Origin of the sequence: Psychroserpens luteolus (genome assembly GCF_021032705.1) — a bacterium.
Classification (GTDB): domain Bacteria; phylum Bacteroidota; class Bacteroidia; order Flavobacteriales; family Flavobacteriaceae; genus Psychroserpens; species Psychroserpens luteolus.
Genome location: NZ_JAHVXI010000005.1, coordinates 114,693 through 172,363, shown reverse-complemented (window position 1 = coordinate 172,363; position 57,671 = coordinate 114,693). Strand labels below are relative to the sequence as shown.

The window sequence follows — 57,671 nt, the reverse complement described above, 5'->3', positions numbered from 1 at the left end:
TCATTAGACCATCGCTTTGTTCATTGGTATCAGTATCGATATCTGTTGTGGTCACACTTGAACTTATAGGATGGTCAAATTCATCATATACATAGGTATAGTTTGTTGTTCTTTCTAATGCTATGTTTTGGTACGTTCGAGTTCTATTCGTTATGTTGTGAGTAGCGTAATTATTTGCGTTACGAAATACTGAGAACGAATATGGTTCTAAAACTTCCAGGTTCATAACAATTAGTGGATTGGCATCAAAAAAGAGTCTAAATGGATTTACTTTGTCGTCGTAACTTATGGTTTCTATGTAGGCAATCTCTAACTGACTTGTGTCATCGTCAAATAGGTATTTAGTAATTTGAGAGATATTTCCATTTTGGTCATAATTGTATTCAAAACGGTAATCAGGATTTGAGTTTTCATCTACATAAGGTTGAACGCGCTCATAGCTCATTAGTTGTTGATAACTGGTGTTAGAGAAATTGTAAGTAAGTTTCGCTTGAAAAATTGGTCCAACATCAGAAATAAGCACTTCAATACTGTTTCCGTTATAACTAAATTGGAAAGTTCTAGCGCCAGGTCCTGAGGCGATCTCATTTATAGATTCGAGGCTGTTATTAGCATAATTGAAATTGTATTCTTGAGGTTCAAATCCATTATTATTTTTGATAAACTGGTCGATAGTGTTATCAGCATTATAGTTGATAGATTCTTCATCTGTTTGCGTGTTGTTGAGTAAAATTACCGTAACATCTGTTGAGGTTGGTCTTCCAGTTGTGTCAAAAAAATTATTGTACTCCCTTTGTTGTTGATTGAGTTCTGTTGTTTCCAGTTCGCTCAAAATCAACTGTATCGGATCATTTTGGGATTGAGCATCATCTGCATTATCACATGACATTACAACTAATAGACTGAACAAGATTAATATTGAATGTTTCATGATTAATAAATTAATTTGACAACTCAATTGCTTCACCAATAAGTGTTGCACTTGTGCAATCGGTTACCTTCACTTTGACAAGATCTCCAACATTATAGTGCTCCTTTGGAAAAACGGCAACTATATTTTGAGAGGTACGTCCAGACCATTGCGCATCTGATTTTTTCGATTGACGTTCAATTAAAACCTCTACAACAGTATTTAAATATTCTTTCGTTCTAATTTCACTGTGCTCTCTTTGACGTTGTACAATTTCAGCAAGTCGACGTTTTTTTGTTTCCTCCGGAACATCATCTTCCATTTTACGTTCGGCAAGTGTTCCTGGTCGTTCAGAATAGGTAAACATATAACCAAAATTATATTTCACATAGTCCATAAGGCTTAACGTATCTTGATGGTCTTGTTCAGTTTCCGTAGGAAAACCAGCAATGAGGTCTTGACTAATGGCACAATTAGGGATAATACGTCTAATATTGTCAATGAGTTGAAAATATTCTTCGCGTGTATGTAAACGATTCATTTCTTTTAAAATGCGATTGCTTCCGCTTTGAACAGGTAAATGAATATGCTTACAAATATTATCAAACTTCGCCATGGTTTCAATCACGTCAAGTGTCAAATCTTGTGGATTAGACGTGGAAAAGCGAATACGCATTTTTGGTTGAGCTTTGGCACACAATTCCAATAATTGTGCGAAGTTTACAGCTGTTGCCTTTTGCATATCACTCGCTTTGATGAAGTCTTTTTTGAGTCCGCCACCATACCATAAATAGCTGTCTACATTTTGACCGAGAAGTGTAATTTCTTTGTAGCCTTTGTTCCATAAATCGTTCACTTCTTCAATGATACTTTGTGGGTCACGACTTCGTTCACGACCACGTGTAAAAGGAACAACACAAAAGGTACACATATTATCACAACCACGTGTGATAGAAACAAAAGCAGTAACGCCATTGGTGTTGAGTCTTACAGGAGCAATGTCTCCATAGGTTTCTTCCTTAGATAAAATAACATTAATAGCATCTCTACCTTCGTCAACTTCGGCTAAAAGGTTTGGTAAGTCTTTATAGGCATCTGGACCAACAACAAGGTCTACAATTTTTTCTTCCTCTAAGAACTTTGTTTTGAGACGTTCTGCCATACATCCTAGAACGCCAACTTTCATTTTTGGGTTAATGCGTTTTACTGCATTGTATTTTTCAAGACGCTTTCTTACCGTTTGCTCGGCCTTATCTCTAATAGAACAGGTATTGACCAATACTAAATCGGCATCTTCTAGGCTTTGCGTAGTGTTAAACCCTTGTTCGGAAAGTATAGAAGCTACAATTTCACTATCACTAAAGTTCATAGCACAGCCATAACTTTCAATAAAAAGTTTACGTGTATTATTTACTTTAGGCTCTAAAATTAAGCGCTCTCCTTGTTTGCTTTCGTCTATTGTTTTCTCCATAAATCTTTGAAAGTATTGTACAGTCAATAAGCATGCAAAGATAGTATAAAATTAAGTAATATGACAAAGTGTCATAATCGAATTTCTTTTGTAGATGTGTTTTATTTCACGTAATTTGAAGCATAATTTAAATCAACCAATAATGCGTTTATCTGAAATTCAACAACGAATATTAAATGCTAAAGATCTCGACTTTGGCCAAATTTTTAACGACAGTATAGAACTATTTAAAAAAGTATGGGTTCAAGGACTTTTAATGCTTCTGATCATATTTGCGTTTATGATCCCTTTTATTTTTATTGTATATATCCCGTTAATAGTTTTAGGAATATCAGATTTTTCAAGCCCTGGAGACTATAACACTTTAGCTCCAATTGCTATGTTGGTAGCGATTATCGCTTATTTATTATTCGTATTTGCGATGATGGTTATTACATTTGGACTAAAAGCTGGACTATATAGAATTATGCGTCAAAAAGATCAAGGTATTGTTGATAAAGATGATTATTTTTTCTTTTTAAGAAAGCCTCATTTGAGTAAAACGATAAGCCTTTCTTTAGCGACCTTTGGAATTAGTTTATTAGCAACTCTATTGTGCTTTTTTCCGGTGATATATGTTATGGTGCCTTTAAATTTATTAGTGGTGATCTATGCATTTAACCCTGAAATGTCAAGTTCTGACTTGATAAGGTTGAGTTTTGATTTGGGGAACAAAAAGTGGTTTATCACTTTTGGTTTAACTATAGTTGCTGGATTATTGGCACAAATGGTTGGAGCTCTTATGTGCGGTATAGGTGTGCTGTTTACAGCGTCTTTCGCAGCCATACCACTGTATTTTATTTATAAAGAAGTTATAGGTTTTGATGGTTATGAAGAAGGTGGTCTTAAAAGAATTGGAGATAATCCAGAATTTTAACGCAACCTTTTACTGTTTTTTGCATCTAAAAAGAAATGTCTTTTTATGAAAATAGCAAAATACCTAACTCTATGTATATGCTTTGCATTGCTTTTAATGAATACACAATGTGATGAAGATGATTTCGTTCCCGAGCCTTGTGATCAAGTTGCTGTAATTGATAACGGATTTTATCAATCTGCAGAATCAAATGTTTATACTTTGACAGGTGTTGAAGTAAATGGAGATTGTTTGACTATTTCTTTATCCGCCAGCGGGTGTGATGGGAGTACTTGGAGCATGGTCTTAGTCGATTCTGGAGATGTTTCAGAGTCATTGCCAGAACAGCGATCATTAAAATTTGTGTTTTCTAATACTGAAACTTGCCTAGCTGTATTTGGTCAAGAACGTTCTTTTGATCTCAGACCATTACAAGTTGAAGGGAGTAATGAAGTCATTCTAAATATTGAAGACTTTCCCGAACCGATAACCTATGCATATTAATTAATCAAAATATATATCTAATGAAAAAACTAGCTTTTATTTTAGTTATTATCTTGTGTTGGTCATGTAATAATGATGATACGCAATACGAAACCGTAACAATTGCAGTGCCACAAACGATGAGTAAAACGGCGTTTAGAGCATCAGTTGTAGTAGAAGCACCTAAACCTATTTTAGATGTTGGGAAAATTTATGCCTATCAGGATTATATTTTCATCAATGAAAAGTTTAAAGGTGTTCATGTTATTGATAACAGTAATCCATCATCTCCTCAAATGGTAGCTTTTATTAATATTCCAGGTAATGAAGATATTTCAATAAAAAATGATTACTTATATGCAGATAGTGCCGTAGATCTAGCTGTATTTGATATTTCCAATTTAAATGCTATTGCTGAAATTGAACGTCTGGAAGATGTTTTTGATGCTTATGATTACCAAATTCCGAATGATGTTTTATATGCCGATTATAGTAATTTTAACTCGGAAACTCAAGTCATTGTTGGTTGGGATTTAATTGAAGAACGCAGAGAACTTATAGATGATGATATTATTACATTTGATGGTGCCGAAACATTTAATGATATAGGTGTTGGTGGTTCATTGGCTAGATTTCAAATCGTTGACAATTACCTTTATACTGTAGAACAGTTCGAAATGAATGTATTTAATATTACTAATCTCGCTCAGCCTAATTTAGTTCATTCTTATTATGCTGGCTGGAATATAGAAACAATGTTTCATGCCGATGGCTATTTATATTTAGGAGGAACAAATGGCATGTTTATACATAGTATTGAAAACCCAGCACTTCCTGAGTATATCTCTCAATTCACACATTGGATAGGTTGCGACCCCGTTGTTGTAGATGGCGATTATGCATATCTCACTTTAAGAGGTGGTAATGCTTGTGGTCAAGAAGAGAGTGTTCTGGAGGTTATTGATGTGAGTGACAAGTATAACCCAACTTTAGTAGCGCAACATATTTTAGACAACCCTTATGGTTTAGGTTTTAAGAATCAAAATTTATTTGTGTGTGATGGTACATCTGGCTTAAAGGTTTTTGATAAGACCAATCCTTTAGATCTGCAAATCGTAAATACGTTTACCAATGTGCAAGCGACAGATGTTATCCCATTGCAGGATAAATTATTAATGATTTCTGATAATGCGCTCTATCAATATGAGTATGATACAGAAAACGCTATTGAATTAATTAGTACATTTATTTTAAATTAAAAAAGTCAATCGATATAATAAAGAAGCCTGAAAAATTCAGGCTTTTTTTATAGAAGAACAATAGATGAAAACCTCTTTTTTTAGATAAAATACAATCGAAGTTCACTAAAATTAGGAAGATAACTTTTTTTTCACATACATTTGTAGCCTCAAAAATTGATATATGCCGAAGAATTTAGTCATTGTAGAGTCACCTGCAAAAGCCAAAACCATAGAGAAATTTCTTGGAAAAGATTTCAAAGTAGAATCTAGTTTTGGTCACATTGCCGATTTACCGTCAAAAGAATTAGGAGTTGACGTTGAAGGGGATTTTAAACCTAAATATCAAGTTTCTAAAGATAAAAAAGACGTTGTCAAAAAGCTTAAGGATCTAGCGAAAAAAGCAGAAATGGTTTGGCTAGCAAGTGATGAAGATCGTGAAGGAGAAGCTATTGCTTGGCACTTGGCCGAAACTTTAGGTCTGGATAAAGCAAAGACAAAACGAATCGTTTTTCATGAAATCACAAAATCTGCCATAAAGAAGGCAATCGAAAACCCTAGAGGAATCGATTATGATTTGGTAGATGCACAACAAGCACGTCGTGTTTTAGATAGAATTGTTGGTTACGAATTATCTCCAGTATTATGGAGAAAGGTAAAAGGAGGATTGTCTGCAGGTCGTGTGCAATCGGTTTCAGTAAGATTAATTGTTGAGCGGGAACGTGAGATTATAAATTTTGTAGCAAAAGCTTCCTATCGAATCGATGCCGAGTTTTCAAATGAAGATGGGCAAACATTTAAAGCAAAGCTTCCTAAGAATTTTTCTTCTAAAGAAGAGGCATATACATTTCTAGAATCTAACGCAAACGCAAGTTTTAAGGTTTCAGATCTAGAGAAGAAACCTGCTAAAAAATCACCAGCGGCACCATTTACAACCTCTACATTGCAACAAGAGGCATCAAGAAAATTAGGATTTTCTGTAAGCCGAACCATGAGTAATGCTCAGCGTTTGTATGAAGCAGGTTTGATTACTTACATGAGAACAGATAGTGTTAACTTATCTGATGAAGCTCGTAAAGGTGCGCAAGCAGAAATTGAAGATGCGTATGGTTCCAAATTTAGTGAACCTAGAAATTATAAAGGAAAATCTAAAGGTGCTCAAGAAGCTCACGAAGCAATTAGACCAACAGATTTTAAAAGACATTCGGCAGATGTAGAAAGAGATCAAGCCCGTTTATATGATTTAATATGGAAACGTGCCATAGCATCTCAAATGAGCGATGCGCAATTGGAACGTACAAATGTGAAAATTGAAGCCTCTACTCACAATGAAACATTCTCGGCGAATGGAGAAGTTATCATGTTTGAAGGGTTTTTAAAAGTATATCTTGAAGGAACAGATGATGAAGATATCGAGCAAGAAGGAATGTTGCCAGCTATGAAAGTGAATGAGACATTATTAAATAGCTATATTACTGCAACCGAACGTTTCTCTCGTGCTCCATATCGATATACCGAAGCCTCTTTAGTAAAGCAACTTGAAGAGTTAGGTATTGGAAGACCATCTACATATGCGCCAACAATTTCTACAATTCAAAATAGAAATTATGTTGAAAAAGGGTCTAATGAAGGTGTTGAGCGTGAGTACTCTCAATTACTGCTCCAGCAAGGTGCTGTAAAAGATAAAACACTTACAGAAAAAGTGAACAGTGATAAAGGCAAATTAGTACCTACAGATATTGGTATGATTGTTACTGATTTTCTAGTCAATCACTTCGGAAGTATTTTAGATTATAACTTTACTGCCAAAGTTGAAGCTGATTTTGATGAAATTGCTGAAGGAAAGGAAGACTGGACTAAAATGATGAAAGAGTTCTATAAGAGTTTTCATCCTAGAGTAGAAGATGTTCAAGAAAATGCTGAACGTGAATCTGGTGAACGTGTTTTAGGAACAGATCCAAAATCAGGAAAACAGGTTAGTGTTCGTCTAGGTAAGTTTGGACCAATGGTTCAAATAGGAACTGTAGATGATGAAGAGAAACCACAATTTGCTAGTTTAGCGCCAGATCAACAATTAACAACTATTACCTATGATGAGGCTATGGAGTTGTTTAAGTTACCAAAAGAACTAGGAACTTACGAAGGCGAAGTTGTTGAAGTTAATAATGGTCGATTTGGACCCTATGTTAAGTTTGGTAAAAAGTTTGTCTCGCTTCCAAAAGGAATGAATCCTTTAGATGTTGAAATGGATCTTGCTATTGAACTTATAAAAGAAAAACAAAAGGCAGACGCTCCTATATATATGTATCAGGATTTACCAGTTCAAAAAGGTAAAGGTCGTTTTGGTCCATTCATTAAATGGAACAATATGTTTATTAATGTCAATAAAAAGTACGATTGGGATAATTTATCAGATAGTGATATCGTAGAATTGATTGAAGATAAAATTCAAAAAGAAAAAGATAAGTTAATCCACCATTGGGAAGCAGAAGGCATTCGTGTAGAAAAAGCAAGATGGGGAAGACACAATATTATTAAAGGTAAAATAAAAGTAGAATTACCTAAGACAGTTGATGTTTCAGAAATGACCTTAGAAGAAGCTCAAGCACATATTGAGAAAAAGGCGCCAAAGAAAAAAGCAACTGCTAAAAAGAAAACCACCAAGAAAAAAACAACTACAAAAAAATAGCACAAATGAACTTTAATTTTTTGTCTCCTGTTTCAGATGCAGTATTAGCTCATAACGAACTATTGTCTGAACAAGCGCTGGGCAAAAAAATAAAAATTCATTCTTCACAACAAGGTATTCCAGATTTAGATGGCGTCAAATTAGCGATTATTGGCGTTAAAGAAAATCGAAATGATGTAAACTATATGGGCGAAGACTTAAATTTCGAGACCATTAGAACATCTTTATATGCATTGTTTCCAGGTAATTGGCATACTGCGATTGCCGATTTAGGTGATATACCAGCAGGCGCTACAGTTGAAGACACCTATTATGCGGTTCGTACAATTATTTCCGTTTTAATTGAAAACAAAGTGATACCTATTATTATAGGAGGTAGTCAAGATTTGACCTATGCAAACTATCGCGCATACGATACCATGTCTCCAATGGTCAACATTGTGAATGTTGATAGTAATTTTGATTTAGGTGATGCTTCCGTTGAAATGAAGAATAATAGTTTTCTTGGTAAAGTTATCTTAGAACAACCATACAATTTATTTAATTACTCCGTTGTAGGGTATCAAACCTATTTTAATTCACAGGAGGAAATCGATTTAATGGAGAAGCTCTATTTTGAGGCCTATCGATTAGGTGATGTGACGCATAATATAAATATGGTAGAACCTGTAATGCGAGATGCACATATTGTGACTATGGATTTAAAGTCGGTAAGAGCTGCTGAAGTAGGTGCAAAGCAAAAATTTTCTCCTAATGGTTTTAACGGAAAAGAGATTTGTGCTATAGCAAGATATGCAGGTATAAGTAATAAGGTGTCGTCGTTTGGGATTTATGAATATAAACCATCGAATGAATTGGAAGCAACTCCAATGCTTATGTCGCAAATGATTTGGTATTTCATCGAAGGTGTTAATTGTAGAATAAATGATGACGATTTTGATAACGAGGCTAATCATCAGAAGTACAATGTATTGATTGAAGATGAAGAATTAATTTTCTATAAAAGTATCAAAACGGGTCGTTGGTGGATAGAAATACCTTTTTTACCAAATGTTAATAATAAATTAAAAAAGCATACGTTATTACCTTGCACACATGAGGATTATATAGAGGCAAGTCACGGTAAAATACCAGAAAGATGGTATAAAGCGTATAAAAAGAACAGTTTTTAGTATATTTACCTTTTGTTAATTAACAAATTTTTAATCGATGAAATGTTAACTTTTCGGGATTAAGTGCAAAAAATATTGAAAAAAAATTGGTTTTTACAAAATATATAAATATGTTTACTGCCTTAAAATAATTAAGAACACTATTTAACACATAATTACAACTAAAATAATTTAACCTCGAGTTTCTATGAATATTAAGAAGTTTGCTTTATTAACCGCCGTTTTAGCCCTAATGGTTAGTAGTTGTAACTCTGGTGACAGAGGACAACTTGTAGGCGTTAAAGGAAAGAAATGGCACCCAGAAAAACCTTATGGTATGGTACTTGTTCCAGGAGGAGCATTTATAATGGGTAAGTCAGATGACGATTTAGCTGGAGTACAAGACGCTCCTACAAGAACAGTCACAGTGAGAGCCTTTTACATGGACGAAACAGAAATCACAAATAGTGAGTATCGTCAATTTGTAGAATGGGTAAGAGATTCTACTCTTAGAACAAAACTGGCAATACTAGCCGATGAAATTGGTGAGACTCCAGGTAATGGAGGTATTGGTGAATTTGCATTTAAAGATTCAGATCCAGAAAACATGTCAGTTTATGAAAAGTATATGTACAATAACTATAGTGGTTTAGGACCTACTGGTTATGAAGGTAGAAAGTTAAACAGCGATGTTGATTTAATTTTTGATACAGCCGATTATCCAGATGAATACTATGCTGAGGTTATGGATACAATGTACTTACCAATCGAAGAATCATATAATGGTCAGCGTACTTGGGATGTGAAGAAATTCAAGTTCCAGTATAAATATATGGATATTGAAAAAGCTGCGAAAAACAGAGATCTTGAACGTAAGGATGTTATTATTACTGAAGAAGTAGAAGTGTATCCAGATACAACGGCTTGGATTAGAGATTTCTCTTATTCATATAATGAACCAATGCACAATGATTATTTCTGGCATGATGCTTATGGAGATTATCCTGTAGTAGGTGTATCTTGGAAACAAGCTAATGCATTTTGTCAATGGAGAACATTGTACCACAACAGTTATAGAAAATCTAAAGGAAGACATTTCGTAAATAAATATAGATTACCTTCTGAAGCAGAATGGGAATATGCTGCAAGAGGTGGTTTACAAGGCGCTACTTTCCCTTGGGGAGGCCCTTATGCTAAAAACGACAGAGGTTGTTTTATGGCTAACTTCAAACCATTACGAGGTGACTACGCTGCAGATCAAGCATTGTATACTGTAGAAGCAGATGCATATGAGCCAAATGATTTTAACTTATACAACATGGCTGGTAATGTTTCAGAATGGGTACAAGGATCTTATGAAGCATCTTCATATGAATACATGGCATCGTTTAATCCAACTGTAAATGACGCTAGTAACGAACGTAAAGTGGTTCGTGGAGGTTCATGGAAAGATGTGGCTTACTTCTTACAAGTAAGTTCAAGAGATTACGAATATGCAGATTCTGCAAGAAGCTACATTGGATTTAGAACTGTTCAAGATTATATGGGAACAGAAGTCACTAAAAATGCAGCTACCAACTAAAATTTAAAATAATTAACTCAACTAAATATTTATTAATCTACTTAAGTTAACTATCGACTTAAACTAAAAAAAAAACAAAATTATGGCACAGAAAGGAAACATCACACTCACTAACATGGTCTATGGACTAGGAGCAGCAATCGTAATTGTTGGAGCTTTATTTAAAATTCAGCACTGGCCTTTTGGATCTGAAATTTTAACTGTTGGTATGATTGTAGAAGCCTTGGTATTTACATATTCAGCATTCGAAAGACAACAATCAGAATTAGATTGGTCTCTAGTATATCCAGAATTAGCTGGAGGAATGGGATCAGCTAAAAAAGCAAAGAAAGAAGAGCCTAAAGATGCTGAAGGATTATTATCTAAAAAATTAGACAACTTATTAAAAGAAGCTAAAATTGATGGTGAATTAATGGCAAGCTTAGGATCTAGCATTAAGAACTTTGAAGGTGCTGCCAAAGGAATCAGTCCTACGGTTGATGCAATGAATGCGCAAAAGAAGTACAGCGAAGAAATGTCTTTAGCTGCTGCTCAAATGGAATCATTAAATAGCCTTTACAAAGTACAAATGGAAAGCGCTAATCGCCAAGCTGCAATTAATGAAGAAGCTGTTGAAAACGCGACTAAATTAAAAGAGCAAATGCAATCTTTAGCATCTAACTTATCATCATTAAATGGTGTTTACGGAGGAATGTTATCTGCAATGAATAAAAACTAATTAGTTTTTTGAACTATAATTAATTTAATTAACAACTAAAAACTAATTAAACATGGCAGGAGGAAAATTATCTGCAAGGCAGAAAATGATTAACTTAATGTACTTAGTCTTCATTGCGATGATGGCTATGAACATGTCGAAAGAAGTATTATCTGCTTTCGGTTTGATGGAAGCAAAATTTGCTTCGTCTAACTTGGCAACAACAGACAGAAATGAGACGTTATTAGCCGATTTAGAAAGAAAGTCAGAAGAAAAACCAGAAGAATTCTTAGTTCCAGCTGCAAAAGCTAAGGAAGTTAGTAATGCATCTGAAAAATTCTATAATTATCTAGAAACTTTAAAGAACGATTTATTAAAGAAAGGAAAGTATACAATCGATCCTGAAACTGGTAAATTACCATTTGAAGCGATGGATAAAACAGATATCTTAGACGAAGCTTGGTTTACTGGAGATCGTTTCACGAAGAAAGGTGATGAAGTAATGGCTAAGATCGGAGAATATAAATCTGAAATAAGAAGAATTTTAGGTGATGATATTAAATATAAGAAGGCGTTAGAAAGCTTTGAAGACTTATTTAATACTGATAAAGTTCCTAATAAGGATGATAAAAAAATCGAATGGTTAAATTATCATTTCCAAGGATTCCCAGCTATTGCATCTTTTACAAAGCTAACCGCTATGCAAAATGATGTAAAAGTTACCGAGGCTGGAATGATGAACCTTTTCTTAGGTAATGTATTAACAGATGCCGTTTCACTTAACAAATACCAAGCTATTATTTTGGCTGATAAATCAGCATTCTTTGCTGGTGAAAAATTCCAAGGTAGAGTAGTAATTGGTAAATATGCTAAAGTACCTCCAACAGGTATGAGTATAGGAGGTCAAGCGATAGATTTAGAAAAAGCGATTGATTCTACTGGTGCTGCACGTCTTGACTTTAGTGTTGGTGGCGTTGGGGAACATGAAATCGATGGTAAATTCACATTCTTAGAAGATGGTAAACCATTAGAAATTCCAATTAAAGGAAACTATGTGGTTGTACCACGTCCAAATTCTGCAACAATTTCAGCAGATAAAATGAATGTTGTTTATCGTGGTGTAACTAACCCAATGACTATTTCTTTTGCTGGTGTACCAGATAATAAAGTTCAAGCAAATGGAGCTGGTTTATCTAGAGGTTCTGGAATGGGTAAATATAACATGGTACCAACATCTGGTAGAGAAGTAACTATAAATGTTACTGCGACATTAGACGATGGTTCTAAAGTAAGTGATAAAGCGGTATTTAGAATTAAAGATATTCCAAAACCAACAGGTAAGATCGTTGGAACAAGTCAAGGTAAATTGCCTAGAAACAATGTTGAAATTGGTAAAGTTTCTGCAGAGTTAGAAGACTTTGATTTCGATTTACCTTTAACAGTAACTAGCTTTAAATTTAAAGTACCTGGTCAACCTTCTGTAACATGTTCTGGTAACAGACTTAATGGTGCAGCTAAGTCGGCCTTACGTAAAGCGAAGCGTGGTGCAACAGTTCAAATTTTTGATATCAAATCAAGAAGTAATGGACCAGTAATTAAACCTGCAACACCAGCTGTTATTGAATTAGCAAACTAATCAACCTTTTGTATTGATTAACCCAAATTAAAATTTAAAAAGATGAATTATAAATTTATATTATCAATAGTTGCCGCAGTGGGATTCACATCTAGTGTGTGTGCTCAGGCAAATCTGTTAAATGCTAAAACACCTCAGGAAATTGGTGTTAAAACTGAAGCTCAGTTAGCATTAGATAATGACAAGCCTTTAGAATATGGTTATGTTGATGATAGAGACATTCTGTTTTCTAAAATGACTTGGGAAAAAGTTGTTTTAGACGAACGTGTCAACTTTCCAATGTACTTCCCTGTAGATACCAATAATATTGGTAAAGAGCGTAGATCTTTATATCATACGTTAATTGCAGCGGTTCAAGAAGGAAAAATTAAGAACGTTTATAATGATTCTTATTTTACTGAAAAGAGATCAATGAAGGAGCTAGGTGATATCACAACTAAAGTAGATACTTTAGATATTGGTTATGACCAATTAAATGCTGATGGATATGTAGATCCTGAATATATCAGAACCAGAAATATTGAAGCATTTGATATTAGTGCTTACTTAATCAAAGGACTTTGGTATTTTGATAAGCGTCACGGAGAGTTAAAGTATAGAGTTCTTGGGATTGCTCCAGCAGCACCAGACATTAACTTTATCGACTCTGAAGACGAAGCAAATAAAGTGCCTAATGCATTGTTTTGGGTATTCTTCCCAGAAGCTAGAGAAGTATTACACGAAGGAAAAGCGTTTAATAATAGAAATAGCGCAATGCCTATCACTTTTGACCATTTGCTAAACTCGAGACGTTTTAATGGCTACATGTACAAAGAAGAAAATGTATATGGCGATAGAGAAGTTAAAGATTATATTGCAGATAATGCATTGATGCAATTGTTAGAATCTGATCGTATCAAAGATAAGATTCGTAACTTCGAACAAGATATGTGGTCTTACTAAGTAAAGACATAAATTATATGAAAACGCTCACTAATTTTTAGTGAGCGTTTTTTATTTGACTTACTTTTGTAGAAATGAAGACAATCGATTATATCATTGTAGGTTGCGGATTGGCAGGAATTGCATTTTGCGAACAATTAAGAGCTGCAAATAAAACGTTTTTGGTATTTGATAATAACTCACAACACTCGTCCAGAGTTGCAGCTGGGTTATATAATCCAGTCGTATTAAAACGATTTACGAAAGTATGGAAAGCCAAAACTCAATTAGAGCTGGCCTTACCTAAATACAAAAGCTTAGAACAATTTTTAGATGTTAAATTAGACCATAAAATCCCAGTCTATAGAAAGTTTGCCTCTATTGAAGAACAAAACGAATGGTTTATCGCTTCAGATAAGCCTGTATTAAGTGATTTCTTATCCATCAACTTGGTCAATAATACCAACGCCGCTATTAGTGCTAAGTATGGCTTTGGCGAGGTGTTGTATTCTGGAAGAATCAATACAACACGATTAGTACAGTCTTATAGTGCCTATCTTAAAAGTAATCAGCAACTTTTCGAAGATGAATTTCATTATGACTTACTAGATATCCAATCAGACTTTATTCAATATAAAACTATAAAAGCAAAGCATATCATTTTTGCTGAAGGCTACGGTTTATCTAAAAACCCATTCTTTAATTTTTTACCCTTAAATGGAACTAAAGGAGAAATGTTAACGATAAAAGCACCTGACTTAAATATGGATTTTATCTTAAAGTCTTCGGTGTTTATAGTGCCATTAGAAAATGATTTATACTGGATTGGTGCTACATATGAATGGGAAGATAAAACGTATCGAATTACTAATAACGCTAAAGAAGAACTTCTAGAGAAGGTGAAACAAATTATTAATTGTGATTTTGAAGTCGTAGATCAAGTTGCAGGAATACGGCCTACAACAAAAGATCGTCGACCTTTAATTGGTTCACATCCAAATCATAAAAACATGTTTGTTTTAAATGGATTAGGCACAAGAGGTGTCATGATGTCTCCATATGTTGCAGAGCAACTATTTAATCATATTGAAAAAGGAAGTGATCTAGACCGAGAAATTGATATCAAAAGATTTAATGCCTAGCTGTTTTTTGTTGCTTTTTTGTCATAACTCACAAATAAATTAATCCAAATATTTCGAGATAACCTCATAATGATTGGTCCCAAGATTATAAGTGTGCCAACAATAGCTAAAAATGCAGTAAACAAAGTGGTTTCTAAAAACAGATAACTAATTAAGAAAGCTGCTACGGCAAAAGCAATTCCAACGCCATAGCTTACATACATGGAGCCATAAAAAAACGAAGGCTCTAATCGGTATTTCATACCGCAATGCGAGCAATTATCATTAATTTTCAATACATCATTAAGTATGTAAGGATTTTTTCTTTGATACATAGACTCGTTATGACATTTAGGGCAAGATCCCGTGAAAATACTATATATTTTTGTGCCTTTTAACATGACTTAAATTTGTTTATTTTTGTTGTCTTTACTGGTTGCAAAATTAATTTATTTACTGGTATTAAGTCTAACAATTATAATGTTTATTGTAATTGTATTATTTGAAAAAACTATGCTCAATATTCATAATCTATCAATCTCTTTTCAAGGCGAATATTTATTCGAAGATATTACCTTTAAACTTAGTCCTGGTGACCGAATTGGTCTTATCGGAAAGAATGGTGCGGGTAAATCGACCATGCTAAAAATCTTGTCTAAAGAATTGGAACCAGATTCTGGGCAAATTGCGGCCGATAAAAATTTGAGTTTTGGATTTCTGAAACAGGACATCGATTTTGTCTTCGGAAGAACTGTCTTAGAGGAGTCCTATGAGGCTTTTGAAGAGATCAAGTCACTTGAAGCCAAAATGGAGGATGTCAATACACAATTGGCAGAACGTACAGATTATGAAAGTGAAAGTTACAATCAGTTAATGATTGACCTCAATGATATACAGCATCAATATGAAATCATAGGTGGTTACAACTACCAAGGCGAAACAGAGAAGATTTTACAAGGTTTAGGTTTTAAACGAAATGATTTTAATAAGCTTACAGATATGTTTTCTGGTGGCTGGCGAATGCGAATCGAATTGGCGAAACTTCTATTGCAGAACAATGATGTATTGCTTCTCGATGAGCCAACAAATCACCTAGATATCGAATCGATCATATGGCTTGAAAGTTTCTTGAAGAATTACTCTGGAGCTGTAGTTATTGTATCTCATGATAAAATGTTTTTGGATAATGTAACGAACAGAACTATAGAAATTTCCCTCGGAAGAATATATGACTACCCAAAACCATATTCTAAATTTTTAATCTTACGAAATGAGATTAAAACCCAGCAATTAGCATCACAAAAGAATCAGCAAAAACAGATAGAGCAAACCGAAAAACTCATTGAGAAATTTAGAGCTAAGGCAAGCAAAGCAACAATGGCTCAGTCGCTGATCAAGAAGTTGGATCGAATGGAGCGTATTGAAGTTGATGAAGATGATAATAGCGTAATGACGCTTAATTTTCCTATTTCAGTAACACCTGGAAAAGTAGTTATTGAAGCAGAAAATATCTCTAAGAGCTATGATGATAACCATGTGTTATCCAATATCACTTTAATGATTGAACGTGATAGCAAAACAGCTTTTGTTGGACAAAACGGACAAGGGAAGTCGACGTTGGCCAAAATTATCGTTGGCGAACTCAAACATAAGGGCGATTTAAAATTGGGTCATAATGTGCAAATTGGTTACTTCGCCCAAAATCAAGCCGAATATCTAGATGGGAGTAAAACGGTTCTAGATACCATGATTGATGCAGCCAATGAAACCAATAGAAGCAAGGTTCGTGATATTTTAGGGTCATTTTTATTTAGAGGTGATGAAGTCGAAAAATATGTTCGAGTACTTTCAGGAGGTGAACGAAATCGATTGGCCTTAGCCAAATTAATGCTTCAGCCACTCAATGTTTTGGTGATGGATGAGCCTACAAATCACTTGGATATAAAATCTAAAAATGTACTTAAAGAAGCACTTAAAAAGTTTGAAGGTACTTTAATTTTAGTGTCTCATGATAGAGATTTTCTTCAAGGTCTGGCTAATGTCGTATACGAATTTAAAGATCAGAAAATAAAAGAATATTTAGGTGATATTGACTTTTATTTAGAACAACGAAATGTTGAGAATCTTCGTGAAGTTGAAAAGCGAACCGTTGTTAAATCATCACCAAAAGAAACGAATAAGCAATCTTACGAAGATCAAAAAAAGCTCAAATCTCTCAATAATAGATTAAGTAATATTGAGTCTAAAATTAGTCAGTTAGAAAAGGACATTAAAGACGATGATGTTGAATTGGCTACCAACTATGATGCTACTGTTGCCGATACGACGTTTTTTGATCGTTATCAAGCTAAAAAAGAAAAGTTGACTAAACTAATGACAGACTGGGAGAGCATTCAATATGACTTAGAAAAATTGTCATAAATTTAAGCATGCAAGAACATTTTTTTCAATGTCCGTATTGTTGGGAAACCATCTCAATGCTTATCGATATATCACAATCTCGACAAAAATATATTGAAGATTGTGAAGTGTGCTGCAATCCAATTCAATTACAAATAACTACTGAAAATCAGGAAATAACAAGTTTTGAGGCCCAAAACATAGAACAATAGCTATTATTTAAATAGTTGTTTATCAGTAGTTTAGCAATATTACCGTTAAAGAAACGTGTATTTCGTCGAAAATAATTGTATTTCATCAGGTATTCGGCTATTTTCGTAGTAGAAATTGTTGTCCCTTAACAAATCTACTATTATGAAAACCGCTAAAATTACATTACTCATGTGTCTTGTTACCTTGTTGTCCTTTGGTAACGTTTCAACAAAAGAAAAAGAAGCTCTCGAAGCTTTGTACACGTCTACCAATGGTCCACTTTGGAGAACCACTTGGAACTTAAAAGCTCCCGTTAAAGATTGGCATGGTGTCGTCGTAAAAGATGATAAGGTCATTGCGCTTAACTTAGAGTTTAATGGTCTTAGAGGAGAAATTCCAGAAGCTATTGGTGATTTAGTTCACTTAAAACATATTAATTTCTTTAGAAATAAATTAACAGGAGCAATTCCTTCATCGATTAAAAACTTAAAATCTTTGGAGACATTAAATATTGCTTTTAATATGCTTAATGCGCCATTACCAAATGAAATTGGTGAGTTAAAGTCATTAAGAAACTTAAAGTTGTTCATGAATGCTATTGATGGAGAAATCCCAACAACAATAGGCCAACTAGCTAACTTGAACACTTTAGAATTATATAGTAATCAGTTAACAGGAGAGTTGCCTTCAACTGTTGGAGGCCTTACTAATTTGAAAACGATGCTATTGAGCAGTAATAAGCTGTCTGGAAAGCTGCCAGCTAGTATTGCCAATGCAAAAGGTTTAAAAATATTAAGCGTTTTTGATAATAATTTCTTCGGGACATTGCCTAATTCAATTTGTGATTTAAAGAATTTAGAAGAATTGGTATTATCTGATAATGCATTTTATGGAAACTTGCCTACAGATTTAGCAAGTTTAACGAACTTAAAAGTATTGCTGATAGGAAATAATGATTTCAAGGGTGAGTTAGTTCAATTAAAAGAACAATTGCCTAATCTTCAGCAGTATGATTTTGTAAATATGACCTCTGAAGGTGTTATAGTAACCTTAGATGATGAGGAAGACGAAGACGATAATTAATTAACATAGAGTTTTATATTAGATGGTAGCTCTCAGCATTTAAGTGTTGGGAGTTATTTTTTTGATATTATTATTGTAGAAATGAAAAAGGGTTGTATATTTGCTGTCCAATATCGCGGGATAGAGCAGTAGGTAGCTCGTCGGGCTCATAACCCGAAGGTCACTGGTTCGAGTCCAGTTCCCGCTACAAAGAAGCTCTTTGAGAAATCAAAGGGCTTTTTATTTTGGAAACATTTGAAATTTAATTCAAAATTGTGGACGAAATAATAAGACTGAATTATATAATAATTGAAGCTTCTTTGTACAAGCTTCCCTTTATGGTCCAACGAGCAAAGCGAGTTAATCCAGTTCCCGCTACTAGGAAAACCAATTGTGAAAGCAATTGGTTTTTTTATGCATAAAATTTTAGAAATCTTGGTTAGTTGCGTTGGCAAGGACTAAGTTAGCAAAAGAAAACGAACCAGAGGAAAATCCGTAGGATTTTGCTTGCGCCAGTTCGCTACGCTCGTGCCCGAGTATACACAGAATGAGCAATTGGCTATACACGTTGTTGTACAACGTTATTTGAATTCGACTTTAGATTCTTGTAAATTGTTAAACATTACATGTTTTATTTCTGTTCTTTTTTCTCTGACTTCTTCATAATGTTTATCAAACGAAAAACTGTATTCAATGTCGAATTGACAATTGCAAGAACATTGATTTCCAAATGAATGATATATTATATTTAATGTGGATTCATCTATAATCTCTGCTTCGCACAAGAATTCTGAACAACAATTTTCAATTATAGAGAAATCAATCTTGAACGATTCTTCATTAATTGTAACTTCGTTGATTTTCTGATCATTTTCAATATTTGGCTCATCTAGTAAAGATTCGTCACATGATTTTATGTTTATTGATTTTAAGTTATAGCCATCTACTATTTTTAAATGCCTAAGTTTTACACTTTTATTGAATAATTGATTCCCTTTTGGCCTAATTACTTTAATTTCTGATTCATCTTGTCCTAAAGCATCAACTTTTTCAATATTAGATTCTATTATTGTCGTGTCGATAATTTCCGTTTGCTTGTCTTTTTCATTACAACTTAAAAAAGAAAAAACTATCAGGATTAAAATGATGATTTTGTATTTCATTTAGTGCTTGGGTAATGTTGTACAACGTGTGGTTTGTTGCGGTTAAGTAAGCGAATTACATTCCGCAATGTAATATAGTGAATTGTAAGAAAAGATCTTGCTCTTAGCCAGCAATCCGCACTGAATTATACACGTTGTTGGCAATAGTTGTTGTTCTAGTTTTTAATTAATTCTATTAACTTTTTCTGTGAGTCTATATTTCCAAACTCAATTGCTTTTTGATAGCTTTTTATAGCATCTTCTTTTAGGTTATTTGCCTTATATCCATCGCCTAAAGAATCCCAAAGATTACCGTCTTCTGGGTATAATTGAACATTCATTTTAAAAAGTTCTAATGCCCAGTTCAAATTTTCATTAGACTTTAATAAGAGATTTCCAATTGTGTTAAAAAGTCCTGAGTTAAAATCATCTGCGTAATTTTCTTTAAGTAAAGCAGCAAGGGCATTCGATTTATCTGTTGAATGTTGATTGATATAACTCATTGTAAATGAGTAAATGTTATCTTTTATAGGTTTAGGAACATAACTTTTATCTAAAATTATTTTTGCAACAACATAAGCAATGTTCTCTACTTTTGTGCTATTTGCATTTGTAGAGTATACTATATATGTGTTTTTTTTCGGGTACCATAATATAGTATGTGAAAACGTTCCATTAGAGCCATTATGAGAAAATCTCAATGTATTGGATATTGATTCATTAATTACCCAACCATAACCATATTTATGCGTTTTTTCAGAGTTCATTGAAATGTACGGTGTCGTTAATTTTTTAAATGATTCTTTTGATAAAATTGTATTGGTTTTTAAAGCTTTGTACCAAAGTAGCATATCATTTTGAGTCGAGTTAATTCCTCCATTTGCTTTTAAATGCCAAGTTACATCTCCATCTCTTTGATAACGTGTAATTGTTGGATCAGTTTCTAGTACATTTCTATTGTATCCACGAGACATCTGTTTTGTGTTCCACTTTGGCAAAAGGTATCCTGTTTGTTTCATGCCTGCAGGTGCAAAAAGATATTCATTTAAGAAAGTTTCGTAAGATTGACCAGAAGATAATTCTATGATTCTTCCCAATATGCTATAACCAGTATTAGAATACGAGTATTTTTCTCCAGGTTCTGATAATAATTTACTTGCGAAAAGTTTTTCAAAAAATTGCTTTTGAGAAATTTTATCAAAGTCATTTCCGATTGCATCTATAAAACCTGCTGAATGCGATAATAATTGATGTATTGTTATGTATTGTTTCTCCTTAGGTAGATTTATAAAAAATTTACTTAAAGAATCTGTTAAATTTAACTTTCCTAATTCAGCTAGTTTTAAAATTGCTGTTGCTGTAAATTGTTTTGAGTTAGAACCGATATCAAAAATGGTGTTTGGGTTATTAAGAATTTGGGTGTCTTTGTTTGCTATTCCATAACCTTTATTAATAATGATTTCTCCATCTTTAACGACAGAGATTGCACCAGAAAAACCATTTTTAGAACCAGCGGTTAAATATGTGTCTATTTTAGAATAAAGACTTGCTTGCTGAGGTTTTTTTTGGGCTTGTGAAAAAGAATTCACAATAATTAGCGAGAGAATAATACAGAAATTTGTTTTGGTCATCATTTTATTTTTTTATCAAAAATCATTAAAAGTGATAGTGTAATCACAAAAATGAACCTGACAATAATGTGTCAAAGAGATGACAATGTGCCGACAGTGGTTGCTTTGCGTTAAATGAAACTGAAATTAAGCTTAAAAAAGAGCTTTTTATTTTTATCTATACTTGCAGTGTTTACAAGTATTAAAATGATATTAACTAATATCAGAACGACAAATACCCAAAGCATAAGGTGACGAGAAAGCGATAACGTAGTTTTAAGAAACCCTGCTATAAAGAAAATCAGAGTTGAAACAATAGTCCATAAAATTTGAAGTGATAAAATTTGTTTCGTAATACTATTAAATTGTTTGTAAAATTTCATAATTATGAGAGGCACAATAATATTTAACAATGGAATAGAAAATACAAATACTGAGGATAGGTTTATGATTTTGATTAATGAATAATTTCTTTCTGTTGAAGGTGTTTTATTTAGTGTATCTATATCTAAACGAAGTGCTTTTGCAAGTGCTTTTGCGGTATGCCCTTTAGGTTCTTGTCCTGCTTCTATCCGCTGGATTGTTCTTATGGAAATTCCAGACTCTTTAGCAAGTTCTTCCTGAGTAAGATGTTTTTGTTCTCTCAGGTTTTTAATATTAATAGACATTTTGTTTGTATATGGTCAAATTATTGCCAACGTGTTCGTGTATGGTTTACCTACGGTGATTATTTTCCCTAGGTCGTTTTTGTTTGCGTCATTTTTTCAAAACGCCGAACAAAAATCTACTAGCTTTAATAGTTGTTGCGTTGGCTAGAACTAAGTTAGTAAAAGAAAACGAGCCAGAGGAAAATCCGTAGGATTTTCCTAGTACACACAGAACAAGCAATTAAACATACACGTTGTTGGCAAATGTTGATGACCTATAGATAATTAATTTACTTACTAACGACCTTAACTTGGCCAACCAAATTTTTTATAAATGCGCTTTTGTTCTCTTGGAGTTAGTAATCTCTTTGGTAAATAAATTTCATCTTGTTTTAACCAACGTCTCAAGGTTCGAGGTGAAATTCCATATTCAATAGCAATTTGTTGCCTTGTTTTGACCTTTAAATATTTCATAATACAATAATTTAGGAATAAGTAGTCATCTACAAAACAGAAAACTGACCACCTAACTTCAGCTATTTTAAATCTAAAGGAGAGATTTAAATATACGAAATAATAATTGTATTGTCCTTTCATGTCCGCATATGTCGGTTTATGACCTTTGATTTTAATAAGCATGGGTTTAAATTAGTTCTATGAAAAGTTTATTATATAAGAATTTTATATTGGTAGGTATTATTTGCGCCTTTTATTCAAATGTAAATGCGCAAATTGAATATACACCTGAAAAGTGTGTTGTGCCTGAAGGTGCCGCTGAAAAAAGTATTATTAAATCATGTACATCCTGTAAAAAGAGCAGAGCAATCGCGTGTGCGGAAAAAGCCATTGCTGATGAACTAGAAGAAGTATGTCGTAGTGATGATAAATGTAAATTAACTTGCACTGCGCCAGGCAGGATTTGGAGTGGAAGAACTGGATATCAACTAACAGAAGAACGTGTTTGGATGAGCAGGTCAGAAAATAAAGAATGTGGAATATGGCCATTTAAAAAAAGAAAGTGGATTGTTAGAATTGAGGCTAAATATAAATGTTGTTGTTGGTGCAAATCTAAAACTATTAGACTATAAGCTATAGTGCCCTAGAAAATTACATCTGACGTGTTTCAAAGTATATATAATTTTTAATTTACATTTTTTACTTTTTACTATTATTTCTTTTCCATTACAAAATTGATTTTATAAATAAGTTATGTTATTTACGTATACTATTCTATAATTCAAGCAAGAATAAGTTCAGTTTTTGTTTTTATTTCTAAAAGAGAAGACTAAAATCAGTACGAAATGCTTTAGCTTTTCTTAAATGTTTGCCAACGTGTTCGTGTATGGTTTCGTAGTGGAATCATCCGCAGGATTATTCCGCCGAAATCCAGCCGTTTGATTTATAAATTAAACTTTGTTTTAGCTCTTTACCACAATGAATTATAGCTATTGTTGGCAAACGTTATTTTAAAGGTTTAATATTTCAGTTATCAGGGTTTTGTACTTTTCAGTATCCTTTTTAAATTTTCTATTAACAGCAATCCAAAGAACTATTCCTAAAGCGATTATTAATCCGCCGAAAATATAATTTTTGGTTGTTAGGAATAGTCCAAAAATAAGTCCTAATCCCAAAATGACATGAATATATATTATTAATTGAATTAAAAAATGCTGATTAAATGAGATTTCCACATTCGTGTCATTCTCTACATTATCATTCAATAGTTTTCCGTTGACAATAGTCCAATTTTGAAAAACCATATAAAAAGGGTAAAGAATTCGTTTTCTAAAACTAAAAGTTGTCGGTTTTTTTTCGTCAAATGCGAAGCCACCGATAGAATTAAGTTCAGATTTTAATTTCTCAATAATTTCTTTTGGCCTCTTTTTTATTTTAAAATTCCAATTTTCCATTCTTCTTGATTTTAATGTTTGCCAACGTGTTCGTGTATGGTTTGTTGCTCTGCGACTAAAGATAGCAAAAGGGAACGAGTCTGAGGGAAATTCGGAGAATTTTCCGATTAGCCAGATAGAAACTCTAGCAATTAACTATACACGTTGTTGGCGTTAGTTTATTATTAAAGATAATTATACAATTTGAGCCTATCAGATTAAGTTAATTCTTTTAATTCAATAAAAATATCTCTTTTAAGTTTGCTAAAGGGTCTTTTCATTAACTTAGTCTCTTCATAATATGTCTCAAATATTACTCTATATGCATCTTCAAAGGTCAATCCATAATTATTTTCTAATTGTTTAATATAGTTGTCAGAGTATGTTATTCTTTTATTGATTACATCCATAATCAAGGCTTTATGATTTTTGGTGTAGATTTCAAGAATATTAAAAAAATTTAGAGAATTATCTACTTGGAGACGAATTAAAGGAGTAGAGGAGTATTTTGCTGTTTCTATATCAATTGATAAGTTATTGCTTTTACCTAATATTGCGTCAGAATCAGATGGAGTAAAGCCAAAGTTGAAATATTTGATTGCTTCATAATTTGAATAGGGATAATATAAATTCCTAACTAATGGATCTTCTGAACCTTTATAATGAGTGTTACAAATATTACAACTAGGAATTAAGTTATAGAAAGATAGTGCTAACAGAGGATAGGTTGATCTAGGTAAATAATGATCAAATTCGGGATAAACATTCTTCGATTCACCATCCACTCGATGAGATGTGGTGTAATTTCGATTACAATAAGGGCATACTTCAATATTCAAGTTTTTTGCCAACCTAAATCCATTATATTTAATTTTCTTAAATTTTCTAAAAAGCTTATAATTAAAAATATATTCTAAGTCTTCTTCTAAATCTTGCGAATTTGGTAGTAAGTTGAAAAGACGATTCTGAAGTTGTCTAAGTCCAGTTAATTCCTTTGAGATAATATCTTGAGAATTACCTTTTATAAAAGTTAAGAGTATTCTATAATCTAGTCTACTAAGACTTGTATTTGAATTATCATATCTACTTTGAGCTCTTTTTATTATCTCGTCTTTTAATCCTTTGGTATGGATTTGAAGAGCATATTTAGTTTTATTTGTAAGGATATTAATCATCACGTTTTAATTTAGATTGAAGTCTATCAATTTCTAATTGAATAGCTTCATTATCATTAGTAGCTTCGATATACATTTGCCTTAGCTTATTCTTAACTATTGGTTCATCAATTAATTCAATCAACCTAGTATGATATTTCGGGTTTTCTTCTAACTCTGTGAATTTAATATTTTTATCATATTCTTTTTCATTTTTCATATTTAGCCAAGCAATAGTCCTTGATATTTTGTCCTTTGCAAAATCACCTACTAATCCTCCTTTTATAAAATATGAATGAGTCAATAATTCAGCAATATTTGCTCCAAAAGATCTATTTGGATGTTCGGAATCGGAGTTATTTAAAACCCTTACTTTATCATTATCCGGCTTAAGATAAACAATATTAGAATTTGGTATGTCTGATAGTGAAAGTGGATCATGAGTGGTAAATAATATTTGTATTAGTTGTTGTTCCTGTTCAACACTTTCAATATTTGGAATTTTGTGTTTAAAAATAAGAGGCAATAAATCCAATACAGTTTTTACATATTTTTTTTGCCATTGAGGATGAAATGAAAGTGCTGCTTCATCGAGCAACACAATTTGAGGGCGATTCTCCTTAAAATATTCATTAACATAAAAACTTGATAGCAAGTTCAATAGAGATTCTTCGCCTTGAGATAATGGATAAGCTGGTGATACTGCACATAATTGCATTTCATAATCACGGGAATGCATATTTTTTTGGTTATGGTCTGTGTTTTCGAATAACCTTTGCAATTCATCTTGTTTTACTAGCAGATTATTTTCAATTATCAAAATAAGTTCTTTTCGATTAACAGATTCATCTTTTGGGAGTAATGAATGCCATTGAATAGCTTGATCAATAAAATAGTTGATTGATTGATTTCCCTTGAAGTCCTTTATGGAATATTTTAGTTCTTTTATCCATCTTATAAACGCACTTTCATTAAACTCTAATTTTTTATCCTTTAAATAAGGCTCAACAATACTTATTTTTGAGTCCGCAAATCTTTCGTACTTTTCAAAAATTAAAATTCGAGTCATTACGTACAGTTTTTGAAGCGCATTTACTCTAAAATCTTTGTTTTTGTTACTTTTAAATTTATTTATGAAATTAACTTTTGGAATGTATTTTCCTTTATTAATTAGCTCTAGTAATGAAATTTCATCTACTTCATTTGAGGGCATTAAGGCAATTGTTTTCGGACCGACAATTTCTTGTTCAATTTGCCAAAGTAAGTAATCACTAATCTTATTAGAAGAGATTACTATATTTTGAAATCTTGGAAACTCTGGTAAAATATCATTTATCTCGTCCATTAATTTCTTATTACTCATCAATCTTAAACTTCTTTCGAGTTTTATTGCATCTAGTTCTAAACTATTTTTGAACTCATCATAAACTGTAGTTATATTAGAAAGAAAATAATTTGTTGATGCAATTGGATTGTAATAAGATATTCTAGGAGTATGGAAAATTCCAAAATTTAATTGTTGTCCGTCATAAAATTTACTTTTCAGACTATCCGATTTAACAACTAATTTATCAGTTTCCGTAAAATTCAAATTTAACCATCCTAATTTGACTTCTTTACGATATTCATTTTTGACTAGCACAACTCTATCGTCTATTTCAAATAGCAGAAGCAAATCTGGATTGTTTATCAAATCTATGAATAGTGAAGTTTTTCCAGTTCCATTAGCACCAACAATGGCATTTATAGAAGTGACTTTTGACCCAAAAAAACCATCAATATAGTCTTCATTTACTTTTCTTTGTATGGAAATATCTTCTTCTGTTAAGTTTTCAAATTCATAGAAAAACTTACCTCCCAGATTAATTGTTGTTTCATTATTAAATAATCGATGCTCTTTTAAATAAAATGCCGCCAATTGCCAGTTTCTCATAATAATTTAAATATTTATAATGCTATTCTTTTTTTATAAGTTGCAATAAGAATAGTTATTGACTACAAAATTAAGTAACGTTTCTAAATGCGCTCTATAATTCAGTCGCATATATGATGTAGTCAAATTAACGCCAACGGTTGGGCTATGGTTTCGTTACGGAATGTCACGCAGTGTCATTCCGAGGTTGAACGAAAGATAGCAAAAATGCATGGAATTTCCGATAGGAAATTCCGCCGTAATGAATTATAGGTAGTGTTAGCGACAGTATTTTTAATAACCGCTAACATAAGCCGTTCTGCTTTTCAGTCCGACGTTAGAGTAGGCGAGCGATTCAGATTGCAACGGCACCAAATTTGGCGGACGAGAAACGAGTCCGACGTCAAACATGGTTTTCAAGAGTTGAGTTTTTTAGTTTTATCTAGCTTAAAATTCTAAAAAAAATTGCGAAGTGCATTGTCGCTAACGGTCTTGTGTATGGTTAGTTGCGTGGTTAAACAACTAATTTAGTAAACAAAAACGAACCAGAGGAAAATCCGCAGGATTTTCCGAGTACGCACAAACTAGCAATTGATTATACACGTTGTTGTGAGCTGGCTTTAATTCACGATAAAATTATTCCGTACAACCATGAAAGTCCGTAAATATTGATTATTCCGAATAGTATTCCGAAAATCAGCTCTTTATTAATTCGGTAATTTTCTAATTCCGAACTTATTGTTTTTAGATTATATTCTTTTTCAATTCCAATTTTAGTTCTCGCAATTCGATCTCCGATTCTGCGTTCAGGACTGAAAATTGTAAAAAGCAATTCGATAGGAATTATTGGTAAAAAATTCCGCAACGAGTTTTTCCATTCTGATGCTTTTTGGTTATTCAGGTTTTGCACTTGGATTCCAAAAATTCTTTTTCCGATACTTTTTCCATTTAGGAAGTCCTTATTCATTGTTATCGGATAAACTATCATCATTCCGAGAAATAGATTGTCAGTCAGCGCTACAATTCCAAGTCCGATTAGTCCCATAATCAAATAATCAACTGCAAATGCCTTAATTCTATTTTCTAATATTGGTTTCAAATGATTTTTTTGCAGCTTGCTCACAACGGTCTCGGCTATGAGTAGTTGTGTGGGTTAGCATTTAACTTTACAAGTACACACCAAGTTGGAAATTCCGCAGGAATTTCCAAAGTAGGCAAGAACCAGCAATTACTTATAGCCATTGTTGTGCATAGTCTTTATTTAAATAATTCCTTTCTACTCTTCAAATTAATTCCTTCAATTTCATTATGCTCTTCGCTTAATAAATCTTCAATAGTCAGATTTTCAAGTGTGTTAAATTTTATCAATAATCGCTGTAATTTTGGAAAAGATAATGAGTTATAAAAAAGAAGAAAAAGTTCTGGAATAGACATTTGTGCTTGAATAAATTCCGCATACTGTTTAAATTCCGCTTTGGCTTTCTCAATTTCTTTATTTCTTTCCCGTTGGTTTTTAATTAATTTAAGTCTTTCTATTCTTTCGTTTTCTGTTCTTTCAACAAATAATAATATGTGGTAAATATGTCTAAAGTAATGACCTATAACGAAATGAAATTTATTAAAGAATATAGCATAAAGTCTTTCCGCTCTTTCTAATCCTTTCAACTTTGAAGAACTTTCCCAAAGTTCCGAGTCAATTTTATAGTACTTAAAAGTGAATGAGGTTTTTCTCCATTTAGTTAAACTCTCTTCTTCCTCTTCACTATGAGGTTCATCTTCTGGACCTTGAGGATTCCATACTCTATGTTCTATAAATTTAGGATTTGACAATGCATTGTCGATACGTTGTAGTTCAAATCTTGACTGATTGAAAAAATCTCGTCCTTTAGCTTCTCTACTGTTCCTTTTATCGTACGACTTTAAATCAAAAATCGAAGTTGAAATATCAATAGCTATTTGGTGTTGAGATTTCAATAGATTGAAAAAAGTCGTTTGAAAATTTTGGTCTTTAAATTCTTCTTTAGTTTCCTTTAATTCAGTTCTTTGCAAAGACAATTCTTTTTGCTGAAGAAAGATAGAATAGATTATTCCTGCTAATGCAAGTCCCGAAAAAAGTGAGTTAATAAACCCAAACTTATCTCCAAAAGCACCTCTATCGGTCACAGAACAATATAAATTGTCGACGACTATCCAACTGATTATCCATAGTGCAACTACGAGTAATATCAGCCAAAAAAAATTCTTTATTTTATGTTCTTTTTCGATGGTTTCTTAGATTATGCACAACGGTCTTGTATATGAAAAGTAGCGGGTTTTATGCACTACATTTTCAGTTTAGAAATGACCTTTAATTTATTCATTTTGTTTCGATTAAGCGATTAAACCGCTATTTTTTATATACGTTGTTGTACGCTGGCTTTCTTTTCCGCAAACTTACTAACGTTGGCGTGAAAGCTCTTTTAAATTTGTGAGGCACGAGCAAACTTTAAATGTGCTTGAACATTGCATTGGTCCGGATTTATTCAAAAAGTGATTCAAATATTTCATCTACATCAAAGTCAGGTGAACCTTGTCTAGCATAATAATTCGAATATCTTGAAATAATATCCTTTAAAAAAGGCATTGAAACAGTTGCAAGTCGAACACATTCCTTATTATCTAATTTTCTTTCAACTGTTGCCACACTAACAGTGGTTTTATCCTGAAAATCAATTAAACCAGCTTCTATTTCGTTATGCTTTGGTATGAAATGAAAATTGCCGCCTGAATTATTACCAACGAATCGATTAAGACGTAACCGATTGCCATTAGATTTTCCCGTATCATTTTTTAACAATTCATAATTTTTGACTTCATCCGATAGTCCTTTAATTTTACAGAAAAGAATTCTTCTTGTATTTCTTGAGCCATCATCCCTTAAAACAATGTCGCAAGAAGGTGTTAAAACTATATAACGACTACCATCATATTCTACTATGTCACCTGTATAAATACTCTCCTTGATTGGTTTAGTTATATAGAATTCGCTAGGATGGTAATTTTTTTCATCTAAATACTCCAGCATATGAAGAATAGTGTATCTCAAAAGTGAATCTTCCTTTTCCTTGGAAGTACGCTTTCTATCCTGAGTCCAATTATCTAAAGACGTAGAAATGTGATTCCAGAAAATGTTTTGAATTAATTCTTCAATGCGTCCATTTCTGTTCAAAAGATTTAGAATTCCAGTTCTTTTAATTTCATAAAATCGGTCAAAAACATTATCTAAATCAACATCATCTCTTTCAAATACACCAAATATTGTACTAGGAACGTTTAGCTCTTTTGAAAGGTTCTGAGGCGTACCAGTTATCACAAAGGTTGGAAAACGCAAGTTTTCTTTTATTTCTGTTACCACTTCATTCCCTGAAGAATCAGTTCCGCCAGAACCCTCTAAGTCTAAATCTACAATTGCACCATCGAATTTATTCTCGGGATTCTTTAGTTTATCAATTGCATCATTTTTATCTACACCAAACTCTTCTATAATATTGCAATCCTCTTTATCTAAATTATAAGCTTTAATGAAGCGAGAATAGTCATCTCGCTTACCTTTATCGTCCTCAACTATTAATATTTTCAACTCTTCCATAACTATTTGCTGATTTCTATTTGGAAGTTTACTCCGTTATTACTTTTTCTAGCTAATAACTCACCGTTTAATCTATCTGAAGCTTCACCAGCAATAGCTAAACCTAAACCTGTTCCATCAATTTTTTTGGAATAACCAGGTTCAAAAATTGCTCCTGATTCAATTTCTAAATCAGTAAGACCAGGTCCCGTATCTTTATAATCAATTATAAGTGAGTCGTTATTATTTATAACCTCAATTGCGATTTCTTTTTTATCAGATTTAGAAATTTGTAACCAATAAACACTATTTTCAATAAGGTTTGTTAAGGCAATATAAAGGTCTTCTGACCATCCAAAAATTTCGGCTTTTTCATCGCCAATAACATTAACATTAATGTTCGCTTCTTCAAGACTAGATTGAAATACATCTAAACTCTCTTCAATAACTTTAACAACTGAAAAATTTGATTTCTTATCTCTTTTTTGCTTTGCTAGTGGTGATATTCTTTTGAATAGCGTAGAAATGAATTTGCTATTGATTTTAAAACCATTTATACTTTTGGTTAGTTCATTTAGATGCTCTTCATCATTTGTTGCACGATAAAATTTTAAATATCGTTCCATTACCTTAGTTTCTGAATTAAAGAATTGTAATGGTTTTCTACCTTCGTGAAGAATAAAATTGACAATTTTACCTAAAGTTGCTTGACCTTGATAAATAGCTATAGTTTTTTCTATTTCCTCTTTTAATTCTGCCTTTTTCTCTTCTTCCTTGGTTAAAATAGTATCAATTTCATCAATAGCTTTTTTATCTATTTTAAACTCAGTCAGCTTTTTCCCAATTGATGTTTTGACCTCTGCGAGACTAAATAAAGAGTTAATTGTATCTTGAACCTTTGTTGTTTTCCCACGACTTTTATCACTTTTTATTCTATATGCTAGTCGTCTTGTTTCTAATTCAGAAATGGCTCTGCTTGCTAGTTCAATCAATCCGAAATAGTTTTCATTTTCCTTTAGACCGTCTCTGGCACTTTTTTCTATCAGACCAGATTCCTCCTCAGATTGGATAGTTACAAAACCAACAATTTGATTATTACTAATTCTTAAAGTAGGATTTTGTATTCTTCTATGGTCTAATTTTAACCAATCAACACCGCTGTTGCCATAAGGTCTAATTCTAAAACTATTTTTGTAAACATTTACTCCAAACACTTCGTTTAATAATCTTCTTGCCTCATTTTTACCCATATATTTTTTTGACACAGGATTTATAAGACCTTTATTAATAAGGTTGTCAATTGCTTCGGGTTCTCTATCGAAAACTCTGAAATCAATTTTCAGTAAGCCACAATATTCTTGAGTGTCATCTAATTCGAATTTTACTGTTATTTCTTCCTTTTGAATTACGTTTGGATTTATATTGTTTTCAAAAAGAAGTGTTGCATTTCCTAGATTATTGATAATACCTGAAATACGATAATCATAATATTTTATAATTGGATAAGTGTCAATTTTTATATTCTCATCTAGCTCAGGAAAAGGTGAATTTTCAAATGATAGGTTTATTTTGAATTCGTCTTCAATTGATTCGTCAAAAGGTGAGATGAGTTTACGTAATTCATTTACTAACTGAACAAGCGTTTCTTTATTCCAATAAGATAATTTAGAATCAATTTTTTCTACAGTTTCTTCTTCTCCTTTTTCATTGATATATTTTTCAATATACTTCTCATCTTTAGCAATAATTAGCAGGTCTGTTCCAGATGATTCTTTTGTTTGTGTTTTTTCAACAAGAAGTTCAATGTTTTCTAAAAAATCATCTGTTTTAAATATTCTCCAATCAATAACAGCTTCAGATTTTTCTCCTGCCTCATCAACGGTAGAAAGAGTCATTTCTTGACCTAAAATTGAAGCTGCAAAACGACCAATGCCTTTTCTTCCTTGTAAGATTCTTGAGCCTTTTTTGCTTATTTTTCTTTTTAACTTATCATCGGTTGCAGGTACTAACCATTTATTTATTACGGTATCGAAACCCATACCGTGACCATCATCCTTGATGGAAATCATCAATGCCTTTTCTTTGTCGATTTCTGTATATTTAAATACTATGTCTACTTTGTTAGCGTCTGCATCATAGGAATTTTTAACAAGCTCAACCAATGCAGCGTAAGAGTCACCAATTAAATCACTTCCAATTGTATGGATTAACCTTGCTGCAGGTTTTATTTTGTATGTTAAATCATCACTCATTATAGCTGTTTTTTAATTTGAAAGGCGATTTCCTTTGCCATCAATGGTGGAACTGCATTTCCAATTTGTCTATAAGCAGCTGTTCGACCACCTTCAAAATAATAATCATCAGGAAAAGATTGAATCCGTGCAGCTTCACGCACTGAAATAGACCTTACTTGTTTAGTATCTGGATAAATATAGTGATGTCCATCTTTTGCTATATGTGCTACCATAGTATGAGAAAGCCCATTTATATCGACTACCTTAAATCTATCGACAAATGCTTTCTCATTTTTATGAGTTTTAAGTTTGGTAGGTAAATCAGGATATTTTAACCTTTCTGTTTTTTCTAACCATTTCTTTATAGCTATTTTGTAGATGTTTAAATCACGCTCATTGTGTGGTCTAGCAATATGTTGTGTCACAAAATCTACTCCATTCCTCAATTCAAACCTTTCAAGATATACCGTAGTCTTATTGGCGTATTTTGTCACATTGTTTTGTTCTCCAGGTTTCAACTTTTTTAAATCTGAAAAAATTTGACTTGTATTGAACTCTTCTTTGATTTTGTCAAATACTGGATATTTAAAATCAGAGCCTTTTTTCCAACCAATTAATATTATTCTTCTTCTCTTTTGTAATACTCCGAATTCTTCAGATTTTTGAATTGTGAAGTCTAATTCATAACCGATTCGTTTAAAATAGGCTCGCATATTTTTAAAATAACTCCCATTTTTAGCAGTTATTAAACCCATTACATTTTCAAATACAAAAACTTTCGGTTCATATTTTTTAAGGAATTTAGCGTATTCTTTATAAAGAAAATTTCTAGGGTCATTCTTCATTCTATTTTTATCTCTTGACCTTCCAACAAGGGAATATGCTTGACAAGGTGGTCCACCAATTATTAAATCAATTTCTTTTCCTTTTGCAAGCTTATCTATAGTTTCAAAAATAATTTTGTTATTATTTCCACCAATAGCGATGTTAATGACAGAAGCCGAAATTTCAGGGCTACTAAAGTCTTTTAATAAGTCAATTCGAGATATTTTACCTGATATGTAATCGTAGTAATTCTGAAGATTATTTTCAGAATTAAGCTTGTGATATACTAATCTAGTCTCTAAAGTTTCACAAGCTTTTTTATCAATTTCTACGTGTGCAATAGGTTTGAAACCTGCGTTGATGAATCCTTCTGATAATCCTCCAGCTCCTGAAAATAAATCTATGAAATTCAATTCTTTCATTGTTAAACTTTCAGTTTTAAATGTCCATATATTTTTTCTAAAATCTCATTTGGGTCAGCACCTATGGCTTTAGCAATTAGGTATAGTTCTTCTGCTTTTAAATTCGTTTCTTCTTTGGTGCTTAGTTGGCTAAGACGTGATTTTCGAATTCCGGTTTTGCGAGAAACTTCTGCCTTATTTATTGATTTATCTGTAAGGTACTTACCAAGATTAGTCATACTTTGTATGTTACAAATGTTTTTCAAATGTAATCAAAAGTTTCGATTTAAGAAACATATGTGTTTAAAAAAGATACTTATATATTCTTGTTCGGGTGGCGGTGGGGAAGTGAAAGCTCTTTTTATTTTGTGAGGAACGAGCAAAATGAAATGTGCTTGAACGTGTGGTGTCATTTTTCAGCTTGCGTACAACGTGTTTGTGTATGATTTCGTTGCGTGTTTCAGCAACCAATTTAGTAAATACAAACCAAATAGAAAATCCTCGCGGATTTTCGTAAGTAGGCGAGTACTAGCAATGAATTATACACGTTGTTAGGCACAGTTTTTTATTTATTGTACCACGAGTTCACGATTTCGGTAATTTCTTCCACTTCTTTTTCATTCACAGAAAGCCCATAAGTTGCAATTAATTCACTCGCGATTATTCTTTTTATTTTTTCCAATTCATATCCGTCTTGAAAATCAAGAATCAGTTTCTTACTTAACTTACTAAAAGAGCGACTATTTCCAGAAGGCATTACATTCGTTTGATAGAGTATTTTGCTCAACTCATTAATGTTATGTTGGTCAAGGACTTTCATTCAGTTTATCATAGATGTTATAAATAGTTATTGTTATTCTGGAATAGGGTCTCCTTCTCCAGGTTTTAGTACTGAAAATGCCCAATCCACTGATTTTGGAACATTTAATTTGTCGAGCCACTCTCCACCTAATCCAGCTACTTGAACTTTATTATCAATTACTTCTAATCCTTCTGTTTCTCCAAAAAAGAATTGAATTCCGTTGTCTAGTGCAATACCCATGGTATCTGGTATTTTAAATACATAACTTTCGTTTGGCTTAATTGTCACTTTTTCATTGGCACTAATTGAATTTGCAGTTTCATTGAAAATAAAAATGTTATATACTTTCCCTGTCGCATTATATGTTTCAGGTTCGGTAGTCTCTCCGCTATAATTTGGATTAATGTAAACCTTATTATTCTGAGTGTCTTCAGTCTCGTTCGACTTATTTTCCGTTTGTGATTTACATTGGAAAAAGAAAATTGAGACAAATGTTACTATGTAAACTAAATACTTTCTGTTTTTCATTTTCTAATTGTGCCTAACGGTTGGGCTATGGTTTCGTTACGGAATGTCACGCAGTGTCATTCCGAGGTTGAACGAAAGATAGCAAAAATGCATGGAATTTCCGATAGGAAATTCCGCCGTAATGAATTATAGGTAGTGTTAGCGACAGTATTTTTAATAACCGCTAACATAAGCCGTTCTGCTTTTCAGTCCGACGTTAGAGTAGGCGAGCGATTCAGATTGCAACGGCACCAAATTTGGCGGACGAGAAACGAGTCCGACGTCAAACATGGTTTTCAAGAGTTGAGTTTTTTAGTTTTATCTAGCTTAAAATTCTAAAAAAAATTGCGAAGTGCATTGTCGCTAACGTGTTCGTGTATGGTTAGTTGCGTTGGCAAGAACTAAGTTAGCAAAAGAAAACGAACCAGAGGAAAATCCGTAGGATTTTCCGAGTACACACAGAACAAGCAATTGGCTATACACGTTGTTAGCCACTGGCTTTATTCATTTATTTTTTTAATTCTTTTATATGTATAAGTTTTACGAAGTTTATTTCTTTTGTTTGGATAATAAAAAGTCAGTCTTCTATCTGATATTTTAACAGTAAAATTAAAATCAGTTTCATTTCCATTTCTATATTCGGTAAGAGTATAAAATTCCGCTTTTTGAGTGACTTTCCCAGTTGATATTTTCGGTTTAAATAAATTGTATTTTTCCCAGTCTTTCTTGTTCTTCAATTCCCATGTTTTCCATGTATAAGTTGAATCAGAATGAATAATTATTTCGGCTACAGCGTATGAATATAACATACTTTCACTATGATCATGAGCTAAATATGTTCTGTCATTATTTTGTCCAGACAAATTCAAATAATTGATTAATATAATCGATATTGTTATAATTCTTATTTTCAATTGGATTTTAAGTTTTGTTATATTTGATTAATGCTAGAGAATTATCCGAGAAATCCATTTTTAATTTTGTTATTCACTTTTGTTGGAATGGTAATTCGTTTCTGTTTTTTCAACTTTATTTCTTTTTTAAGAGGAGTAAAGTCAAATGGTTTTTGGTCTTATTCTCATGGTTTTAAGCAAGTAGTTTATAATCTTCTTTTGACCTTCTTTCTTTTACTAACAATTACTGTGTTTTTTATTTATAAATCTTTTCCTATCGTTGATTAGAGTTTGAGTCGGTCAGCTTGTGGCTAACGTGTTTGTGTATGATTAGTGGCGTGGTTCAAGCACTTAATTTAGCAAATAAAAACCAAATAGAAAATTCGTGATGATTTTCGTAAGTAGGCGAGAACTAGCCATTAATTATACACGGTGTTGTACACTGGCTTTTTCTTTCCACAAACTTGGTAGCGTTGGCAAAGACATACTCTTTTGCAATTTTTGATTTAGCGTTGGCTTTAGCGAATTGCAAATGTGTATGGCTTTAAGCGTTGGAAAATTAAAGTGTTAATCCTCTGTCAAAATCTGCTTGATACTGCGCTGGAACTGTTCCTCGAATATTAGCAATGTTTTGTGTTGCACCCATAACAAAGTTGTGGTTTGTTGCAATATTTTCTACAAACTCATTACAATTTACTCTTGTAATAATGTTTCCAACGCCTGCGGTATGATTTAACGAACAGGTTAACGGTGGATTAGCAATATAGAACTTTATTCGTCCTTCACTTCCCCAAGCACCTTGGTCTTCATTATGTTCCCATACAAGTGAGCTAGTTCCATCTGATTTAGCTAAATAGCCTAGAAGTTCGTAGTATTCACTTTCGTTATTGAATTGTACTTGATTTTGAGTTCCGTAATTTGGCTGATACATATTAGTTTATTTTAAGTTATGCTCTTGCATAAGTATAGTTTATTATCTGATGTTTAACTTCTTCATAATCCATTCCTGTATTGAAATGGTCTGTTTCAAACCCAGTGTTTAAGACATTGATAAAATCTTCTAGTGAGTAATCATTTTCTCCAGAGCGATTATTTATTTCTATAGAATCTAATTTTGAAATCAGACATATTGCTTGGTATTTCTCGTCTATAACTGAAGTTTTGTTATTTGGATGTGCTCTATAATAATGCTGATTAGGTGTTAGTATAATTATATTTTCAGGTAAATCTGCGATTTGAGGAAATTCACTTTCCATAAATATGTGATGTGCTTGTAATCCTGGATATTGCTCAAACCTATGAATTTCACTATAAGGTTGATGTTTTCGAACAAAATTCTTTGCTTTAGTTACTTGATATCTAAAGAAATTCTTATTGTCTACAACATCTTCAAATAAAGCTTTTGCTTCTTCCCTTGTAAGAGATTTATCTTTATTAATGTCTCTCCAATTAGGTCTGTTGTAGTATAATTCATCAAGAGAAATTACTGTCTGTGAAATTCTCCCTCGTCTTGTTCCGAATTTTTTTTCTTTGTAAGCTAATGGATTTATAATTTTTGTAAATATCCTTGAAATATCAACAGGGTCGTTTTTGGGTGTGTTTTTAATGACAAAATCAATAAAGCGAGTTTTTAATCTTTCATAACCAGCGCTATTTTGAGAAGTAAAAAATTCCTCAAAAAGAATTTTAATGCCACTATCGGATATTATTTTCTCTAAATATTTTTGTAAAAAAGTAACTGCATTTCTTTCACGCATTCCAACAAAATCTAAAACTACGTTATTTGAAACGCAGTATTTATAAGGTCGTTTTGTTAAGTCTTCTTCTAATATGCCTGCATATGCAAACATCTTTATTGGTTGTGCGAAGAATTTATCATACTCATTTTCGGCTTTTTGTACATCTGGTTTATTAAACACTTCCTTCACTAGTTGATTTGAATAATCAAAGTATCTAATGTCGTTTATAGTGAAAGGTTCGTCATTTACTCTCAAATATTCCAAAATACATTCTGCAACTCCTGAAACTACATCAGGTGTTACTTTTTGGTCCATAAAAGTTCCAATATTCTTTTTTCTAATATCTAAATCTAAACCATCAAAATGGTCATCTATTATTTTACTCATTCAGTTATTTCTTTTAATAAGCCAAAGAAAAACACAGAGTTATTGTCAATGTTCAAAGAACGAGTTCCGTGATTTCTTGCTACTCGATAATAATTTTCAAACTCTTTCGTACTATAAAATTCCAAATCTTGTTCAGTTGGTAATCTACTTCCGTTTTTTAAGGTCAATAAAGCAACAGAACCATCTACAATTGTATTTTTAGGTAAGAATGTCGCTCTTGGATAATAAGTTAAATTAGGGATCATTACAACATCGTCTTCATTAATGTATTTCGAAACCGCCAAATTTTCCATTGTATCAACATAACAATCATAATTTTGAAGATTTTTTATTTCATTGTTCCCAATATTTCTTGCTTTTAAAACCCTTATTTCACCATTATTTTTAGTTAAGGATTTAGTGATTTGTCTATCTCTAAAGCTATTGAAAATATCAAGCTTCATTTTAGAAACTACTTTGTCGAAACTAACATTTCTGTATATTAACCAATATGGAAAATTATCATCAAAAATGTAACTTTTGCTTTCTTTTTTATACGAGTTTTTGATGTAGCTTTCTATTAAAACGTTATCACTTGTTGAAGTAGATGATGAATATAAAAAGCTCACAGTCTCAATTTTTACGCCTTTGAAAGCTTTTTCTCCATAATCACAAATTTTCTGTAAATCACAATTCTTTAAAAGCTCTCTTGTCTTATTAAATTCGGGTGCATTTAATAAGCTTTTAGGCACAATTAAAGAGACGAAATTCCCTAATCGTAAAGACTTCTCTATAAAAAAGGAAAAGATGTTATTAGTGTCTGAATTGTAGGCTCTAAATTTATATAAATCTAAAAGCTCTTTGTTTTTGGTTACTTTGCCATAGGGTGGATTTCCAACAACAATGTCATATTTTGATTTACAATTCCAAAGAAGAAAGTCTGTATGCTTAAAATTAATTTTAAAGTTTTTAGGGACTTTAATTTTTGACAAAATAGTCTTTAAAATTTGCAAAGAATTATTGTCTATATCACAAACGTCAAGTATTACTTCATCTTTATCTCCGTATTTTTCAAATAATAGTGGAATGAAATTTCCAACACCAACAGATGGTTCAAGAATTCTAATTTTCTTTTTCTTTTTTAGCTGTGGTAAATCTTTAATTACAGAATAGGCAATGTCTTTTCTTGTAAAATAAGCACTTGTTTTTAATCTCTCCGAGTTTGAATGTTCTGCTATTAAAAAAATATTGTCTAAAGAATAGTTTATAAAGTTTGTCTTGATGAAACTTATAATATTTTCTGTTTTGTTTAGTTTGAACTCTTGTTCAAGAGATTTAATTTGTGATAAAGACAAACTTTCATTTTGATTAGCTTTTTTAATATTTGTAGCAATATTTTTGAAAACTCCAGTAGGAACTGCTTCTCCTAAACAATGCCTAATATTAAGTTCTTCCTTTTTTAAGAAAACTTTTTTCTCTAATTCTGTGAACTCATTAAGATTCTGCGTTTTAATATGTGACCATTCAAAAGATTCTGGAATTGATAACATTCTCATCAATTCTCTTATTGAAAACACTCTGTTATCTGAAGGATGAACAGTATTTTGACTTGCTAAAATATCATTTCTCGTATGAACACAAGGACCTTCCTTATCCCAATACCATCGAGCATATTTGTCACCGTTTTTACTCTTGTTATAAACAACTTCTCCGTTAATAATTCTATGAGGAATTCTTTCAGGTTCAGAATTTTCAAACGCTGATTGACCTTCTTCTAAATTTTCAATCCAAGGAAGCATTCTTTGTTGAAACTCTCTGTAAGAATGAAAAATATCATTTGAAATTTCTCCCATTTCTGTTAATGAAGGTAAATCTCCTATTAATTGACGCAAAGTCTTTGATTTTTGTTTTTTTGGGAAAATGTCATAAGGTGTTATGTTTGGAATATCTTTCCTTACTCCAATAACTAATGTTCTTGTTCTACTTGAATTAGAGCCATATTCTTTGAAGTTTACAATTTTGTATAAAATATTATAAGTACCTCCAAGATTATGTCTAATAGCTTCTTTTATTGGTTTTACAACTCCATCAACGTCAGTACAAGTAGTATTCAAAAATGCTCGAACATTCTCAAAGACAAAATATTTTGGAAGTATTTTGTTTGTTAATTTTATTGATTCAACAACTAAAGAATTTCTTGATATTTCGTCATTTTTTTTGTGATTGGCAACCGACATACCTTGACAAGGTGGCGTTGCTATTAAAACATCTGGTGTTTTAATTTTGTGTTTTTCTTGCCAAAACTTTAATTCATTAATAAGTTTTTGTTTTACTTCTTGTTTTGTAATATCTCCATCAATGTATCCACTATCGTATTTACATTTGTTGTTAAAAGCTTGTATTTTGAGTCTTTTTGTAAGAAGTTCATTAGTTGCAATACATTCAAAACCATTTAGTTTGAAGCCATAGCATCCAACACCAGCACTACTGAAAAGGCTAATATATGTTAATGGTTTTTTCATAATTCTAATTTCCCTTGTTTTACATTCACATTTCTATAATAGTTTGCAGTATCCTCTGCAACTGAAAAAATAGAATCAGAACATTTGTATTTTAATGCTTCTTTAACGAATTTATCAGCAAAAAATAAGTCCGTAATAGTTTGTATGTCAGTTTTAAAAAGTTCAGCTAGTTTTTTCAGTTTAGACTTACTGAATTTTTGACTTCCATTTTCAATTCTGCATATGGCACTTGTATTAATTCCAATTTTTGTTCCGAGTTCGGTCTGTGTCCATTCTCGTTTTTCTCTTTCCGTTTTGATATAATGTCCGAAACTTGTCATTTGACCTATTTTTAGCAAATGTAAAAATAAATTGCGATTTTTGTATCAACTTATCGGTTTATTTTCGGAAAGCGTTGGGAAAAGGCAAGCTCTTTTTATTTTGTGAGGCACGAGCAAAATGAAATGTGCTTGACTGTGCGGTTGGCTTTTCAGAGCTTGTGTACAACAAGTGGATAAACGTATTGTTTTTATACCCACTATATTTTACATGACTAAATGTACATATTATTCTTGCTAATCTAATGGGTTTTTAATAGAAATAAAATTGTTTGATGCAACATGCGTGTAAATTTCTGTAGTCTTGGTAGAACTATGTCCCAATAACAATTGTATGTACCTCAAGTCAGTGCCATTTTCTAAAAGATGTGTAGCAAAACTATGTCTGAGAGTATGAGCAGTAACGTGCTTTTTAATTCGTGTTTTTGTAACTGCATTTGCGATGATTTTTGCAATACTTGTTGTACTGTATTTTTCATTCTTTTGACCCTCAAATAAATAGTTTTTCGGTCTAAATTCTTTATAATATAGTCTAAGATCCTTTAATGTAGATTGTGCTAAAAGTGTCAATCTGTCTTTCTTCCCCTTAGCATCATTTACCTTAATAAGCATCCGTTTACTATCAATGTCAATTGGTTTAAGATTAATAAGTTCACTTCGCCTTAATCCTGCAGAATATAAGAGAGAAACTATGCATCTGTGTTTTATATTGTTTGTAGCATTAATAAGTGCCTTTGCTTCAGAAGGTGATAATACAGTTGGTAATTTTTTTTCTTTTCTAGGACGTTCAATCTTATAAAATCTGTTTGGCATACCTAATACAATTTCGTAGTAAAATTTTATGCTATTGATACTCTGGTTAATGTACGAATTAGATCGATTATTTTGAATTAAGACTCTTAAGTATTCACGGACATCTGTTTCGTTTAAGCTTTCAATGTTTTTATCTGGATAATAATTTATAAATCGTTCAAAGCAGGATACATATGTTCTAACTGTATTATTAGCATAGCGTTTTATTTCGAGTTTATCTAAGAACGATTCAGGACAAGTTTTATAGTTGCTAGGTCTTTTTCTTTTTCTAAACCATTGCAAATCAAATTTTTCATCAAGGTTTTTAGAATTGGATTTATCAAAAAAGTAATTAGTATTTACCCATGCAATACCTTTAAATAATGAAAAAATAGAGTCTAGGTTACGTTTGTTGTTTAGTAAGCAAAACATGTCATGTTTATGGCTCCACTCTAAATTTTTTAAGTTCTTAACTAAAGTGTTTAACACTTTATCAGAATTAAATTGTAAACCAATATGCTTTTTGTTGTCGATCAATAAATGTTTTAGAGTAATATATTTGTTGGGTTTCATATTGTAATTTATATTAAGGATTTTATATAAAAAGATATTATACGTATATTATTCGAATAACATACACTTATAATATGGATAGTAGGTTTTGTTTGCATTGTTCAAAAGTCATAGAAGGTAGGTCAGATAAAAAATATTGCGATGTACATTGCAAGAGTTCTTATCAGTACCAAAAATCGAAAACAGAAACACCACGATTTTACAATAAGGTGGATAATCAACTTAAACTAAATCGTAAAATATTAAAACAATATAATAAAGCAGGTAAAGCTACAGTAAGAGCTTCTGTTTTACATAAAGAAGGTTTTAACGCCAATTTCTTTACTCATTTTTGGAAAAACAGTAAAAAAGATGTTTATCTATTTGCATACGAATACGGATTTTTAAAAAAGAAAGAAGGTAATACAACAAAATATGTATTGGTGAAATGGCAGGATTATATGGAAAGTTAGATTACCTATGCCCTAATTTATAAAACAAAACAGTTCGAGAAATAGTAGGCAGTATTTAATGTATTTATCTTATTTTATAAGTTGACACTGAAAAACTGTTTTTTGGAAGTATTAATTGGATTGGGTATTAGTAAATTACTCAACATAAAAAAGCGCGCTGTAGATAATTAAAAAATGCAACAAAAACTCCTATCACATCAAGCTACTATTCTTCCTGTGTCAAGTGTAGAAGATAGCATTATTTACTATACTTCAAAGCTAGACTTTTCTTGTGTATTTAAATGGGACGAGCCTGCCAGTTATGCCGTATTAAAAAGAGATGAAATTACGATAAACCTTACTTTAAGTAAAAATCCGCTGGATTTGGATAATGCATCAGTTTATATTTTCTGTTATAACATTAGATTAGTATATCAGGAATATGTAAATAATGAGGTGATTTTTGAAGAAAAACTCAGTTCAACCGATTATGGGATGAATGAATTTGTGATTTCAGATCCTGATAATAATAAACTGGTATTTGGCCAAAGCATAAATACGAACAATTGAGTTTATTCTTAAAGTAACAGTATGTTTCTCAAGTTTCTTCACAATCCTCTCGCTCCAATGAAAACAATCATGTGCTTTTTTTTATTAAAAGTATTTTAGATATTTTTATAATTTGAAATTCGATCTATACAATATACTTCTTCTCTGTTCTTCATTTAGTGCAGGTAATATAGGTTTGTATTATCTAATACAAGCTCTAAGAGGAAGAAAGCGATTTTATCTTCCTTTGTCGCTATTAATTGTCTCTTTATGCATATTGTTCGCTTTTTTTGAGCTTAATGCTTTATACCTTAAATATCCTCATCTTACATGGGTAACAGGACCTTTATTATTTGCTATAGGACCACTGTTTTACCTTCAAGTAAAGACTAAATTGTCTAGATATGATGTATTGCACTTTTGGTTAGTACCATTGATTTATATAAGGTTATTACCATTTTATATAAAGTCAAAGACAGAAAAAATTGAGATTCTTCAAGAATATTTTGCACTTCCTGGTGCAACTTTACGTGACTTTAGACTCTATTTATATGTGTTGCATATTGCTATTTATACTATTCTCGGGTATTTGGTTTTAAGAAAGCGCCATATAGAAATTGGTCACTCAGAATCAGATTTTACGCAGTTATTGAAAAACAAACGATTTCAAGTTTTGTATTTACTTATTGCCTTGTTTGCCTTAGTAAATTGCTCCAGCTATTTCTTTTTTGACAATTTTGGATTAAAGGGAAATAGTGCCTTCGCATATACATTATTGTTGTTTGTGATGCTTATTTTATTGGCTCAATTGTATCTAACAACAGTCGGTTTAGATTCTATAAATATGCAAAATTCAAAATCACTTACTAAAGATGAAAAAGAGAGGAGTCTAAAGAAAGAGACCCATCATAAATCTATAATTGAAAGAATCGATAAGCACATGAATACTGAAAAGCTCTATAAGAACCAGGACTTGAAACTTGCAGATGTTGCTAATTCAATTGACTTATCTTTACATGAAATATCGGCAGCAATAAACTCTCAAAAAGAAATGAATTTTTTTGATTATGTAAACCGTTTTAGAATTGAAGAGCTAAAAATTACACTTCTAAGTAATGAAAATGAAAACTTAACCCTTTTTGCCATTGGAGAAAAAGCGGGCTTTAAAAGTAATAGTTCTTTTTATAGGGTATTTAAAAAGCACATAGGTTTGACGCCAAAACAGTACATTAAAAAATATTCAGAAAATCCTTAGAAAACTAGACTGTAGTGGTAAATTGTTTTTAGATGTCCATTAACCAACTCTTTCTGTTTTTTCGTTAGAATCTAATACCATACCAAAAGTAATTCTATGTCCATCAATAGTTTTTAAAGGAAATTCACGCATTCCCCAAGGCTTGTCTTCTGGAGTATGACGAATTTGTGCTCCTTTTGATGCAAACTCTTCATATAGCAAATCGATGTCTTCAACTTCTATATAGGCGAAATAAGCGTGATCACCCAATTTAGAATGAGGGATAGCATCTTTACATTCACCTAACATGAGCATGCAATTATCTCTTTCTGCAAAACGCCATCCTGGATCATCAATGTTGTATACGTCAAAGGCTAATACTTCTGAATAGTATTTTGCCGATTTTTCTAAGTCATGTACAGCTAATACATATCTGTTTTTTGTCAACTTCATTTATTACTGCTTTTTTATTGACACCCATTCTGGTTCGCCATGATAGGCTTGTGATGTGGTAATTTGTTTTTCATTTTTTCCACTTATATCTATAGTGTAAAGTTGGTCTTTACTATTACGTTTGGCGTGGAAAACTATTTTCTTTCCGTCTGGAGAAACATCAATTTCTTGGTAAAATTTTTCGTTGTTGGTTATCTGATTTTTTTTATTGGTTTTAAGATTCACAGAAAAAATATCGTTGTGCTCATTGTTCCTTTCATCAGAATAGTGATAAGTATAAACAATAGCCCTTGAATCTGGCATCCAAGATGTATATTTCTCACTTTTCTTCGAGTTTGTCAATCTTTTTGAAGCGGCTTTTTTAAAGTCATAAACATACAACTCGTTATTTCCATCTCTATCCGAAATAAAACTAAAGTAATCTCCATTGGGCGACCAATCAGGTCTTCCATTATAGGAAGGATTAGAAACAAGGAGTCTGTTTGTACTTTTGACAAGGTCAAAAACACCTATATATCTATTGTTATTATCCTTTAAGGTGTAGAGTACTTTTGTTCCATTTGGGGAGAGTATAAATTCTTCCATTCCTTTGGTGTCCAATTTTTTTTCCGTTCCATTGATGCTGATCAACTTTATGGAAAATTTATTCAAAGTATCATTAGAATTATAAATAATTGCCTGTAACTCTGCGTTCCATTTTGGAGACCAATCCCAACCTTTGTTCGTAGTAAGTTGCTGTTTATTATTGCCATTTTCATCAATAATAAAAATATCGAAATTACCAGATTCATTAGTTAGATATGCAATTTTATTTTGAGCGTAAGAACTATCAGAAATAAAAAATGGCAAAGTTAATAACAATAGGTAGATAAATGATCTCATCGTTTTTTATGGCAATTTAAAATCTAAAATTTAAAAAAATGTTAATATTTTTTTAAACGAGTTTCTTAGTTTATCTCATGTTATAAAATAAGATATAAAGGTGTTTCTTAAATCGTGGGTATTAAAGATAGAGATTAATATATTTACTTTATTCTTTGATAATTTGGTTTGGGCTTTTTTATTTTTGTACCATGATTAACAACTTTGAAAATGAATTCTTCGGAATCGGTATTCAAAATGGAAAAACACCTGAGAACCTTGGTGTGCTTTGGCGTTCTGCTCAAAATCTAGGTGCTAGTTTTATTTTTACCATCGGAAATCGTTACGCTAAGCAATCTAGCGACACGCATAATGCTGTGAAGTCTATGCCGTATTTCCATTATGAGAATTTTGATGAATTCTATAAAAACTTACCAAAAGGCGCTCGTATTGTTGGTGTAGAGCTTACAGATGAAGCTAAAGATCTAGAAACCTTTAATCATCCAAGACGCTGCGTATATTTGTTAGGCGCCGAAGATCATGGACTGTCACATAAGGCCATTGAGAAAAGTCATTTCCTGGTGAAATTTAAATCACAATTAAGCCTTAATGTATCTGTGGCTGGAAGTATTGTGATGTACGATAGGCAATTGGCTAAACCACGTTCCTAGTATCTACAATTAATTATCGGCTGCATTTAGAATCTGATACGATTTGTAAGCAAAAACCATCGCATATAAATCGACGATAATATGAAGTAAAATAGGGAGCCATAGTGAGTTGGTTAAAAAGTAAGCACCAGAAAAAATAAATGCAAGAATAAAGGCTCCAAATGTATTCTTCTTCCCAGTAGTAGTTAAGTGACCTAGAGCAAAAGGAAGATTGGCAAGTATCATCGCAGGAACTAATGACATATACTGGTGCAAATACCAAAATAGAAATCCTCGGTATATAATTTCTTCACAAATACCAGCTATAAATGAAACAATAATAGTGATGTTAAGTTCAGGTGTTGTATTTGGCATCAAAAAAGAGATCTCCTTATTGGTCTTATAAAATTTCTTTGCTGTAGTTTCATTTAGTTTTACAGACTTAAGAACAAATAAAATCAAAAATGATAGTCCAAATAATCCAATAACCCATAACGGTGTATTGATAAAATTTAATCCAATAAGATCTAGACTTTTGTTGTTTAACAGAAATGACAAAAGAGATATAGTTGTCAAGATGATAAGAATGATACCAGTCTGACGAAAGACCAGAATTTTAGCACTTGGATCTTCAATAAGCAGTTGCCTTGCTTTCTTTCCGTTCAAAATGGCATATAATGGAAATATAACTCCAACTATCGCCGCAGCAATATGATATAAATTAGTGCTTTCCATGTCGATCTAAGTTTAAAAGGGTTTTCCAAATTTTTTCATTTTCAGTAATAACGAACTTGTTTTTTATAGTGTTCTCATTTGGTAAACTATTTTCAATTTTCGGCATGATAGACATAACCTTAGCTTTGGCTATATCTTCGTTTGAATACCCTTTTTCTTTGATGTGGGACTTTAAATTCAGAATCATACGTTCTATGTTTTCTTTAATGTCGTCAATACTGTCAACTTCAAATATTTTAATAATAAAACCATCTGGTCCAACCTGCATTTCAGATTTGATCTTTTGAGCAATCGCTTTTAAATCGTCTGGCGCCAAAGCGTAATATTTTTTAAACGCTCTAGTAAAGGTTTCATAATCTTGATAACCAAAGGCTTCGGTTAGTTCATGAATCTTGTAAGATCCTGAAATGAGCATAGTATATGCTTTTTTCATTTTGATCTCTTCTGCAAATTTAAAAGGGGTTCTGCCAGTTTCTTTTTTAAAAACACGATGAAAATTACTAGCAGACATGCATGATACGTTTGCCAAATCACCTAGCGTAAGTTGTAATGATAAGTTACTTTCTATATAGTCTAAAGCTTTTTTTATGCGCCTATCCATAAATCAAATGTAAAAAAATGTAGTTTTAGACTGTATGACAAATCTTGCATTAATTTGCAGACCATTCTATAGGTTAATTGCGATCTTATAATAGATTAAGTATTAAAGGTCGTAACTTTGTAGCCTATTTAATAAGAATATAATGAGTCATAAAGCAGGTTTTGTAAATATAATAGGTAATCCAAATGTTGGGAAATCTACCTTGATGAATGCTTTTATTGGAGAAAAGTTATCTATTATTACATCTAAAGCACAAACGACAAGGCATCGTATTTTAGGAATTGTAAATGGTGATAATTTCCAAGTGATCTTAAGTGATACACCTGGTATTATTAAACCAGCTTATGAATTACAAGAATCTATGATGGATTTTGTAAAATCGGCTTTTGAAGATGCCGATGTGCTTATTTATATGGTTGAAATTGGAGAAAAAGAGCTCAAGGATGAAGCCTTCTTTAAAAAGATTACTAATTCTAAAATTCCAGTATTATTATTATTAAATAAAATTGATAAATCAGATCAAGATCAATTAGAAACTCAGGTGCAACTGTGGTCTGAAAAGGTGCCAAATGCAGAGATCTTTCCAATTTCAGCATTAGAAGGTTTTAATGTTACCGAAGTATTTAATAGAATTATTGAGCTATTACCAGAGTCTCCAGCTTTTTATCCTAAAGACCAATTAACAGATAAACCAGAACGTTTCTTTGTAAATGAAACCATAAGAGAGAAAATTTTAATGCATTATAAAAAGGAAATTCCTTATGCTGTTGAAATTGATACTGAAGAGTTTTTTGAGGAAGAGAACATCATTAGAATGCGTTCGGTTATTATGGTAGAGCGTGACACACAAAAAGGAATTATTATTGGCCACAAGGGAAGTGCACTAAAACGAGTAGGTATAGAGGCTAGAAAAGATTTAGAACAATTTTTTGGAAAGCAAGTGCATCTCGAATTATATGTAAAAGTGAATAAGAATTGGAGAAGCGATCAACGTCAACTGAAACGTTTTGGTTATAACCAAAAATGATTTAAATATCTGCGTGAATGCCTTTACTTCTTAATGTATCTCGCATAAAATGATGCAATTGGTGCATTTCGTTAGTGCCAGTTTTTTTGCCTAAGCGTCCACCAAAATACAATGCAAACCAAATGATAACCATAAACAGCGTAACAAATAGCTGAATGGCAAAGTCATTACCTAAAGTCCAATTCACGTAAGCCCAGATTCCAAAACCAATAAACAAACCAGCAACAATAAAGTGTAAAAACATAAACATAGTCCAAACGGTTGGGTTAGGTCCAAAAAGTCCATAAATCGTGCTGCCTTTGGTGGTGTCATTTTCATTGATTTCTAAATGTAATTGTGGTGACCAAAAGTGCTGCTTTGCTTTAGGGATTTTAATAAATACATGATCGTCAATACGAGTTACAATAAAATCAGATTGAGCAGTCTTAGTCTCCTCAAATAATTCTAAAAGCATCTCATTATTTTGCGCCACATTAAACTTAAAACGCGGTCTTAAAATAATTTCGTTAGCTGTAGACATTTTAATTTTGAAATAGTAACTCAAATTACTATTTTTTAATCAAACAACGAAAAGATGTATTCTTTAACCTAAAAAACACATTGCAACTTAGATATTTAGTATCTTTGCAGCCGCTTACAGGATATGTAATGCAGATAAAATATAAAAGTTATGGGTAATATAGTTGCTATTGTAGGAAGACCAAATGTAGGGAAGTCTACTTTTTTTAATCGCTTGATACAGCGTCGAGAAGCTATTGTTGATGCCGTTAGTGGTGTGACTAGAGATCGACACTACGGAAAAAGTGATTGGAATGGAAAAGAGTTTTCTCTTATTGATACTGGTGGATATGTGAAAGGAAGCGACGATGTTTTTGAAGCTGAAATAGACAAACAAGTAGAGTTGGCTATTGACGAAGCAGATGCTATAATTTTTATGGTGGATGTCGAAACAGGCGTGACAGGGATGGATGAAGATGTCGCGAGATTACTTCGAAAAGTTGATAAACCTGTGTTCTTGGCAGTTAATAAAGTTGATAATAACAAACGTGCTGAAGATGCCGTAGAATTTTATTCACTAGGTTTAGGAGAATACTATACCATTGCTAGTATAAATGGTAGTGGTACAGGTGATTTGTTAGATGCCTTAGTAGAAGCACTCCCAGAAAAAGATGATGAAGAGGAAGAAGAAGATCAACTACCAAGATTTGCTGTTGTTGGAAGACCTAACGCTGGTAAGTCATCATTCATTAATGCGCTAATTGGCGAAGATCGTTATATTGTAACTGATATCGCCGGAACAACTAGAGACTCTATTGATACCAAATACAACCGATTTGGATTTGAATTCAATTTAGTAGATACAGCCGGAATTAGACGTAAATCAAAAGTAAAAGAAGATTTAGAATTTTATTCCGTAATGCGAAGTGTAAGAGCTATTGAACATTGTGATGTATGCTTGTTAGTTCTAGATGCAACACGAGGTTTTGATGGTCAGGTGCAAAATATATTTTGGCTAGCAGAGCGTAACCGAAAAGGTATTGTGATTCTCGTTAATAAATGGGATCTCATAGAAAAGAACACACAATCTACAAGAGATTTTGAACGTGTAATTAGAAAAGAAATCGAACCATTTACTGATGTACCTATCGTTTTCATTTCTGTATTAAACAAACAACGTATTTTTAAAGCTATAGAAACTGCTGTTGAGGTATATCAAAACAGATCAAAAAAGATTAAAACAAGTAAACTCAACGAAGTACTACTTCCTATAATAGAAAATTATCCGCCTCCAGCGTATAAAGGTAAATTTGTTAAGATTAAGTATATCATGCAATTACCTACGCCACAGCCACAGTTTGCTTTTTTCTGTAACTTGCCACAATATGTGCGCGATCCATACAAGCGATTTTTAGAGAATAATTTACGTGAACATTTCAATTTTAATGGTGTTCCTATAAGTGTATACATGCGTAAAAAGTAAATGAAAAGATGAAATTAAAGGTGTTTTTTGTGTTAGCATTTGTATTTGGATTTTCCAAATATAATCATGCGCAAAATGTGCCTCCTGCGATTACAGTTGAAGGAAATCAGGAGTTCTGCGGAAGCGCTCCAATGAATATTGTTACAAGTGTAAGTATTACCGATCCTGATGCTGGTGATGATACCTTAGATAATGTGTTTATTCAAATTTCTGAAGGCTATACCATAAATCAAGACCTTCTAGTTTTAAACGGAACCTATCCAAACATTACCTCAAGTTGGTCTGCCCAAGAAGGGAAACTCACTTTAGAAGGGCCTGCGAATTTTACCGAATTTATCGATGCTATAAGTAATGTGACGTTTCAAACAACACAAACTAATTTTACGCAAGATAAATCGTTTTCTATAAACTTAGGAGGCGCTAATTATTTACCCTCAACTGGACATTACTATTTGTACGTGCCAAGCGATGGAATTACATGGACTGCCTCCCGTAATGCTGCTGAAAATTTAGAGTATTTCGGACTGCAAGGGTATTTAGCAACCTTAACGTCAGAGGAAGAATCGGTGTTTGCAGGAGAACAAAGTCCAGGAACGGGATGGATTGGTGCAAGTGATGTTGGTGTCGAAAATACATGGCGATGGGAAACAGGTCCAGAAGCTGGTACTGTGTTTTGGATGGGTACTGCAAACGGAGAAACTGTAAATGGTGAGTATTCGTTTTGGAATGATGGCGAACCTAATAACTTCGGAAATGAAGATTATGCGCACATAACTGATCCTAGTATTGGAAATATTGGCTCATGGAATGATTTACCCAATGCAGGTGATCCAGCGGGCCCAGGAAACCCTTATTATCCAAGAGGCTTTTTTGTCGAATTTGGAGGGATGCCTGGTGATCCTGAAGTGAATTTATCTGCTAGCTCGGTAATTATTACACCAAAGATGACTTTTGATGATGCTATAGTTATATGTAATGAAGGTGAAGCAAGTGTGACCATAAATGCTAATACAGATACGGTTCTATGGTATGAAACACCGTCCTCAACAACAGTATTAAATGACGGATTTACCTACAATGAGTTTATAACGACCACTACTACATATTGGGTGTTGCCTTTGTTTGATGGTTGTACTGGTGGGCCACGAACACCTATTACGGTTACAGTGCCAGATTTACCTGAGGCAAATAATATTACTATTACACAGTGTGATGATGCTACCCAAGATGGTATCACATCGTTTAATATTGATAATTCTTTTGAGTTGATTACTGGTGGAGTAATAGATAACAGAATTATAAATTATTTTGAAGATGCTGATCTAAATAATGAAATCAATGGTAGTGACTATACGAATATGTCCAATCCGCAAGTCATCTATGCACTAGTAACTAATACACTGGATGGTTGTGCCAACATCGCAGAGATTACTCTAGATATTGTACTATCTTCAAACGGTAATTCTGCACTTATTGAAACTTGTGATGATCTCGTCGAAGATGGGTTTGTGTTTTTCGATTTATCGGAGGCAGACGTGCAAGTCTTGTCTGGAGCGCCTATAAATGCTTCGGTTAGTTATTATACTACTTATGATAATGCCTCTTTAGAAGTGAATAGCTTACCTAATTCTTATTTCAATACTATTGCAAATGAACAGGTCATCTATGCCAGAATCAATAATGGTGATGCTTGTTATAGTATTAATGAAGTTGTTTTGAGAGTAAAACCGCTTCCCAATATTAATACATTTGAAGAGTTTTATTATTGCTTAAATAACTTTCCAGAAACCATAACATTGAGTGGAGGTATTATAGAAGGCATTCCAAATAACTATTATTACAATTGGTCTACTGGAGAAACAACGATGACTATTGAAGTCAATGAAGTTGGCGCATATACAGTGTTAGTCACCGAACCTGATGGCTGTGTTAATGAAAGACTAATTAATGTGATAGCTTCAAACGTGGCAACTGTAGACAATGTTATAGTTGAAGACGTGTCTTCAAATAATTCGATTACAGTCTTGGCGTCAGGAGAAGGTGATTATGAGTATTCTATCACAAGTGCTGATGGTCCTTATCAAACGTTAAACACATTTGAAAACGTTGTCCCAGGAATCTATACGGTTTATGTAAGAGATACGAAAAATGATTGTGGTGTTTCGACCGAAGATATTTCAGTCGTTGGTTTTACAAAGTTTTTCACGCCAAACAACGATGGCTATAATGATACATGGCAACTCAAGGGCATTTCTGAACAATTTCAACCTAACAGTAAAGTTTTTATTTTTGATCGCTTCGGAAAGCTGCTCTACACATTAAATTCACCATTAGATGCATGGGACGGTACGTTTAAAGGCAAACCATTACCAGCAAGCGATTATTGGTTTTCTGCTACTTTGGAAGATGGAAGATCGTTTAAAAACCACTTCACTTTAAAACGATAATTTTAAAATTTTTCAAAACATTGATTTTTAGTGTTTTACAAATTAAAAAGCAATTATATTTAACAAAAAGTAAAGTAAAGTTTACTTTTTGTAAATTTTTGTTTACCTTTGAACTCTAATCTTAAAATTAAATTATTATGAAATCTAATTATTTAATATCGAATAAGTGGAAAATTCCAGGGTGGATTTTATTATGTACAGGTCTAATTGTTGGTGTATTTTTAATTGCTTCAGAATTTGAATCCGACATATTAAAAATTAAAGTGCTATCCATTTATAATGATGATGCTATGTTTTCTGATAACAGCGGATTTTTTAAAGTTGTTGAAAATAGTATACTTGATGAAATTATTGCTATTGCTATCATAATTGGAGGTCTGTTAGTTGGGTTTTCAAAAGAAAAAGTAGAAGATGAATTTATTTATAAACTCAGAAAAGATTCTTTGGTTTGGGCCATTATTTTTAATTATATCGTCCTTATGTTTTCTATTGTGTTCATTTATGGGTTTACATTTTTTGATGTATTAGTCTATAACATGTTTACGCCATTACTGTTTTTTATTATTAGATTTAATTTCTTAAAAGTAAGATCATCACAATGAAGAATAATATAAAAATAGAACGTGCGAGGTACAATATGACTCAGGGTGATTTAGCTGAAAAAATTGGTGTAAGCCGACAATCAATTAACGCCATTGAGAAAGGTAAATATGTACCATCTGCTTTACTCGCCATTAAAATTGCAAAACTGTTTAAGCTACCTGTTGAGGAATTATTTTTCCTAGAAGAAGGAGAATAAGCAATACTTTATCATAAAATTAAGAAAATTCATACGAAAACTAATTTATATTCGTTCTCGAAAAAGCTATTAATCATCAATCAATCAACCTCATGAAGAAATTATTTTTTTTCATATTACTTTTAAGCATATCTCTTTCGTTTTCACAAACTAAATCCTTTAAAATTTCTGGAATCATTGTTGCCGAAGACAATAAACAACCCTTAGAATCTGCGACTATTTATCTAGAACGTGTCAAAGATAGTAGTTTAGTAACCTACACGATTTCTGATAAGGATGGGAAATTTGAGCTCGTTAACGAAACCTATGACGATAAACTCAATTTATTTATTGATTATGTGGGCTATCAAACATATGTAAAACAAATCCTTATCGATAAAGAAACTATCGATTTAAAGACAATCCAATTAAAGATAAGTAATACCTTAGATGAGGTCGTTATAAAATCTAGGTCACCTATAACTGTAAAGAAAGATACCCTTGAGTTTAATGTAGCTTCTTTTAAAACTAAAAAAGATGCCAATGTAGAAGATCTACTAAAGCAATTACCTGGAGTTGAGGTGGACGAAGAAGGCAAGATTAAGGTTAATGGAAAAGATGTGAATAAAATTTTAGTGAATGGAAAGCCTTTCTTTGGAGATGATCCAACTATTACAACACGTAATTTAACCAAGGATATTATTGAAAAAGTTCAAATAACAGATACAAAATCTAAATCTGAGGCGTTTTCGGGAGAAGAAGGTGATAAAGAAAATAAAACGATAAATCTTACCATAAAAGAAGAGAATAATAAAGGCGTTTTTGGTCGAGTCGCCGCAGGTGCTGGAACTGATGAACGCTACGAATTGGCTGGAATGGTTAATCTTTTTGATAATGATAGACGCATTAGTGTGTTAGCGGGAGGAAACAATACCAACTCTCCAGGATTTAGCTTTGGTGAAATTCAAAAAATGTTTGGAAATTCAGGAGGCTTTACTGTGAGAAGTAATGGATCGTTTAATATTAGCGGACGATCATTTGGAGGTGGACAAGGGATTACCACGTCGCAAAATGCTGGTGCGAATTATGCAGATCAGCTCACTGAGAATATTGAAGTGACAGCCGATTATTTTTACTCTGGAAGCGATTCTGAAAATGAAACATTGACCCAACGCGAGAATATCTTACCAGATTCTAGATTCTTTTCAGATTCTAGATCACGATCTGTAAATGATGGTCAAAATCATAGCGCTAATTTAGGGTTTGACATTGAGGTCGATTCAACATTTTTAATTAACATTAATCCATCATTTCGATGGTCAACATCTAATACCTCTTTTTCTCAGGATGAAGAAACGCGAGATGAAAATGATGACTTAACCAACCAATCAACAACAGGTTCTTTTGTGCAAAGTAATGCGCAAAACTTCGCAACCGATCTTAATCTTACAAAACGCTTCGGAAACAATGGTGCTTTTCTAAAATTTGAGTTCTATAATAGTATTAATAAAAATGATTCTGATGATTTTTTGACTTCCGAAACTAATTTTTTTAATACCACAGATGATGATATTATAAGAGACCAGTTTACAGATTCTGAAACCGAAAACAAAACATTGAGGTTGTCATCAACATATAGATTACCACTAAAAGCTAAGGAACTATTTTTAGATTTCAAATATAGTTTTAGAGATGAAAAACGAACCAATTTGAGAAGCACCTTTGACCGAGATGACGTCACTAATGTATACGAAGATTTTAATTTTGATCTAAGTACAGATTTTGAATATTTCAATCAGGAAAATACACCATCAATTAAATTAACACTCAGAAAAGAAAAGTGGTCAACAAGCATCACATCAAGTTATGTGTTTAGAACCTTGGAAAATCGAGATTTCTTAAGACCAGAATTAAGTCTGAAACGAAATTTTCAAGCGATACAGTTGCGCTCCAATTTTAATTACAGGTTTAGTCCAAAATCATCTATGTTTAGTGGTTATTCTTTAAACAATTCACCACCTAGCTTATCGCAATTACAACCGTTTCAAGATGTATCCAATCCTTTAAATACAATCACAGGTAACCCAAATTTGGAGCCAACCAACAGACACCGCGTGTACATGGGATATAACTCGTTCGACTTTCAGAAGAAAACGGGTATTTATAGTTATGCTAGCATTAATTTCACAAATAATCAAGTGGTATCCAGAACCATCGTAGATCCCGAAACTTTAAAGAGAACTACGACTTATGCAAACGTTAATGGAAATTATAATGCCTTTGGAAACATCAATTTTAGTAAGAGTATTAAAGCAGATTCCTTGAGAACAATTAAGTATGATATTGGCGTGTCTGCCAGTTACAACCGAAATATTAACTTCAATAATGAAGTTCAATATAAAAGTAATGTGACATCATTAACACCAAGTATAGGTTTACGTTTTAATTGGAAAAAAGTAATGGAGTTTAGACCAAGATACCGAATGTCATTTACCAAAAACACCTATGATATTGATACTTTCGAAGATGTAGATTTTTTAAGACACGATGTAGATTTAAATTTTACCACCTATGTGCCAAAGAATTTTGAATGGACTAATACCATCGATTTTGCCTATAATCCAAATGTTGCTCCTGGCTTTCAGAAAAGTGCCTGGTTTTGGAATTCTACTTTAGCCTATTCTTTTATGAAAGACAAAGCTGTAATGACCTTGAAGATCTATGATTTACTCAATCAAAATACAAATGCCAGACGTCGTGCGACGCAAAATTATATAGAGGATCGACAAAGTACAGTGTTGCAGCAATACTTTATGTTGAGTTTTAGTTGGAAATTTAATAGTCTTGGTTCAAAAGGGGAAGTAGATAAAAACAGCTTTTTCTTTTTTGACTAATGCCATGTTTTCATGATACGATCTAAACCTTCATAGATTCCTAAGTAGTAATTACCGTCTTTAAAGTATGGAATCATGGTGTTGTCAATAATGTCTTGACAAATAGAATCAGTAAGTATTTTAGATGTACCATCACCAGTTGATAACCATATGTGTTTTTGGTTTTTTCGCAAAACGATAACCAATCCGTTGTCTTTATCTTTTTTGCCAACGCCCCAATAATCACCAATAGCAGAGCTGTAAGTATGTATATCGTCAAAAGGTGAGATCGAATCTACAGTAAGGACAACTATTTCGTTTGTAGTTTGTTGTTCGTAATCAATAATTTTTTTTGAAAGCTCGTCTATTTGAAACGTATTAAAAACCTGTGATAAATCAAGAACAACCTTATGCGTTTCGTTTTTAGGAAGTAAACTGTAATCTACAGCAACACCAGGTTCTGTTTTGCACGAGAAACTAAAAATAATGACTAATATGAATGCTATTTTTTTCATCACTATTACCAACTGCCTCCTGCGCCACCACCAGAGAATCCGCCGCCACCAAAGCCACCACCAAATCCGCCTCCTCCAAAGCTTCCGCCAGAAGAACTGCCTCCAAAAATGCCTCCACTTGAACTCCTTCCACTTCTACCATAACTCCCTCGTCCC

The 57,671-nt window shown here is 32.4% G+C and carries 55 protein-coding genes and 1 tRNA gene (2 of these 56 cut by a window edge); 25 read left to right on the top strand and 31 right to left on the bottom strand.

What is annotated here, in order from left to right; genetic code table 11:
• A protein-coding gene (locus KWG70_RS13505) for a hypothetical protein (protein ID WP_230936570.1) crosses the window boundary here: on the bottom strand, positions 1-931 show its 5' portion. It extends 32 nt beyond the left edge of the window; only the first 931 of its 963 coding nucleotides appear in the window; its start codon is at positions 929-931; its stop codon lies beyond the left edge, outside the window.
• A 10-nt stretch (positions 932-941) separates the two neighbouring features.
• On the bottom strand, positions 942-2,381 hold the full coding sequence (miaB, locus tag KWG70_RS13500) for a tRNA (N6-isopentenyl adenosine(37)-C2)-methylthiotransferase MiaB (RefSeq protein ID WP_230936569.1): 1,440 nt from the start codon (positions 2,379-2,381) through the stop codon (positions 942-944).
• Between the two features lie 142 nt (positions 2,382-2,523).
• On the opposite strand from miaB, the gene KWG70_RS13495 reads away from it, so the two are divergent.
• The 10 genes from KWG70_RS13495 (at position 2,524) to KWG70_RS13450 (ending at position 14,815) form a co-directional block, all read left to right on the top strand.
• Positions 2,524-3,297: a hypothetical protein gene (locus KWG70_RS13495; protein WP_230936568.1), complete on the top strand. Its 774-nt coding sequence runs from the start codon at positions 2,524-2,526 to the stop codon at positions 3,295-3,297.
• 45 nt (positions 3,298-3,342) lie between these two features.
• Positions 3,343-3,780: a hypothetical protein gene (locus KWG70_RS13490; protein WP_230936567.1), complete on the top strand. Its 438-nt coding sequence runs from the start codon at positions 3,343-3,345 to the stop codon at positions 3,778-3,780.
• A gap of 20 nt (positions 3,781-3,800) precedes the next feature.
• Positions 3,801-5,018, top strand: coding sequence for an LVIVD repeat-containing protein (locus KWG70_RS13485; protein ID WP_230936566.1), 1,218 nt, complete (start codon positions 3,801-3,803; stop codon positions 5,016-5,018).
• Positions 5,019-5,181: 163 nt separating this feature from the next.
• Positions 5,182-7,686, top strand: a complete 2,505-nt coding sequence (gene topA, locus KWG70_RS13480) for a type I DNA topoisomerase (RefSeq protein ID WP_230936565.1) — start codon at positions 5,182-5,184, stop codon at positions 7,684-7,686.
• A 5-nt stretch (positions 7,687-7,691) separates the two neighbouring features.
• Positions 7,692-8,858: a formimidoylglutamase gene (locus KWG70_RS13475; protein WP_230936564.1), complete on the top strand. Its 1,167-nt coding sequence runs from the start codon at positions 7,692-7,694 to the stop codon at positions 8,856-8,858.
• 193 nt (positions 8,859-9,051) lie between these two features.
• Complete coding sequence (gene porK / locus KWG70_RS13470; protein ID WP_449619089.1) at positions 9,052-10,419, top strand: type IX secretion system lipoprotein PorK/GldK; 1,368 nt, start codon at positions 9,052-9,054, stop codon at positions 10,417-10,419.
• A gap of 82 nt (positions 10,420-10,501) precedes the next feature.
• Complete coding sequence (gene porL, locus KWG70_RS13465) at positions 10,502-11,137, top strand: type IX secretion system motor protein PorL/GldL (RefSeq protein ID WP_230936562.1); 636 nt, start codon at positions 10,502-10,504, stop codon at positions 11,135-11,137.
• A gap of 52 nt (positions 11,138-11,189) precedes the next feature.
• The gene (gene porM / locus KWG70_RS13460) at positions 11,190-12,752 is read left to right on the top strand and encodes a type IX secretion system motor protein PorM/GldM (protein ID WP_230936561.1); all 1,563 of its coding nucleotides are present in this window, start codon (positions 11,190-11,192) and stop codon (positions 12,750-12,752) included.
• Between the two features lie 42 nt (positions 12,753-12,794).
• Positions 12,795-13,694, top strand: coding sequence for a type IX secretion system ring subunit PorN/GldN (porN, locus tag KWG70_RS13455; RefSeq protein WP_230936560.1), 900 nt, complete (start codon positions 12,795-12,797; stop codon positions 13,692-13,694).
• A 74-nt stretch (positions 13,695-13,768) separates the two neighbouring features.
• Positions 13,769-14,815 (top strand): NAD(P)/FAD-dependent oxidoreductase, encoded by a 1,047-nt coding sequence (locus tag KWG70_RS13450; RefSeq protein WP_230936559.1) that lies wholly within the window; start codon positions 13,769-13,771, stop codon positions 14,813-14,815.
• On the opposite strand, the gene KWG70_RS13445 is transcribed toward KWG70_RS13450, so the two are convergent.
• Entirely contained in the window at positions 14,812-15,195 is a 384-nt protein-coding gene (locus tag KWG70_RS13445; protein ID WP_230936558.1) for a DUF983 domain-containing protein, read from the bottom strand. The genes KWG70_RS13450 and KWG70_RS13445 overlap by 4 nt on opposite strands.
• A gap of 112 nt (positions 15,196-15,307) precedes the next feature.
• Here KWG70_RS13445 and KWG70_RS13440 point away from each other — a divergent pair, with 112 nt between their 5' ends.
• The 4 genes from KWG70_RS13440 to KWG70_RS13425 all read left to right on the top strand — a co-directional run bounded on the left by KWG70_RS13440 (position 15,308) and on the right by KWG70_RS13425 (position 18,656).
• Positions 15,308-17,215 carry an ABC-F family ATP-binding cassette domain-containing protein gene (locus tag KWG70_RS13440; protein ID WP_230936697.1) on the top strand — a complete coding sequence of 636 codons (1,908 nt, stop codon included), beginning with the start codon at positions 15,308-15,310 and terminating at the stop codon, positions 17,213-17,215.
• An 8-nt stretch (positions 17,216-17,223) separates the two neighbouring features.
• Positions 17,224-17,406 (top strand): CPXCG motif-containing cysteine-rich protein, encoded by a 183-nt coding sequence (locus KWG70_RS13435; protein ID WP_230936557.1) that lies wholly within the window; start codon positions 17,224-17,226, stop codon positions 17,404-17,406.
• Between the two features lie 142 nt (positions 17,407-17,548).
• Complete coding sequence (locus KWG70_RS13430) at positions 17,549-18,469, top strand: leucine-rich repeat domain-containing protein (protein ID WP_230936556.1); 921 nt, start codon at positions 17,549-17,551, stop codon at positions 18,467-18,469.
• Between the two features lie 114 nt (positions 18,470-18,583).
• Positions 18,584-18,656 (top strand) — tRNA-Met (locus KWG70_RS13425).
• Positions 18,657-19,029: 373 nt separating this feature from the next.
• Here the strand turns inward: KWG70_RS13425 and KWG70_RS13420 are convergent.
• From KWG70_RS13420 to KWG70_RS13405, 4 genes are all read right to left on the bottom strand, one after another.
• Positions 19,030-19,611 carry a hypothetical protein gene (locus tag KWG70_RS13420; RefSeq protein WP_230936555.1) on the bottom strand — a complete coding sequence of 194 codons (582 nt, stop codon included), beginning with the start codon at positions 19,609-19,611 and terminating at the stop codon, positions 19,030-19,032.
• 155 nt (positions 19,612-19,766) lie between these two features.
• A complete protein-coding gene (locus KWG70_RS13415; RefSeq protein ID WP_230936554.1) occupies positions 19,767-21,221 on the bottom strand; it encodes a serine hydrolase domain-containing protein in 1,455 nt (484 codons plus the stop codon).
• A 110-nt stretch (positions 21,222-21,331) separates the two neighbouring features.
• Entirely contained in the window at positions 21,332-21,868 is a 537-nt protein-coding gene (locus KWG70_RS13410) for a helix-turn-helix domain-containing protein (protein WP_230936553.1), read from the bottom strand.
• 285 nt (positions 21,869-22,153) lie between these two features.
• The gene (locus tag KWG70_RS13405) at positions 22,154-22,321 is read right to left on the bottom strand and encodes a helix-turn-helix domain-containing protein (protein ID WP_230936552.1); all 168 of its coding nucleotides are present in this window, start codon (positions 22,319-22,321) and stop codon (positions 22,154-22,156) included.
• A gap of 182 nt (positions 22,322-22,503) precedes the next feature.
• On the opposite strand from KWG70_RS13405, the gene KWG70_RS13400 reads away from it, so the two are divergent.
• On the top strand, positions 22,504-22,935 hold the full coding sequence (locus tag KWG70_RS13400) for a hypothetical protein (protein ID WP_230936551.1): 432 nt from the start codon (positions 22,504-22,506) through the stop codon (positions 22,933-22,935).
• A 378-nt stretch (positions 22,936-23,313) separates the two neighbouring features.
• On the opposite strand, the gene KWG70_RS13395 is transcribed toward KWG70_RS13400, so the two are convergent.
• From KWG70_RS13395 to xerA, 17 genes are all read right to left on the bottom strand, one after another.
• Positions 23,314-23,757, bottom strand: a complete 444-nt coding sequence (locus KWG70_RS13395; RefSeq protein WP_230936550.1) for a DUF423 domain-containing protein — start codon at positions 23,755-23,757, stop codon at positions 23,314-23,316.
• Positions 23,758-23,954: 197 nt separating this feature from the next.
• The gene (locus KWG70_RS13390; protein ID WP_230936549.1) at positions 23,955-24,911 is read right to left on the bottom strand and encodes an HNH endonuclease; all 957 of its coding nucleotides are present in this window, start codon (positions 24,909-24,911) and stop codon (positions 23,955-23,957) included.
• Positions 24,904-26,823 (bottom strand): AAA family ATPase, encoded by a 1,920-nt coding sequence (locus tag KWG70_RS13385; protein WP_230936548.1) that lies wholly within the window; start codon positions 26,821-26,823, stop codon positions 24,904-24,906. Before KWG70_RS13385 ends, KWG70_RS13390 begins: the two co-directional genes overlap by 8 nt.
• Positions 26,824-27,427: 604 nt before the next feature.
• The gene (locus tag KWG70_RS13380) at positions 27,428-27,901 is read right to left on the bottom strand and encodes an RDD family protein (RefSeq protein ID WP_230936547.1); all 474 of its coding nucleotides are present in this window, start codon (positions 27,899-27,901) and stop codon (positions 27,428-27,430) included.
• Between the two features lie 158 nt (positions 27,902-28,059).
• Complete coding sequence (locus tag KWG70_RS17980; RefSeq protein WP_230936546.1) at positions 28,060-28,965, bottom strand: putative phage abortive infection protein; 906 nt, start codon at positions 28,963-28,965, stop codon at positions 28,060-28,062.
• A gap of 355 nt (positions 28,966-29,320) precedes the next feature.
• Positions 29,321-30,430, bottom strand: a complete 1,110-nt coding sequence (locus KWG70_RS13370; RefSeq protein WP_230936545.1) for a response regulator — start codon at positions 30,428-30,430, stop codon at positions 29,321-29,323.
• Positions 30,431-30,432: 2 nt separating this feature from the next.
• On the bottom strand, positions 30,433-32,661 hold the full coding sequence (locus KWG70_RS13365; RefSeq protein WP_230936544.1) for a sensor histidine kinase: 2,229 nt from the start codon (positions 32,659-32,661) through the stop codon (positions 30,433-30,435).
• Entirely contained in the window at positions 32,661-33,890 is a 1,230-nt protein-coding gene (locus KWG70_RS13360; protein WP_230936543.1) for a DNA cytosine methyltransferase, read from the bottom strand. The genes KWG70_RS13365 and KWG70_RS13360 overlap by 1 nt, the downstream gene beginning before the upstream one ends.
• Before the next feature lie 2 nt (positions 33,891-33,892).
• Positions 33,893-34,108 (bottom strand): helix-turn-helix domain-containing protein, encoded by a 216-nt coding sequence (locus tag KWG70_RS13355; RefSeq protein ID WP_230936542.1) that lies wholly within the window; start codon positions 34,106-34,108, stop codon positions 33,893-33,895.
• Positions 34,109-34,434: 326 nt separating this feature from the next.
• Positions 34,435-34,689, bottom strand: a complete 255-nt coding sequence (locus KWG70_RS13350) for a hypothetical protein (RefSeq protein WP_230936541.1) — start codon at positions 34,687-34,689, stop codon at positions 34,435-34,437.
• A 33-nt stretch (positions 34,690-34,722) separates the two neighbouring features.
• Complete coding sequence (locus KWG70_RS13345) at positions 34,723-35,199, bottom strand: hypothetical protein (RefSeq protein ID WP_230936540.1); 477 nt, start codon at positions 35,197-35,199, stop codon at positions 34,723-34,725.
• Between the two features lie 479 nt (positions 35,200-35,678).
• On the bottom strand, positions 35,679-36,041 hold the full coding sequence (locus KWG70_RS13340) for a hypothetical protein (RefSeq protein ID WP_230936539.1): 363 nt from the start codon (positions 36,039-36,041) through the stop codon (positions 35,679-35,681).
• Positions 36,042-36,630: 589 nt separating this feature from the next.
• Positions 36,631-37,002 carry a hypothetical protein gene (locus KWG70_RS13335; protein ID WP_230936538.1) on the bottom strand — a complete coding sequence of 124 codons (372 nt, stop codon included), beginning with the start codon at positions 37,000-37,002 and terminating at the stop codon, positions 36,631-36,633.
• 16 nt (positions 37,003-37,018) lie between these two features.
• Positions 37,019-38,197 carry a hypothetical protein gene (locus KWG70_RS13330; RefSeq protein ID WP_230936537.1) on the bottom strand — a complete coding sequence of 393 codons (1,179 nt, stop codon included), beginning with the start codon at positions 38,195-38,197 and terminating at the stop codon, positions 37,019-37,021.
• A complete protein-coding gene (locus tag KWG70_RS13325) occupies positions 38,194-40,698 on the bottom strand; it encodes a DNA cytosine methyltransferase (protein WP_230936536.1) in 2,505 nt (834 codons plus the stop codon). The genes KWG70_RS13330 and KWG70_RS13325 overlap by 4 nt, the downstream gene beginning before the upstream one ends.
• On the bottom strand, positions 40,695-41,018 hold the full coding sequence (locus tag KWG70_RS13320) for a helix-turn-helix domain-containing protein (protein ID WP_210708924.1): 324 nt from the start codon (positions 41,016-41,018) through the stop codon (positions 40,695-40,697). The genes KWG70_RS13325 and KWG70_RS13320 overlap by 4 nt, the downstream gene beginning before the upstream one ends.
• A gap of 234 nt (positions 41,019-41,252) precedes the next feature.
• Positions 41,253-42,380, bottom strand: coding sequence for a site-specific tyrosine recombinase/integron integrase (gene xerA, locus KWG70_RS13315; protein ID WP_230936535.1), 1,128 nt, complete (start codon positions 42,378-42,380; stop codon positions 41,253-41,255).
• A 209-nt stretch (positions 42,381-42,589) separates the two neighbouring features.
• Here xerA and KWG70_RS17975 point away from each other — a divergent pair, with 209 nt between their 5' ends.
• From KWG70_RS17975 to KWG70_RS13300, 3 genes are all read left to right on the top strand, one after another.
• The gene (locus KWG70_RS17975; protein ID WP_317206761.1) at positions 42,590-42,832 is read left to right on the top strand and encodes a hypothetical protein; all 243 of its coding nucleotides are present in this window, start codon (positions 42,590-42,592) and stop codon (positions 42,830-42,832) included.
• Between the two features lie 174 nt (positions 42,833-43,006).
• Entirely contained in the window at positions 43,007-43,381 is a 375-nt protein-coding gene (locus tag KWG70_RS13305) for a VOC family protein (RefSeq protein ID WP_230936533.1), read from the top strand.
• A gap of 112 nt (positions 43,382-43,493) precedes the next feature.
• On the top strand, positions 43,494-44,615 hold the full coding sequence (locus tag KWG70_RS13300) for a helix-turn-helix domain-containing protein (RefSeq protein WP_230936532.1): 1,122 nt from the start codon (positions 43,494-43,496) through the stop codon (positions 44,613-44,615).
• 39 nt (positions 44,616-44,654) lie between these two features.
• Here KWG70_RS13300 and KWG70_RS13295 read toward each other — a convergent pair whose 3' ends face one another.
• Positions 44,655-45,047 carry a VOC family protein gene (locus tag KWG70_RS13295; RefSeq protein WP_230936531.1) on the bottom strand — a complete coding sequence of 131 codons (393 nt, stop codon included), beginning with the start codon at positions 45,045-45,047 and terminating at the stop codon, positions 44,655-44,657.
• 3 nt (positions 45,048-45,050) lie between these two features.
• Positions 45,051-45,929: a DPP IV N-terminal domain-containing protein gene (locus KWG70_RS13290; RefSeq protein WP_230936530.1), complete on the bottom strand. Its 879-nt coding sequence runs from the start codon at positions 45,927-45,929 to the stop codon at positions 45,051-45,053.
• Positions 45,930-46,120: 191 nt separating this feature from the next.
• Between KWG70_RS13290 and KWG70_RS13285 the strand changes: the two genes are divergently transcribed.
• On the top strand, positions 46,121-46,579 hold the full coding sequence (locus KWG70_RS13285) for an RNA methyltransferase (RefSeq protein WP_230936529.1): 459 nt from the start codon (positions 46,121-46,123) through the stop codon (positions 46,577-46,579).
• A 9-nt stretch (positions 46,580-46,588) separates the two neighbouring features.
• Here KWG70_RS13285 and KWG70_RS13280 read toward each other — a convergent pair whose 3' ends face one another.
• Both KWG70_RS13280 and KWG70_RS13275 read right to left on the bottom strand, forming a co-directional pair.
• Positions 46,589-47,293, bottom strand: a complete 705-nt coding sequence (locus KWG70_RS13280) for a CPBP family intramembrane glutamic endopeptidase (protein ID WP_230936528.1) — start codon at positions 47,291-47,293, stop codon at positions 46,589-46,591.
• Complete coding sequence (locus KWG70_RS13275; protein WP_230936527.1) at positions 47,280-47,894, bottom strand: helix-turn-helix domain-containing protein; 615 nt, start codon at positions 47,892-47,894, stop codon at positions 47,280-47,282. Before KWG70_RS13275 ends, KWG70_RS13280 begins: the two co-directional genes overlap by 14 nt.
• A 142-nt stretch (positions 47,895-48,036) precedes the next feature.
• Between KWG70_RS13275 and era the strand changes: the two genes are divergently transcribed.
• Positions 48,037-48,921: a GTPase Era gene (gene era / locus KWG70_RS13270; protein WP_230936526.1), complete on the top strand. Its 885-nt coding sequence runs from the start codon at positions 48,037-48,039 to the stop codon at positions 48,919-48,921.
• Position 48,922: 1 nt separating this feature from the next.
• Here era and KWG70_RS13265 read toward each other — a convergent pair whose 3' ends face one another.
• On the bottom strand, positions 48,923-49,465 hold the full coding sequence (locus KWG70_RS13265; protein WP_317206760.1) for a GTP-binding protein: 543 nt from the start codon (positions 49,463-49,465) through the stop codon (positions 48,923-48,925).
• A 126-nt stretch (positions 49,466-49,591) separates the two neighbouring features.
• Here KWG70_RS13265 and der point away from each other — a divergent pair, with 126 nt between their 5' ends.
• The 5 genes from der (at position 49,592) to KWG70_RS13240 (ending at position 57,021) form a co-directional block, all read left to right on the top strand.
• Positions 49,592-50,902: a ribosome biogenesis GTPase Der gene (gene der, locus KWG70_RS13260; RefSeq protein ID WP_230936525.1), complete on the top strand. Its 1,311-nt coding sequence runs from the start codon at positions 49,592-49,594 to the stop codon at positions 50,900-50,902.
• A gap of 8 nt (positions 50,903-50,910) precedes the next feature.
• The gene (locus tag KWG70_RS13255; protein WP_230936524.1) at positions 50,911-53,349 is read left to right on the top strand and encodes a T9SS type B sorting domain-containing protein; all 2,439 of its coding nucleotides are present in this window, start codon (positions 50,911-50,913) and stop codon (positions 53,347-53,349) included.
• Positions 53,350-53,486: 137 nt separating this feature from the next.
• The gene (locus tag KWG70_RS13250) at positions 53,487-53,951 is read left to right on the top strand and encodes a hypothetical protein (protein ID WP_230936523.1); all 465 of its coding nucleotides are present in this window, start codon (positions 53,487-53,489) and stop codon (positions 53,949-53,951) included.
• Entirely contained in the window at positions 53,948-54,148 is a 201-nt protein-coding gene (locus KWG70_RS13245; RefSeq protein WP_262910634.1) for a helix-turn-helix transcriptional regulator, read from the top strand. The genes KWG70_RS13250 and KWG70_RS13245 overlap by 4 nt, the downstream gene beginning before the upstream one ends.
• A gap of 92 nt (positions 54,149-54,240) precedes the next feature.
• A complete protein-coding gene (locus KWG70_RS13240; RefSeq protein WP_230936522.1) occupies positions 54,241-57,021 on the top strand; it encodes an outer membrane beta-barrel protein in 2,781 nt (926 codons plus the stop codon).
• Here the strand turns inward: KWG70_RS13240 and KWG70_RS13235 are convergent.
• Complete coding sequence (locus tag KWG70_RS13235) at positions 57,018-57,515, bottom strand: TPM domain-containing protein (protein WP_230936521.1); 498 nt, start codon at positions 57,513-57,515, stop codon at positions 57,018-57,020. The two genes, KWG70_RS13240 and KWG70_RS13235, sit on opposite strands and share 4 nt — an antisense overlap.
• A gap of 5 nt (positions 57,516-57,520) precedes the next feature.
• A protein-coding gene (locus tag KWG70_RS13230; protein ID WP_230936520.1) for a TPM domain-containing protein crosses the window boundary here: on the bottom strand, positions 57,521-57,671 show its 3' end. The gene runs 689 nt beyond the window's last position; 151 of the gene's 840 nt are visible here — the last part of the coding sequence; its start codon lies beyond the right edge, outside the window; the stop codon is at positions 57,521-57,523.

What these genes read in the sequence shown, in the direction of transcription:
- miaB (WP_230936569.1), bottom strand. Translation starts at nt 2,381, where the DNA reads ATGGAGAAAACAATAGACGAAAGCAAACAAGGAGAGCGCTTAATTTTA.
- KWG70_RS13495 (WP_230936568.1), top strand. Translation starts at nt 2,524, where the DNA reads ATGCGTTTATCTGAAATTCAACAACGAATATTAAATGCTAAAGATCTC.
- KWG70_RS13490 (WP_230936567.1), top strand. Translation starts at nt 3,343, where the DNA reads ATGAAAATAGCAAAATACCTAACTCTATGTATATGCTTTGCATTGCTT.
- KWG70_RS13485 (WP_230936566.1), top strand. Translation starts at nt 3,801, where the DNA reads ATGAAAAAACTAGCTTTTATTTTAGTTATTATCTTGTGTTGGTCATGT.
- topA (WP_230936565.1), top strand. Translation starts at nt 5,182, where the DNA reads ATGCCGAAGAATTTAGTCATTGTAGAGTCACCTGCAAAAGCCAAAACC.
- KWG70_RS13475 (WP_230936564.1), top strand. Translation starts at nt 7,692, where the DNA reads ATGAACTTTAATTTTTTGTCTCCTGTTTCAGATGCAGTATTAGCTCAT.
- porL (WP_230936562.1), top strand. Translation starts at nt 10,502, where the DNA reads ATGGCACAGAAAGGAAACATCACACTCACTAACATGGTCTATGGACTA.
- porM (WP_230936561.1), top strand. Translation starts at nt 11,190, where the DNA reads ATGGCAGGAGGAAAATTATCTGCAAGGCAGAAAATGATTAACTTAATG.
- porN (WP_230936560.1), top strand. Translation starts at nt 12,795, where the DNA reads ATGAATTATAAATTTATATTATCAATAGTTGCCGCAGTGGGATTCACA.
- KWG70_RS13450 (WP_230936559.1), top strand. Translation starts at nt 13,769, where the DNA reads ATGAAGACAATCGATTATATCATTGTAGGTTGCGGATTGGCAGGAATT.
- KWG70_RS13445 (WP_230936558.1), bottom strand. Translation starts at nt 15,195, where the DNA reads ATGTTAAAAGGCACAAAAATATATAGTATTTTCACGGGATCTTGCCCT.
- KWG70_RS13440 (WP_230936697.1), top strand. Translation starts at nt 15,308, where the DNA reads ATGCTCAATATTCATAATCTATCAATCTCTTTTCAAGGCGAATATTTA.
- KWG70_RS13435 (WP_230936557.1), top strand. Translation starts at nt 17,224, where the DNA reads ATGCAAGAACATTTTTTTCAATGTCCGTATTGTTGGGAAACCATCTCA.
- KWG70_RS13430 (WP_230936556.1), top strand. Translation starts at nt 17,549, where the DNA reads ATGAAAACCGCTAAAATTACATTACTCATGTGTCTTGTTACCTTGTTG.
- KWG70_RS13420 (WP_230936555.1), bottom strand. Translation starts at nt 19,611, where the DNA reads ATGAAATACAAAATCATCATTTTAATCCTGATAGTTTTTTCTTTTTTA.
- KWG70_RS13415 (WP_230936554.1), bottom strand. Translation starts at nt 21,221, where the DNA reads ATGACCAAAACAAATTTCTGTATTATTCTCTCGCTAATTATTGTGAAT.
- KWG70_RS13410 (WP_230936553.1), bottom strand. Translation starts at nt 21,868, where the DNA reads ATGTCTATTAATATTAAAAACCTGAGAGAACAAAAACATCTTACTCAG.
- KWG70_RS13405 (WP_230936552.1), bottom strand. Translation starts at nt 22,321, where the DNA reads ATGAAATATTTAAAGGTCAAAACAAGGCAACAAATTGCTATTGAATAT.
- KWG70_RS13400 (WP_230936551.1), top strand. Translation starts at nt 22,504, where the DNA reads ATGAAAAGTTTATTATATAAGAATTTTATATTGGTAGGTATTATTTGC.
- KWG70_RS13395 (WP_230936550.1), bottom strand. Translation starts at nt 23,757, where the DNA reads ATGGAAAATTGGAATTTTAAAATAAAAAAGAGGCCAAAAGAAATTATT.
- KWG70_RS13390 (WP_230936549.1), bottom strand. Translation starts at nt 24,911, where the DNA reads ATGATTAATATCCTTACAAATAAAACTAAATATGCTCTTCAAATCCAT.
- KWG70_RS13385 (WP_230936548.1), bottom strand. Translation starts at nt 26,823, where the DNA reads ATGAGAAACTGGCAATTGGCGGCATTTTATTTAAAAGAGCATCGATTA.
- KWG70_RS13370 (WP_230936545.1), bottom strand. Translation starts at nt 30,430, where the DNA reads ATGGAAGAGTTGAAAATATTAATAGTTGAGGACGATAAAGGTAAGCGA.
- KWG70_RS13365 (WP_230936544.1), bottom strand. Translation starts at nt 32,661, where the DNA reads ATGAGTGATGATTTAACATACAAAATAAAACCTGCAGCAAGGTTAATC.
- KWG70_RS13360 (WP_230936543.1), bottom strand. Translation starts at nt 33,890, where the DNA reads ATGAAAGAATTGAATTTCATAGATTTATTTTCAGGAGCTGGAGGATTA.
- KWG70_RS13355 (WP_230936542.1), bottom strand. Translation starts at nt 34,108, where the DNA reads ATGACTAATCTTGGTAAGTACCTTACAGATAAATCAATAAATAAGGCA.
- KWG70_RS13350 (WP_230936541.1), bottom strand. Translation starts at nt 34,689, where the DNA reads ATGAAAGTCCTTGACCAACATAACATTAATGAGTTGAGCAAAATACTC.
- KWG70_RS13345 (WP_230936540.1), bottom strand. Translation starts at nt 35,199, where the DNA reads ATGAAAAACAGAAAGTATTTAGTTTACATAGTAACATTTGTCTCAATT.
- KWG70_RS13335 (WP_230936538.1), bottom strand. Translation starts at nt 37,002, where the DNA reads ATGTATCAGCCAAATTACGGAACTCAAAATCAAGTACAATTCAATAAC.
- KWG70_RS13330 (WP_230936537.1), bottom strand. Translation starts at nt 38,197, where the DNA reads ATGAGTAAAATAATAGATGACCATTTTGATGGTTTAGATTTAGATATT.
- KWG70_RS13325 (WP_230936536.1), bottom strand. Translation starts at nt 40,698, where the DNA reads ATGAAAAAACCATTAACATATATTAGCCTTTTCAGTAGTGCTGGTGTT.
- KWG70_RS13320 (WP_210708924.1), bottom strand. Translation starts at nt 41,018, where the DNA reads ATGACAAGTTTCGGACATTATATCAAAACGGAAAGAGAAAAACGAGAA.
- xerA (WP_230936535.1), bottom strand. Translation starts at nt 42,380, where the DNA reads ATGAAACCCAACAAATATATTACTCTAAAACATTTATTGATCGACAAC.
- KWG70_RS13305 (WP_230936533.1), top strand. Translation starts at nt 43,007, where the DNA reads ATGCAACAAAAACTCCTATCACATCAAGCTACTATTCTTCCTGTGTCA.
- KWG70_RS13295 (WP_230936531.1), bottom strand. Translation starts at nt 45,047, where the DNA reads ATGAAGTTGACAAAAAACAGATATGTATTAGCTGTACATGACTTAGAA.
- KWG70_RS13290 (WP_230936530.1), bottom strand. Translation starts at nt 45,929, where the DNA reads ATGAGATCATTTATCTACCTATTGTTATTAACTTTGCCATTTTTTATT.
- KWG70_RS13285 (WP_230936529.1), top strand. Translation starts at nt 46,121, where the DNA reads ATGATTAACAACTTTGAAAATGAATTCTTCGGAATCGGTATTCAAAAT.
- KWG70_RS13280 (WP_230936528.1), bottom strand. Translation starts at nt 47,293, where the DNA reads ATGGAAAGCACTAATTTATATCATATTGCTGCGGCGATAGTTGGAGTT.
- KWG70_RS13275 (WP_230936527.1), bottom strand. Translation starts at nt 47,894, where the DNA reads ATGGATAGGCGCATAAAAAAAGCTTTAGACTATATAGAAAGTAACTTA.
- era (WP_230936526.1), top strand. Translation starts at nt 48,037, where the DNA reads ATGAGTCATAAAGCAGGTTTTGTAAATATAATAGGTAATCCAAATGTT.
- der (WP_230936525.1), top strand. Translation starts at nt 49,592, where the DNA reads ATGGGTAATATAGTTGCTATTGTAGGAAGACCAAATGTAGGGAAGTCT.
- KWG70_RS13255 (WP_230936524.1), top strand. Translation starts at nt 50,911, where the DNA reads ATGAAATTAAAGGTGTTTTTTGTGTTAGCATTTGTATTTGGATTTTCC.
- KWG70_RS13250 (WP_230936523.1), top strand. Translation starts at nt 53,487, where the DNA reads ATGAAATCTAATTATTTAATATCGAATAAGTGGAAAATTCCAGGGTGG.
- KWG70_RS13245 (WP_262910634.1), top strand. Translation starts at nt 53,948, where the DNA reads ATGAAGAATAATATAAAAATAGAACGTGCGAGGTACAATATGACTCAG.
- KWG70_RS13240 (WP_230936522.1), top strand. Translation starts at nt 54,241, where the DNA reads ATGAAGAAATTATTTTTTTTCATATTACTTTTAAGCATATCTCTTTCG.
- KWG70_RS13235 (WP_230936521.1), bottom strand. Translation starts at nt 57,515, where the DNA reads ATGAAAAAAATAGCATTCATATTAGTCATTATTTTTAGTTTCTCGTGC.